At 64.7% G+C, this 56,320-nt stretch carries 58 protein-coding genes (2 of these 58 only partly in view); 34 read left to right on the forward strand and 24 right to left on the reverse strand.

The genetic code is table 11. The features are described 5' to 3' along the window. Positions 1-109 carry the 3' end of a metallophosphoesterase family protein gene (locus ABIA90_RS11330; RefSeq protein WP_354119969.1) on the forward strand. Its footprint begins 1,391 nt before the window's first position, so the window shows 109 of its 1,500 coding nt (coding positions 1,392-1,500); the start codon falls outside the window, past its left edge; its stop codon occupies positions 107-109. A gap of 94 nt (positions 110-203) precedes the next feature. Further along, entirely contained in the window at positions 204-1,016 is an 813-nt protein-coding gene (locus ABIA90_RS11335) for a tetratricopeptide repeat protein (protein ID WP_354119970.1), read from the forward strand. Positions 1,017-1,078: 62 nt separating this feature from the next. On the opposite strand, the gene ABIA90_RS11340 is transcribed toward ABIA90_RS11335, so the two are convergent. The 10 genes from ABIA90_RS11340 to ABIA90_RS11385 all read right to left on the reverse strand — a co-directional run bounded on the left by ABIA90_RS11340 (position 1,079) and on the right by ABIA90_RS11385 (position 9,996). After that, positions 1,079-2,053, reverse strand: a complete 975-nt coding sequence (locus tag ABIA90_RS11340) for a type II secretion system F family protein (RefSeq protein ID WP_063980966.1) — start codon at positions 2,051-2,053, stop codon at positions 1,079-1,081. 9 nt (positions 2,054-2,062) lie between these two features. Next, entirely contained in the window at positions 2,063-3,040 is a 978-nt protein-coding gene (locus ABIA90_RS11345; protein ID WP_354119971.1) for a type II secretion system F family protein, read from the reverse strand. Between the two features lie 16 nt (positions 3,041-3,056). Further along, positions 3,057-4,520, reverse strand: coding sequence for a TadA family conjugal transfer-associated ATPase (locus ABIA90_RS11350; RefSeq protein ID WP_071916702.1), 1,464 nt, complete (start codon positions 4,518-4,520; stop codon positions 3,057-3,059). Positions 4,521-4,541: 21 nt separating this feature from the next. Then, positions 4,542-5,807, reverse strand: coding sequence for a CpaE/TadZ family protein (locus tag ABIA90_RS11355; protein WP_063980969.1), 1,266 nt, complete (start codon positions 5,805-5,807; stop codon positions 4,542-4,544). After that, positions 5,804-6,538, reverse strand: coding sequence for a CpaD family pilus assembly protein (locus ABIA90_RS11360; protein ID WP_063980970.1), 735 nt, complete (start codon positions 6,536-6,538; stop codon positions 5,804-5,806). Before ABIA90_RS11360 ends, ABIA90_RS11355 begins: the two co-directional genes overlap by 4 nt. Before the next feature lie 20 nt (positions 6,539-6,558). After that, a complete protein-coding gene (locus tag ABIA90_RS11365; protein WP_354119972.1) occupies positions 6,559-8,034 on the reverse strand; it encodes a type II and III secretion system protein family protein in 1,476 nt (491 codons plus the stop codon). 11 nt (positions 8,035-8,045) lie between these two features. Further along, positions 8,046-8,840 (reverse strand): Flp pilus assembly protein CpaB, encoded by a 795-nt coding sequence (gene cpaB, locus ABIA90_RS11370; protein ID WP_063980971.1) that lies wholly within the window; start codon positions 8,838-8,840, stop codon positions 8,046-8,048. 126 nt (positions 8,841-8,966) lie between these two features. After that, positions 8,967-9,491: an A24 family peptidase gene (locus ABIA90_RS11375; RefSeq protein WP_208088838.1), complete on the reverse strand. Its 525-nt coding sequence runs from the start codon at positions 9,489-9,491 to the stop codon at positions 8,967-8,969. A 123-nt stretch (positions 9,492-9,614) separates the two neighbouring features. Then, positions 9,615-9,755, reverse strand: coding sequence for a hypothetical protein (locus ABIA90_RS11380; protein WP_354120243.1), 141 nt, complete (start codon positions 9,753-9,755; stop codon positions 9,615-9,617). A gap of 76 nt (positions 9,756-9,831) precedes the next feature. Next, positions 9,832-9,996: a Flp family type IVb pilin gene (locus ABIA90_RS11385; RefSeq protein WP_014498224.1), complete on the reverse strand. Its 165-nt coding sequence runs from the start codon at positions 9,994-9,996 to the stop codon at positions 9,832-9,834. A 269-nt stretch (positions 9,997-10,265) separates the two neighbouring features. On the opposite strand from ABIA90_RS11385, the gene ABIA90_RS11390 reads away from it, so the two are divergent. Both ABIA90_RS11390 and ABIA90_RS11395 read left to right on the forward strand, forming a co-directional pair. Continuing rightward, positions 10,266-11,093 (forward strand): sterol desaturase family protein, encoded by an 828-nt coding sequence (locus ABIA90_RS11390; RefSeq protein ID WP_014498223.1) that lies wholly within the window; start codon positions 10,266-10,268, stop codon positions 11,091-11,093. 157 nt (positions 11,094-11,250) lie between these two features. After that, entirely contained in the window at positions 11,251-11,748 is a 498-nt protein-coding gene (locus tag ABIA90_RS11395; protein ID WP_063980973.1) for a pilus assembly protein N-terminal domain-containing protein, read from the forward strand. 203 nt (positions 11,749-11,951) lie between these two features. Here ABIA90_RS11395 and ABIA90_RS11400 read toward each other — a convergent pair whose 3' ends face one another. From ABIA90_RS11400 to ABIA90_RS11410, 3 genes are all read right to left on the reverse strand, one after another. Beyond that, entirely contained in the window at positions 11,952-12,164 is a 213-nt protein-coding gene (locus tag ABIA90_RS11400) for a cold-shock protein (protein ID WP_028148374.1), read from the reverse strand. A gap of 267 nt (positions 12,165-12,431) precedes the next feature. After that, entirely contained in the window at positions 12,432-12,719 is a 288-nt protein-coding gene (gene infA, locus ABIA90_RS11405) for a translation initiation factor IF-1 (RefSeq protein ID WP_008131890.1), read from the reverse strand. A gap of 23 nt (positions 12,720-12,742) precedes the next feature. Continuing rightward, complete coding sequence (locus ABIA90_RS11410) at positions 12,743-14,314, reverse strand: DEAD/DEAH box helicase (protein ID WP_354119973.1); 1,572 nt, start codon at positions 14,312-14,314, stop codon at positions 12,743-12,745. 507 nt (positions 14,315-14,821) lie between these two features. Here ABIA90_RS11410 and urtA point away from each other — a divergent pair. From urtA to ABIA90_RS11485, 15 genes are all read left to right on the forward strand, one after another. Beyond that, complete coding sequence (gene urtA, locus ABIA90_RS11415; protein ID WP_063980975.1) at positions 14,822-16,144, forward strand: urea ABC transporter substrate-binding protein; 1,323 nt, start codon at positions 14,822-14,824, stop codon at positions 16,142-16,144. Positions 16,145-16,226: 82 nt separating this feature from the next. Continuing rightward, positions 16,227-17,834: an urea ABC transporter permease subunit UrtB gene (gene urtB / locus ABIA90_RS11420; RefSeq protein ID WP_247302215.1), complete on the forward strand. Its 1,608-nt coding sequence runs from the start codon at positions 16,227-16,229 to the stop codon at positions 17,832-17,834. Continuing rightward, positions 17,831-18,997, forward strand: a complete 1,167-nt coding sequence (urtC, locus tag ABIA90_RS11425) for an urea ABC transporter permease subunit UrtC (protein ID WP_354119974.1) — start codon at positions 17,831-17,833, stop codon at positions 18,995-18,997. Before urtB ends, urtC begins: the two co-directional genes overlap by 4 nt. Positions 18,998-19,002: 5 nt before the next feature. After that, a complete protein-coding gene (gene urtD / locus ABIA90_RS11430) occupies positions 19,003-19,764 on the forward strand; it encodes an urea ABC transporter ATP-binding protein UrtD (RefSeq protein ID WP_014498216.1) in 762 nt (253 codons plus the stop codon). A gap of 3 nt (positions 19,765-19,767) precedes the next feature. Next, a complete protein-coding gene (gene urtE, locus ABIA90_RS11435) occupies positions 19,768-20,463 on the forward strand; it encodes an urea ABC transporter ATP-binding subunit UrtE (RefSeq protein WP_008131878.1) in 696 nt (231 codons plus the stop codon). Between the two features lie 36 nt (positions 20,464-20,499). Next, on the forward strand, positions 20,500-21,330 hold the full coding sequence (locus tag ABIA90_RS11440; RefSeq protein WP_354119975.1) for an urease accessory protein UreD: 831 nt from the start codon (positions 20,500-20,502) through the stop codon (positions 21,328-21,330). A 39-nt stretch (positions 21,331-21,369) separates the two neighbouring features. Beyond that, on the forward strand, positions 21,370-21,672 hold the full coding sequence (locus ABIA90_RS11445) for an urease subunit gamma (RefSeq protein ID WP_007605424.1): 303 nt from the start codon (positions 21,370-21,372) through the stop codon (positions 21,670-21,672). 10 nt (positions 21,673-21,682) lie between these two features. Further along, positions 21,683-21,988 (forward strand): urease subunit beta, encoded by a 306-nt coding sequence (locus ABIA90_RS11450; protein WP_007599812.1) that lies wholly within the window; start codon positions 21,683-21,685, stop codon positions 21,986-21,988. Between the two features lie 3 nt (positions 21,989-21,991). Continuing rightward, positions 21,992-22,531, forward strand: a complete 540-nt coding sequence (locus ABIA90_RS11455; RefSeq protein WP_354119976.1) for an HD domain-containing protein — start codon at positions 21,992-21,994, stop codon at positions 22,529-22,531. 34 nt (positions 22,532-22,565) lie between these two features. Beyond that, positions 22,566-24,281: an urease subunit alpha gene (gene ureC / locus ABIA90_RS11460; protein WP_354119977.1), complete on the forward strand. Its 1,716-nt coding sequence runs from the start codon at positions 22,566-22,568 to the stop codon at positions 24,279-24,281. A 164-nt stretch (positions 24,282-24,445) separates the two neighbouring features. Further along, positions 24,446-24,745 carry a putative quinol monooxygenase gene (locus ABIA90_RS11465; protein ID WP_014498210.1) on the forward strand — a complete coding sequence of 100 codons (300 nt, stop codon included), beginning with the start codon at positions 24,446-24,448 and terminating at the stop codon, positions 24,743-24,745. A gap of 12 nt (positions 24,746-24,757) precedes the next feature. Then, complete coding sequence (locus tag ABIA90_RS11470; RefSeq protein ID WP_063980980.1) at positions 24,758-25,378, forward strand: urease accessory protein UreE; 621 nt, start codon at positions 24,758-24,760, stop codon at positions 25,376-25,378. Then, positions 25,359-26,087, forward strand: a complete 729-nt coding sequence (locus tag ABIA90_RS11475; RefSeq protein ID WP_071916689.1) for an urease accessory protein UreF — start codon at positions 25,359-25,361, stop codon at positions 26,085-26,087. The genes ABIA90_RS11470 and ABIA90_RS11475 overlap by 20 nt, the downstream gene beginning before the upstream one ends. A 41-nt stretch (positions 26,088-26,128) precedes the next feature. Next, positions 26,129-26,752 carry an urease accessory protein UreG gene (gene ureG / locus ABIA90_RS11480; protein ID WP_354119978.1) on the forward strand — a complete coding sequence of 208 codons (624 nt, stop codon included), beginning with the start codon at positions 26,129-26,131 and terminating at the stop codon, positions 26,750-26,752. 300 nt (positions 26,753-27,052) lie between these two features. Then, a complete protein-coding gene (locus tag ABIA90_RS11485; RefSeq protein WP_063980982.1) occupies positions 27,053-28,711 on the forward strand; it encodes a CHASE domain-containing protein in 1,659 nt (552 codons plus the stop codon). A gap of 73 nt (positions 28,712-28,784) precedes the next feature. Here the strand turns inward: ABIA90_RS11485 and ABIA90_RS11490 are convergent, their stop codons facing one another. From ABIA90_RS11490 to ABIA90_RS11510, 5 genes are all read right to left on the reverse strand, one after another. Beyond that, complete coding sequence (locus ABIA90_RS11490; protein WP_038959396.1) at positions 28,785-29,393, reverse strand: TetR/AcrR family transcriptional regulator; 609 nt, start codon at positions 29,391-29,393, stop codon at positions 28,785-28,787. Positions 29,394-29,575: 182 nt separating this feature from the next. Beyond that, positions 29,576-30,718 (reverse strand): OpgC domain-containing protein, encoded by a 1,143-nt coding sequence (locus tag ABIA90_RS11495; RefSeq protein WP_085401871.1) that lies wholly within the window; start codon positions 30,716-30,718, stop codon positions 29,576-29,578. A 187-nt stretch (positions 30,719-30,905) separates the two neighbouring features. Beyond that, positions 30,906-31,361 carry a hypothetical protein gene (locus ABIA90_RS11500; RefSeq protein ID WP_166078872.1) on the reverse strand — a complete coding sequence of 152 codons (456 nt, stop codon included), beginning with the start codon at positions 31,359-31,361 and terminating at the stop codon, positions 30,906-30,908. Between the two features lie 79 nt (positions 31,362-31,440). Further along, the gene (locus tag ABIA90_RS11505) at positions 31,441-31,812 is read right to left on the reverse strand and encodes an ElaB/YgaM/YqjD family protein (RefSeq protein ID WP_071917752.1); all 372 of its coding nucleotides are present in this window, start codon (positions 31,810-31,812) and stop codon (positions 31,441-31,443) included. A gap of 76 nt (positions 31,813-31,888) precedes the next feature. Continuing rightward, positions 31,889-33,001, reverse strand: a complete 1,113-nt coding sequence (locus ABIA90_RS11510) for an AI-2E family transporter (RefSeq protein ID WP_166078874.1) — start codon at positions 32,999-33,001, stop codon at positions 31,889-31,891. Positions 33,002-33,206: 205 nt separating this feature from the next. Between ABIA90_RS11510 and ABIA90_RS11515 the strand changes: the two genes are divergently transcribed. Both ABIA90_RS11515 and ABIA90_RS11520 read left to right on the forward strand, forming a co-directional pair. Then, a complete protein-coding gene (locus ABIA90_RS11515) occupies positions 33,207-33,989 on the forward strand; it encodes a L,D-transpeptidase (RefSeq protein WP_208073125.1) in 783 nt (260 codons plus the stop codon). A 17-nt stretch (positions 33,990-34,006) separates the two neighbouring features. Beyond that, on the forward strand, positions 34,007-34,660 hold the full coding sequence (locus tag ABIA90_RS11520; RefSeq protein ID WP_354119979.1) for a DUF2865 domain-containing protein: 654 nt from the start codon (positions 34,007-34,009) through the stop codon (positions 34,658-34,660). Between the two features lie 66 nt (positions 34,661-34,726). Here the strand turns inward: ABIA90_RS11520 and ABIA90_RS11525 are convergent, their stop codons facing one another. Beyond that, entirely contained in the window at positions 34,727-36,820 is a 2,094-nt protein-coding gene (locus ABIA90_RS11525; protein WP_354119980.1) for a methyl-accepting chemotaxis protein, read from the reverse strand. Between the two features lie 275 nt (positions 36,821-37,095). Here ABIA90_RS11525 and ABIA90_RS11530 point away from each other — a divergent pair, with 275 nt between their 5' ends. Then, positions 37,096-37,251 carry a Thivi_2564 family membrane protein gene (locus tag ABIA90_RS11530; protein ID WP_011084288.1) on the forward strand — a complete coding sequence of 52 codons (156 nt, stop codon included), beginning with the start codon at positions 37,096-37,098 and terminating at the stop codon, positions 37,249-37,251. Between the two features lie 159 nt (positions 37,252-37,410). Here ABIA90_RS11530 and ABIA90_RS11535 read toward each other — a convergent pair whose 3' ends face one another. The 3 genes from ABIA90_RS11535 to cysD all read right to left on the reverse strand — a co-directional run bounded on the left by ABIA90_RS11535 (position 37,411) and on the right by cysD (position 42,605). Then, entirely contained in the window at positions 37,411-39,576 is a 2,166-nt protein-coding gene (locus ABIA90_RS11535; RefSeq protein ID WP_354119981.1) for a malate synthase G, read from the reverse strand. Between the two features lie 297 nt (positions 39,577-39,873). After that, complete coding sequence (cysC, locus tag ABIA90_RS11540; RefSeq protein WP_354119982.1) at positions 39,874-41,790, reverse strand: adenylyl-sulfate kinase; 1,917 nt, start codon at positions 41,788-41,790, stop codon at positions 39,874-39,876. A gap of 20 nt (positions 41,791-41,810) precedes the next feature. Continuing rightward, the gene (gene cysD / locus ABIA90_RS11545) at positions 41,811-42,605 is read right to left on the reverse strand and encodes a sulfate adenylyltransferase subunit CysD (protein WP_166079078.1); all 795 of its coding nucleotides are present in this window, start codon (positions 42,603-42,605) and stop codon (positions 41,811-41,813) included. Positions 42,606-42,841: 236 nt separating this feature from the next. On the opposite strand from cysD, the gene cysG reads away from it, so the two are divergent. From cysG to ABIA90_RS11605, 12 genes are all read left to right on the forward strand, one after another. After that, positions 42,842-44,266 carry a siroheme synthase CysG gene (gene cysG, locus ABIA90_RS11550; RefSeq protein ID WP_354119983.1) on the forward strand — a complete coding sequence of 475 codons (1,425 nt, stop codon included), beginning with the start codon at positions 42,842-42,844 and terminating at the stop codon, positions 44,264-44,266. After that, entirely contained in the window at positions 44,263-44,571 is a 309-nt protein-coding gene (locus ABIA90_RS11555) for a DUF2849 domain-containing protein (RefSeq protein ID WP_071916679.1), read from the forward strand. The genes cysG and ABIA90_RS11555 overlap by 4 nt, the downstream gene beginning before the upstream one ends. Before the next feature lie 30 nt (positions 44,572-44,601). Next, positions 44,602-46,257 carry a nitrite/sulfite reductase gene (locus ABIA90_RS11560; RefSeq protein WP_063980993.1) on the forward strand — a complete coding sequence of 552 codons (1,656 nt, stop codon included), beginning with the start codon at positions 44,602-44,604 and terminating at the stop codon, positions 46,255-46,257. Continuing rightward, positions 46,244-46,759, forward strand: coding sequence for a DUF934 domain-containing protein (locus tag ABIA90_RS11565; RefSeq protein WP_354119984.1), 516 nt, complete (start codon positions 46,244-46,246; stop codon positions 46,757-46,759). The genes ABIA90_RS11560 and ABIA90_RS11565 overlap by 14 nt, the downstream gene beginning before the upstream one ends. Continuing rightward, positions 46,756-47,487, forward strand: a complete 732-nt coding sequence (locus ABIA90_RS11570; protein WP_208088820.1) for a phosphoadenylyl-sulfate reductase — start codon at positions 46,756-46,758, stop codon at positions 47,485-47,487. Before ABIA90_RS11565 ends, ABIA90_RS11570 begins: the two co-directional genes overlap by 4 nt. A gap of 124 nt (positions 47,488-47,611) precedes the next feature. Next, complete coding sequence (locus ABIA90_RS11575) at positions 47,612-48,613, forward strand: sulfate ABC transporter substrate-binding protein (protein WP_028148402.1); 1,002 nt, start codon at positions 47,612-47,614, stop codon at positions 48,611-48,613. A gap of 33 nt (positions 48,614-48,646) precedes the next feature. After that, complete coding sequence (cysT, locus tag ABIA90_RS11580; RefSeq protein WP_080584160.1) at positions 48,647-49,483, forward strand: sulfate ABC transporter permease subunit CysT; 837 nt, start codon at positions 48,647-48,649, stop codon at positions 49,481-49,483. 9 nt (positions 49,484-49,492) lie between these two features. After that, the gene (cysW, locus tag ABIA90_RS11585; protein ID WP_085401860.1) at positions 49,493-50,404 is read left to right on the forward strand and encodes a sulfate ABC transporter permease subunit CysW; all 912 of its coding nucleotides are present in this window, start codon (positions 49,493-49,495) and stop codon (positions 50,402-50,404) included. After that, positions 50,394-51,428 (forward strand): sulfate/molybdate ABC transporter ATP-binding protein, encoded by a 1,035-nt coding sequence (locus ABIA90_RS11590; protein WP_354119985.1) that lies wholly within the window; start codon positions 50,394-50,396, stop codon positions 51,426-51,428. The genes cysW and ABIA90_RS11590 overlap by 11 nt, the downstream gene beginning before the upstream one ends. 96 nt (positions 51,429-51,524) lie before the next feature. Beyond that, the gene (locus ABIA90_RS11595) at positions 51,525-52,028 is read left to right on the forward strand and encodes a CAP domain-containing protein (protein ID WP_063980998.1); all 504 of its coding nucleotides are present in this window, start codon (positions 51,525-51,527) and stop codon (positions 52,026-52,028) included. A 78-nt stretch (positions 52,029-52,106) separates the two neighbouring features. Beyond that, complete coding sequence (locus ABIA90_RS11600) at positions 52,107-53,282, forward strand: DUF3734 domain-containing protein (protein ID WP_063980999.1); 1,176 nt, start codon at positions 52,107-52,109, stop codon at positions 53,280-53,282. Between the two features lies 1 nt (position 53,283). Further along, positions 53,284-54,072, forward strand: coding sequence for a 3-hydroxybutyrate dehydrogenase (locus ABIA90_RS11605; RefSeq protein WP_028157423.1), 789 nt, complete (start codon positions 53,284-53,286; stop codon positions 54,070-54,072). A 163-nt stretch (positions 54,073-54,235) separates the two neighbouring features. Here the strand turns inward: ABIA90_RS11605 and ABIA90_RS11610 are convergent, their stop codons facing one another. Together ABIA90_RS11610 and ABIA90_RS11615 are read right to left on the reverse strand one after the other, a co-directional pair. Beyond that, on the reverse strand, positions 54,236-55,060 hold the full coding sequence (locus tag ABIA90_RS11610) for a sulfite exporter TauE/SafE family protein (RefSeq protein WP_354119986.1): 825 nt from the start codon (positions 55,058-55,060) through the stop codon (positions 54,236-54,238). Positions 55,061-55,250: 190 nt separating this feature from the next. Then, positions 55,251-56,320 carry the 3' portion of a flippase gene (locus ABIA90_RS11615; protein ID WP_502916655.1) on the reverse strand. The gene runs 298 nt beyond the window's last position, so only the last 1,070 of its 1,368 coding nucleotides appear in the window; its start codon lies beyond the right edge, outside the window; it ends in the stop codon at positions 55,251-55,253.

Here is a 56,320-nt window from a genome sequence, read left to right on the forward strand (position 1 = left end):
CCAGGCGCGGCGGCTGCAATTGCTGCTGCACGACCTGAACGAGCCTGTGAAGGTGTTCGGCCTCGAGCTGGCCCTCGGTGGCGAGCCGCCGCAGCAGACACCGCCGTGAGGGGCAGCCAGGCTGACGTTAACCCGCCGTTAGGGTTAACAGTCTATTGCTGGCGCGTTCGGCTCGATCAATCGGCTCGTGAGTCAAAAGCGTCATGCGTCAACGGTTCAGTCTTGCCCGGCTTCTCGCGTCCACTTCGCTGGTGGCGGCAGTGGCCATGGGCCTCGGCGGCTGCACGGCCATGTCGAAACTCTCTGACGTCACGGGCTCTGTCGGGCCGCGGACGGAAGCCGCCCCCGCCGATCCCGCGCGCGCCGTCGACGTGTATGCAGAGCGCTACCGGGCCAATCCCAAGGACGCCGACGCCGCGCTCGGCTACGGCCAGGCCTTGCGCGCCAACGGCCAGCGCGCCCAGGCCGCCGCCGTGCTCGAGCAGGCGACCATCGCCAATCCCGGCAACAAGGCGCTGCTCGCGCAGTATGGCCGCGCGCTTGCCGACAACGGCAATTTTCAGCAAGCCTTCGACGTGCTGTCGAAGGCGCACTCGCCCGACAATCCGGACTGGCGCCTGCTCTCGGTGCAGGGCACCGCGCTCGATCAGATGGGCCGCCACGACGAGGCGCGTTCCTATTATGCGAGCGCGCTGAGGATCGCGCCGGGTGATCCCGGCGTGCTCTCCAATCTCGGCCTGTCCTACATGTTGTCGAAGGACCTGCCGAAGGCCGAAGAGGCGTTGCGGCAGGCCTACGCCTCGCCGCGCGCCAGTACCCGGGTGCGGCAGAACCTCGGCCTCGTCATCGGTCTCCAGGGCCGTTTCGCCGAAGCCGAGACGATCGTGAAGGCCGACCTGCCGCCCGACCAGGCCGCGGCCAATGTCGCTTACCTCAAGGAAATGCTGAGCCGCAGCGACGCTCCGCGCGGCGCACCGAAGCGGACGCCGGTCGCCTCGCTCAGCCAGCCCGACTGATCAGAACCTGATCTTGCAATCCTGAAGCTGGCGGCGGACCGAGCGCGGTCCGCGTCTCGACGTCAGTGCAGCTCGCTGATCTTGATGCCGGTCGGTCCGAGAATGACGACGAACAGCACCGGCAGGAAGAACAGGATCATCGGCACCGTCAACTTCGGCGGCAGCGCGGCGGCTTTCTTCTCGGCCTCGTTCATGCGCATGTCGCGGTTTTCCTGCGCCATGACGCGCAAGGAATGCCCGAGCGGGGTGCCGTAGCGCTCCGCCTGCTGAAGCGCGAGACACACCGACTTGACGCCCTCGAGCCCGGTGCGCCGCGCCAGGTTCTCATAGGCGACCTTGCGATCCTGCAAATAGGACAGCTCGGCCGTGGTCAGGGTGAACTCCTCGGACAGCGCGATCGACTGGCCAACGATTTCGGTAGCGACCTTCCGGAACGCCATTTCGACCGACATGCCGGATTCGATACAGATCAGGAGCAGGTCGAGCGCATCGGGGAAGGCGCGCTTGATCGATAGCTGGCGCTTGGAAATCGCATTCTTGAGGAACAGCATGGGCGCCTGAAGGCCGAGATAGGCCGCGCCGATGCAGATGCCGATCTTGATCGGCATCGACTGCTGCATATGCGCGATCAGGAACACGTAGATGATCGAGCCGACGAACAGCACGAGCGGAGCCACCATGCGGGCGAAGAGGAAGGTGATGTAGGGCGCCTGGCCGCGATAGCCCGCCATGATGAGCTTGTCGCGCGCGGCTTCCTGCGCGAGCCATTTGGTGAGGTTGAAGTCCTCGACGACCCGGGAGACGACCTGCTTCGGCGTTTGGCGCAGCGAGACCTTCTCGCTCTTGTTGAGGCGTTCGCGCTCGCGCTGGCGGATGCGCTCGCGCTCGCTCGCCACCGCCTTCATGCGCTTGGCGAGGCCTTCGCCGGCGAAAAGCGGCATCACCAGCGTATAGACGGTGGCGCTGGCGGCGATGGCCGCCAGCAGCATGGTCATGAAGCGGACGTCATGCAGTTTCGAAACGAGGAATTCGACCATACGGCACCATCAGAAATCGAAATTGATCATCTTCTTCATCACCATGATGCCGATCGACATCCAGACGACGCAGCCGACCAGCATGAGCTGGCCGGTCGGATGGGTCCAAAGCAGCGAGATGTAGTGCGGAGTCGTGAGATAGACGAGGAACATCACGATCGGCGGCAGCGAACCGATGATGCCGGCCGAGGCCTTGGCCTCCATCGACATCGCCTGGATCTTTTCCTTCATCTTCTTGCGGTCGCGCAGCACCTTGGAGAGGTTGCCGAGCGCTTCGGAGAGGTTGCCGCCGGATTTTTGCTGGATCGAGATGACGATGCCGAAGAAGTTGGCTTCCGGCAGCGGCATGCGCTCGTACAGACGCGAGCAGGCCTCGCCGAGCGGCATGCCGATCGCCTGGGTCTCGATGATGGCCAGGAACTCGCTGCGCAGCGGCTCAGGCGAGTCGGCGGCGACGACCTTGATCGACTCGAACAGCGGCAGGCCCGCCTTGATGCCGCGAACGATCACGTCGACCGCATCGGGCAGCGCTGCCAGGAATTTGTTTTCGCGTCGCTTCTTCAGGAAGCCCAGCGCCCAGCGCGGCAGGCCGAAGCCGCCGGCAAAGGCAAGGCCGGCGGCGCCAAGCAGGCCGCCGCCGACGAACATGGCGGCCGCGAACAGCACTCCCGCCACGACGGCGGACACGATCCAGAATTTCTGTGGCGTCCAGTCGAGCCCTGCCTGCGACAGGCGAACACCGAGCGGAACGCTCTTCTCCTGCTGGCGCCGCGCCTCGAGATCCTTGAGCGACGTCTCGACCTGCTCGCGGCGCGACCGCTGGCTCTTTTCGGTCTGCTTGGCCGCGGGCGCATCGGCGCGCGCGATCGAGGCACGGCGGCTTTCCGCCTTCCGTTCTCCGGACAGGAGCGGATAAAGGAACACCCAGGCGATGCCGCCGACGGCGGCAGTGGCGAGGAAGGCGAGGGCAAGGACCTGCATATTCATGGCTGCGCCGATCTGCTCATGTCTTCGGCGCGACTTCCGCCGCATCGAGCGCGGCGGCAAGGCGCTTCTCGTCGCCGTAATAGCGCGCACGCTCCCAGAATTTCGGGCGGCCGATGCCGGTCGAGCGGTGCCGGCCGATGATCTTGCCGTTGGCGTCCTCGCCGACCATGTCGTAGAGGAAGATGTCCTGGGTGATGATGGTGTCGCCTTCCATGCCCATCACCTCGGTGATGTGCGTGATGCGGCGCGAGCCGTCGCGCAGGCGCGCGGCCTGGACGATGACGTCGATCGAAGCGCAGATCATCTCGCGGATGGTGCGCGAGGGCAGTGAGAAGCCGCCCATCGTGATCATGGATTCGCAGCGCGACAGTGCTTCGCGCGGATTGTTGGCGTGGAGCGTGCCCATCGAGCCGTCATGGCCGGTGTTCATGGCCTGGAGCAGGTCGAACGCCTCGGGTCCGCGGACTTCGCCGACGATGATGCGTTCGGGGCGCATACGCAGGCAGTTGCGCACCAATTCGCGCATGGTGACCTGGCCTTCGCCCTCGATGTTGGGCGGACGGGTTTCCAGTCGCACCACGTGCGGCTGCTGGAGCTGGAGCTCGGCCGCGTCTTCGCAGGTGATGATGCGCTCGTCGTGCTCGATGTAGTTGGTCAGGCAGTTGAGCAGCGTGGTCTTGCCGGAGCCGGTGCCGCCGGAGATCAGCACGTTGCAGCGGACGCGGCCGATGATCTGGAGGATTTCCGCGCCCTCCGGCGAGATCGCGCCGAACCTGACCAGCTGATCCAGCGTCAGCTTGTCCTTCCTGAATTTTCGAATGGTGAGCGTGGGCCCGTCGATCGACAGCGGCGGCACGATGGCGTTGACGCGGGAGCCGTCGGCGAGGCGCGCGTCGCAGATCGGCGAGGATTCGTCGACGCGCCGGCCGACCTGGCTGACGATGCGTTGGCAGATGTTGAGGAGCTGCTGGTTGTCGCGGAAGCGGATGCCGGTGCGCTGGATCTTGCCGGCGACTTCGATGTAGACGGTGTCGGCGCCGTTGACCATGATGTCGGCGATGTCGTCGCGCGACAGCAGAGGCTCCAGCGGGCCGTAGCCGAGAACGTCGTTGCAGATATCGTCGAGCAGCTCTTCCTGCTCGGCGATCGACATCACGATATTCTTGATCGCGATGATCTCGTTGACGATGTCGCGGATTTCCTCGCGCGCGGACTCGGAGTCGAGCTTCGCGAGCTGGGCGAGGTCGATGGCCTCGATCAGCGCACCGAAGATCGTCGCCTTGACCTCATAGTAATTGTCCGAGCGGCGGGATTCCATGGCCGGCGCCGGCCGGGCGGGGGCAAGCGGCGGCGAGGCGACGGCCGGCGGGGGCGGCGCGCGCGACACCGCGGGCGCCGGAGCCTGGGCAGGCTCTGGCGACACGGCGCCGGGCTTGGGAGCCCGAGTATCGGTGTCTGTTCCGCTACGCTTACCGAACACTTAACAACTCCATGCGGCGGCTTATTTTCCCCGCAACTTGTCAATCAGCGGTGAAAGCAAGGAAGACTTTTGCTTCTTCGTCTCGCTGCGGCCGGTCAGGCGCTGGGCGATCTGAAGGAACATCTCGATCGACTTGTGGTTGGCGGAGATCTCCGCGATCATCTGGCCGTTGTTGGCGGCCGAGCCGAAGATCTGCGGTTCGAACGGGATCGAGACGACCGGCTGGCTCTCGATCGCCTTGGCGAACTCGGCGGCGGCAATTTCGGGCCGTTTCGGGACGCCGACCTGGTTCAGGCAGTAGAGCGGGGGCCGATCGTTGGGCCGCGAGGCCTTCAGCAGATCGAACAGGTTCTTGGTGTTGCGCAGATTGGCGAGATCAGGCGCCGCCACGATCAGGATGTCGTCCGCCCCGATCAGGGCGCGCTTGGTCCAGCCCGACCATTGATGCGGAACGTCGAGCACGATGCAGGGCATGGTGGAGCGCAGCGTGTCGAACACGGCATCGAAGGCGTCGGTGCCGAAATCATAGACCCGATCGAGCGTCGCCGGCGCCGCCAGCAGGCTGAGATGGTCGGTGCATTTCGACAGCAGGCGGTCGATGAAGGCGGTGTCGACGCGATCCGGCGAGAACACGGCATCCGCAATACCTTGCGGCGGGTCCTGGTTGTAGTCGAGCCCGGCGGTGCCGAAGGCGAGGTCGAGATCGGCGACGACCGAGTCCATTGCGAGGTCGCGCGCGATCGCCCAGGCGACGTTGTGGGAGATGGTGGACGCGCCGACGCCGCCCTTGGCGCCGACCACGGCAATGATGCGGCCGACCGCCTTGGCTTCGGGCGCCGAGAACAGGTTGCAGATCGAGCGCACGACGTCGATCGCGCCGACCGGCGCGAGCACGTAGTCGCTGACGCCGCGGCGCACCAGCTCGCGGTAGAGCGTGACGTCGTTGATGCGGCCGATCACGACCACGCGGGTGCCGGCGTCGCAGACCGTGGCGAGATGGTCGAGGCCGGTCAGAAGATCGTTGCGGCCGTCGCTCTCGAGCACGATCACGTTCGGCGTCGGCGCCGAGCGGTAGGCTTCGATCGCGGCCGCCATGCCGCCCATCTGGATCTTCAGATGGGCCTTGCCGAGACGACGGTCTTCGCCGGCCGACTGCACCGCGGCAGCGGTCTCGACGGTCTCGCAGAAAGCCTGGACCGACACGCGCGGTGAGGGAGCAATATGCTCCTCGACCGGCGTCGGCGCCTCGGACTGCTCTTGTTGAGTCTGGCGAGCGTAGCTGATCATTTGCCGGTGTCGCTGAGTTTGGCCTTTTCGGCCTCAGGATAGGTGGTCGCCGTCGTCGTTCCCTTGCGATACTTCTCGAAGGCCGTGGTGCGACGCGCCGTATAGGACGGCGTTTCAGGCCGCGGCTGCTCGAGGTCCGACGGATTGTCGATCATCGCCGCCATGTTGCGCTGATAGGCGCAGCCGTAATTGTAATAGTCCTTGTTCTCGAACCAGCTCTTGTTTTTCATCGAGGGGCCGATGTCGTCCGGCCACAGGCCACAGGGACCGGCGATCGCGGCGATCTTGGAATAGGTGAGCCGGATCGGCGGCAGGAAGCGCCTGTCTTCCGGCTGGTAGGGGCGAATGTTGACGCCGCGCGGCGGAACGCCCGCGCCCGCCAGCATCGCCTGGATCTCGCGCATCGTGTCCGCGACCGGACGCGCATTGGGCGTGCCGGACGGCACGTCGATGCGGATGGCGCCGGTGCCTTCGTGCAGCCAGGCCGAGGCGACGCCCATCACGTCGGCGCGCTGGGCGGCGGTCAATCCGCCGCGGGCGTGGCCGACGAAGACGACGATCGAGCGGTTCTGCTCCTCGATCGCGATCGGATGGCGCTGCTTGTAATCGTCGGGGATGGAGGCCGTGACCGCTTCGTTGTGCTGGCAGCCGCCGAGGGCGAGCGCCAGGCCGACGAGCGCGCCACCGAAACGGATGGCGCGTTTGCGAATCTGGGGTGGTGCTGTGATCATCGTGAAATCCCCGTTCCGCCTCAGTCGGTAATGAAGCCGTAGGTGCCGCGGTAGTTCTTGGCCGGTTCGGTCCGGCCGGGCACGCCGTAGATGCGGTTGATATTGCCGAGCAGCTCGGCCTGCGGGTCTGCAGGCGCGGCGAAGCCGTCATCCGGCCGCGACAGGTCCTTTGGCGACGCGGCGCGAACGACATAAGGTGTCACGATCACCACCAGCTCGGTCGCGTTGTTGACGAAGTCACGGCTGCGGAACAGCGTGCCTAGGATCGGGAGCTGCATCAGTCCCGGCAACCCGCTGACCGCCTGCTTGGTCTGCTGCTGGATCAGGCCGGCCATGGCCATCGCGCCGCCGGAGGGAATTTCGAGCGAGGTTTCGGCGCGGCGGGTCTTGATCGAGGGCACCGTCAGCGAGTTCACCGAGTTCGAGGTCACAGCCTGCGACAGCGTGATCGAATTTTCGTTCGACAGTTCCGAGACCTCGGTCATCACGCGCAGGCTGATCTTGCCCTCGCTCAGCACGATGGGGGTGAAGTTGAGCGAGATACCGAACTTCTTGAAGCTGATCTGGGTGGTACAGACATGCGTGGTGGGATCGCACGCATAGCCCGCCGGTACCGGGAATTCGCCGCCGGCGATGAAGGTCGCGGACTCACCGGAGATCGCGGTCAGGTTCGGCTCGGCCAGCGTCCGGATCACGCCGGCGCTCTCCATCGCGCGCAGGGTCGCCTGCACCGACGGCGTCGCGCCGAACTTCGTGGTCAGCGCGTTGCCGTCCACCAGATTCTTGCCAAGAGCCGTGAAGGGGTTGGAGTTGGTGAAGCTCACCACCGAGGTGCCGTAGTTCAGGTTCGCGGTGAGATCGATGCCAAGCTGCTTGATGATGGTGCGCGCGACTTCGGCGACGGTCACCTTCAGCATGACCTGGTCGCGGCCGCGGACCACGATCGAGTTCACCACCTTTTCGGCACCGCCGGCGAGGCGCGCGGCGAGATCATTGGCCTGCTGCGCTTCCAGCGGGTTCGCCGCCGAGCCGGTCAGGACGACACCGTCGCCGAGGCCGTCGATCTGGATGTCGGAATTGGGCAGGACCTGCTTGAGCGCTGCGCGCAGGCCGTTGAGGTCGCGCTTGACCGCGATGTCATAGGCCGCGATCTGCTGGCCGGCGGAATCGAAGAACACGATGTTGGTCTGGCCGACCGAGGCGCCGATGATGTAGGCGCGCTGCGACGAGCGGACCACCGCATTGGCGATCTTGGGATCGGCGACGAGCACGTCCTTGATGTCGCGCGGCAGGTCGATCACGATCGACTTGCCGACGCCGAGCGAGAGGAAGCGTGCGTTCATCTGACCGTCGGCCGCGGCCTGCGCCACGGGGCGGTAGTCGGCGGCGATCGCCGGGGTGAGCACCGGGTTGAGCGTCAGCGCGAAGGCGGCCGAAAACGACAGGGCGCGGACCATTGAGGCTCGCATCGTCGCCAAATCTGCCCTGCATTTCATATCGACAGTCCTCATCGTGCCTTCGCCGTCGCGCTTGGGATGCCGTAGCGAATAATCGAAACGCCATCGCGCTTCGCGGAATCATCGAGCGTGATCTCGCTCATCTTGACGTCGGCGATGCTGCGCAGCGCGAGCGACAGCGTGCCGCTCTGCCGGGCCGCGGAGAGCGTCGCCGTCTGCGCGGGATTGAGCTCGAGCGTGACGGTCTTGCCCACCACGGCGTTCTGGCCGTCCTTTTCCTTCGGCGCCTGGTCGATGGCCAGCACGCGGACGTTGGCCAGGATGATCTCGGACGTGACGATGTCCTGGGCGCCGGCGCCCTGGTCGGCGTTCTTGAGGCGGCGCGTCAGAAGCACGTCGACGCGGTCGTTGGGCAGGATGAAGCCGCCCGCGCCGGTCTCCGGCGAGATCTCGGTCGAGATCGCGCGCATGCCGGTCGGCAGGATCGCCGCCATGAAGCCGGAGCCTTCGGCCCTGACCAGCTTCTGGTCGCGGATCGGCTCACCCTGGATGAAGGGCGCGCGGGCGATCGAGCCGATGACCTGGGTTGCGCCCTCGGGGCGCTCGTTGCGGCGGATGAAGGTGGAGCTCGCGGTCGCAGCCGGCCAGGTCTGCCATTGCACGTCTTCCGGCTTCACGGTCTGGCCGAGGCCGATGTCGTTCTTGGCGACCAGGACGTCGACGGTCGGAAGCTGTGCGACCGGAGCCGCCGGTGGCGGCGCAGAGTCCGAGCCGCTCGCCAGGTACGCGGCGACACCGCCGGCGCAGATGGCGACCGTCAGGACGACAATGCGTGCCCTATTCATACGCTTCACTTTCCACAAAACGCCGCGACGCAGCCGCCGCCGTAATCGGCAGTTGACCAGCTATTCGTCAAAGCATGGTTAATGAGGCGTATCTAAATCGGCTTAACGCCGGCTTACCCGGTGCGTTCAGCGCAGTGCGAGGTGAGCGAGGTCGATCGCCTTCACCCATTCGGTCTCCGGATAGACCATCAGCGCGCCGAGCGTGAGCGCGATGCCATAAGGAATGCCGCTCTCCTTGTCGTGCAGCCGTGCCAGCCAGGCCTGGCCCGCCAGCCCGTAAGGCAATGGCCATTGCCGGAACTGGAGCAGCAGCAGCGTCAGGGCTCCGCCGAACAGCGAGGCGTAGAGCAGGAAATCCATCAATTGCGCGAAGCCGAACCAGAGCGCGACCGAAGCCGCGACCTTGGCATCGCCGCCGCCCATCCAGCCCATCGCAAAGCAGCCGAAGGCCACGACGAGGAGCAGTGCGCCGGCGCCGACATGGCTCAGCATCTCGTAAGGTGCCATGCCACCGGCGAACGCGAGTGCGAAGAAGCCCGCGATCAGCGCCAGCGACACGCGGTTCGAGATGGTCATCGTGAAGAGATCGCTCGCGGCGGCGAAGGCCATCAGGGCGGGGAAGAGCAGAAGGCGCGCAAGGTCGAGGATCATGGGCGGCGTCTTGAGCTTGGGTTCATCGCGGGATCGGGGTGTCGCCGCATGCTAGCCGGTAGTGCTAAACAAACCGACAACGGCGGCAGCGGCGCTGCGAGCAGGAGCCTGCCGGAGGCGCACTCACCAGATGCTGGCAATGCGCGCGGCGAGGACGGCCGTCGCGAGCAGCAGCGCAAGGCAAACCCAGTACGCCGGCGAAGAGGTCTCGGCCGCCTCCGCCTCGCTCGCCGCAACCGCGGCTTCGGTTCTGTACTCGCGCAACGCCACTGGAACTCGCCGCATTCAGAAAAACAAAGGCCCCGGAAGTCCGGGGCTTTTGCCGTCGTTGGTCGGTTGCTTACTTCAGCGAGGAGCTGATCGAGCCGAACTTGGTGTTCAGCGAGCTGCCGAGGTTGTTGACGACGGTGATGATGGCCAGCGCGATGCCGGCGGCGATCAGGCCGTATTCGATGGCGGTGGCGCCGGATTCATCCTTCGCGAAACGCGCAATCAGGTTCTTCATGAACTAAACTCCGTCTGGGGTGTGATCGCCTCGTTCGGCGCTGTGCTTGACGCGATAAACATGAGATCCGAGCTCTTTCGGTAGAGTTAATTCGATCGGGCAAACCCGCTTCCAGCCCGATGCTTTTGCCCAGAGTGAATTTGGCCTTAAGGACGCAATCGAAATTCTTCCTGTTCCAAATGCGCCCCAAGCGCGCCGTGGACTTCACCCTCCCTTAAATTTCGGGGAGTAGGCCTAAGCGGGATCAGAAGTTTGGAAGAGAGGCGACGATGTCGAGCCTGCCCATGCAAGTCGCCTTGATGCTCGGCGAGACCATCCAGAAGATGGTCCCCGTCACCTTCGTGCTCGCGGCGGTCTTCACCGTGCTCGAGCATTTCTGGGCCTGCAATCCCGGCGCGCCGTGGTGGCGCAAGCGCGAGATCCTCACCGACATCTGCTACTGGTTCTTCGTTCCGGTGTTCGCCCGCACCATGCGGATCGGACTCCTGATCGTCGGTGCCGGTGCCGTCTTCAACATCCACGACGCCGACGACCTGATCGCCTTCTACGACAACGGCCATGGCCCGCTGGCGCAGTTGCCGCTGTGGGTACAGGCCATACTGTTCCTGGTGCTGTCTGACTTCATGTTGTACTGGCTGCACCGGCTGTTCCACGACGGCGGATTCTGGAAGTACCACGCCATCCATCATTCGTCGGAGGAGATCGGGTGGATTTCCGCGGCCCGCTTCCATCCCGTCAATCTCATGCTCGGGACGATCGGCGTCGACGTCGTGCTGCTGATGGCCGGCATCTCCCCGAACGTCATGATCTGGCTCGGTCCGTTCACCACCTTCCATTCGGCCTTCGTGCACGCCAACCTGAACTGGACCTTCGGGCCGTTCAAATATGTGCTGGCGACGCCGGTGTTCCACCGCTGGCACCACACCGCGCTCGAAGAGGGCGGCGACACCAATTTTGCCGGGACGTTTCCGATCTGGGACGTGCTGTTCGGCACCTTCCGCATGCCGGAGGGGAAACTGCCGCAGGACTACGGCAAGGACGAAGCGACCATGCCGAAGGAGATCGGGGGCCAGCTCGCCTATCCGTTCCGCCAGTAAGGGATCTTCTGAGGCAGCAAAGCGCCAGTCCGTTCAAACAATAGTCGGCGAATTTGCGGAACGTTCACGAATTAAGGGCAGGTTAGCCGGGTCGGGCACCGGCTCCGCTGTGTATCGAATCGCTTCTGCCGGTTTGTGACGTCCCGGGGGTAAGAGTATGCGTAAAGAGTTGCTGCGCCGTCATGCGCGCGTTTGTCTTCTGGTTGCGGCTGCGGTGCTGGCATCGCCGGCCGCGAGCCTTGCCGAGGCGACCGCCGACACCATCGCCGTCAATGTCGACCAGGCCAAGCTGGTCCGGCTGCCCGGCAAGGTGGCGACCATCGTGGTCGGCAATCCCCTGATCGCCGACGTCACGCTCCAGCCCGGCGGCATGATCGTCGTGACCGGGAAGGGCTACGGTGCCACCAATTTCATCGCACTCGACCGGGGCGGTGAGATCCTGGTCGACCGTCAGATCCAGGTCGAAGGTCCGAGCGACCGGCTCGTCACGGTCTATCGCGGGGTCGAGCGCGAGTCCTACAGCTGCATGCCGCTGTGCCAGCGCCGCGTGACGCTCGGCGACAGCGACAACTACTTCAACAACACGATGAGCCAGGCCGGTTCGTTGAGCAACAACGCCAGCGGCAATGCCGGCGCGGCCGCCAAAACGAACTAGCAGGACGAACTCGCAAGACGAACTGGCAAGACGAACTGGCAAGACCGACGCGTCGTCCAGTTGCGTCTACGACAGCGCGGATGCGGCCGGTACGACCTGCTGAGTCCATCCGCTCTTTCGGACATGAAAAAAGGCCGTGCGTTGCGCACGGCCTTTTCCTGTTGCTTGCTCGCTAGAGCCGTCCGGGCCAAAGGCCCGTGGGCTCAACCGGCGGCGCGGAGGTTGTCCGCTGCCGACTTGCCGGAACGACGGTCGGCCACGATCTCGTAAGAGACCTTCTGACCTTCACGCAGCGTGCCGAGACCGGCGCGCTCGACGGCGCTGATGTGTACGAAGACGTCCTGGCCGCCATCGTCGGGCTGGATGAAGCCAAAGCCCTTGGTCGCGTTAAACCACTTCACGGTTCCCATGCTCACGGGGTAGTTCCTTCTCAGATGTGCAGTGTCGAAGCCTACTTTCGCAGGCGGGTTAGATCGAGTTTCTGGAAGGGTCGTCAGCGTGTCTGAACCGGCTGTACCGGTGGATGCCAATGTCGTCCGGCCGAAAATCGATGAGTGATTTTATTGGAATTAAGGCACCAAAACAATCCTGACGTGCACGATTTTTTGATCCGCCGCGATCGACACGGCGGATCAGCATACAGGTCAGAATTTTACTTTCGCAGCCGAGATGCCGGAAGCGGATCAACGGCGGCGGAACTGGCCACCGCGCTGTCCGGGACGGGGAGGCCCGCCCACGCCACTCGGACGTTCGTCCTTGTGGCGGAAAATCAGCCGGCCCTTCTCGAGGTCGTAGGGCGACATTTCCACGGTCACGCGGTCACCCGCCAGCGTCTTGATGCGGTTCTTCTTCATCTTGCCGGCGGTGTAGGCGACGATCTCGTGCCCGGCGTCGAGCTGCACGCGGTAGCGCGCGTCGGGGAGGATTTCGGTGACCAGTCCTTCGAACTGGATCAGCTCTTCCTTAGCCATGAATTTCTCCAGGTCGTGGACGGCTAGTGCGAATAGGGTTTGCGGGTCGGTTGGCCCATCGGCCGACTCTCGCGGCGTAAAAAGGCCACGCCTTGTATCCCATCGGGCTTGCCGGCGCTATGCGCGGAACGCTGTTCCGGGCGCTCGGTTGGGGAAGAATGCGTCTTACCACCGGACCGTTGGCGGCGAGACCCCTTCGAGACCTTCTGGCTACCACCGGGACGTCCGTCAACATGCCTTCCGTCACCGTGCCGACCTTCGCCGGGCCTTCCGTCGCCATGCTTGCCGGCGCTATGGTGGCGTCCGTCGGCATGCCTTTCGTCGCTGCGTCGTCCGTCAGTGTGACGTCCCTCACCATGCCTTGCGCCTTGCGGGCGCTGGCCCGGGCGGCCCGGCCGGCCCTGTCGTTGCTGCGGCGGGGGCGGGCCCGCATCGCGGCGCCCGGCATCGGTGCGGTGATCCTCACGCGATAGCGTTACCTTGATCAGCCGCTCGATGTCGCGGAGATAGCTGAGTTCCTCGCCGCCGGCGACCAGCGAGATCGCGGTGCCCTCGGCGCCGGCGCGCGCGGTGCGCCCGATGCGGTGCACATAGGTCTCGGGCACGTTGGGCAGGTCGAAATTGATGACGTGGCTGATGCCGTCGACATCGATACCGCGGGCAGCGATGTCGGTGGCGACCAGGGTGCGGATCTCGCCGGAACGGAACTGGGCGAGCGTCCGCTCGCGATGGTTCTGCGACTTGTTGCCATGAATGGCGCTGGCGGCGATGCCAGCCTTCTCAAGTGTCTTCACGACCTTGTCGGCACCATGCTTGGTGCGGGTGAAGACCAGCGCGCGATTGACCGGCTCGTCCTTCAGGAGCTTGGTCAGGAAGGCGGGCTTGGCCGAGAAATCGACCTGGATGATGCGCTGGTTGATCCGCTCGGCGGTCGAGGACACCGGGGTGACCGCAACGCGGGCGGGATCCCGCAGCATCGCGTCGGCGAGCTCGGCGATGTCCTTCGGCATGGTGGCCGAGAAGAACAGCGTCTGCCGCTTGATCGGCAGCTTGGCGACGATTTTGCGGATGTCGTTGATGAAGCCCATGTCGAGCATGCGGTCGGCCTCGTCGAGCACGAGGAATTCGACGCTTCCAAGCTTCAGTCCGTTGCTCTGCACGAGGTCGAGCAGCCGGCCGGGGGTCGCCACCAAGACCTCGAGGCCAGGCATCAGCGCGCGAACCTGGCGGCCCATCGGCACGCCGCCGATGGCGAGTGTCGAGGACAGCCGGATGTGGCGGCCGTAGGCGTTGAAGCTATCGAGGATCTGGCCGGACAGCTCGCGGGTGGGCGAGAGCACCAGCACGCGGCAGGTCTTGGGCTGCGGCTTGATCCGGTTCTCGAGCAGGCGGTGCAGGATCGGCAGCGCGAAGGACGCGGTCTTGCCGGTGCCGGTCTGGGCGATGCCGACGACGTCGCGGCCGGTTAGCGCCGTGGGAATCGTCTGGGCCTGGATGGGGGTGGGAGTGACGTAATTCTCTTCGGCGAGAGCACGCGCGATGGGTTCGGCAAGGCCGAAGTCCTGAAAGGAAGTCAAAAGATGGGTTCTTTCCATGTCGAAAGCGAGCGCCCGGCGCAATCAGCGGGGCACGCGCAATAAGGGTGTCGAATAGACACCTGCGTGTTTGGGGTGTCGGATGGCTTGATGGGATGGGGCAAGCCAGAGGCCCGGAAAGGGCTTAAGAACACGCGGCTCGCTACGACCTCTTGATTCGCAAGAGGTCTCGAACCTCCATATGGAACATTCAGGGGGCGGTTTCAAGGCAACGCGGCCTCAAACCGCGATTGCAGTGCAGAAATAGTTATGCCGGAAATTTAGACAGGTTTGCTGTTTTGCTTAAAAAATAACCTGTCTGCCGCATTGGCATACATTTTACTCGCCTAAGATTTGGGCAATTGGACTGCGGCGAAAGTTGGATTGCAGCGAAATTATATAATCTGACCAATAGGTTGGCATGTGCCCAGCCCATGGCATGGTTCTTGCGATTCCGTTAATCGCAGGCGGCCGTGGGGCCGTTTCGCAGCGTCTTTTTCACGTCTGCGTCAGGGAGATGATACATCCATGCTTAACAAATCCACTCACGATATAGCGGCGTCATTTAGCCGCCGTGGCGTTCTCGCCGCGACCGCCGGACTGATGATGGGTCTGGCTTCATTGACTGGCGCCAAGGCCGCGGACGACACCATCAAGGTCGGCGTCCTTCATTCTCTCTCCGGCACCATGGCCATCAGCGAAACCACGCTGAAGGACACCATCCTCTTCCTGATCGACGAGCAGAACAAGAAGGGCGGCGTCAACGGCAAGAAGCTCGAAGCCGTCGTGGTCGACCCTGCCTCGAACTGGCCGCTGTTCGCCGAAAAGGCGCGCGAGCTGATCACCAAGGACAAGGTCGCGGTCGTGTTCGGCTGCTGGACCTCGGTGTCGCGCAAGTCCGTGCTCCCGGTGTTCAAGGAGCTGAACAGCATCCTGTTCTACCCCGTGCAGTACGAGGGCGAGGAGAGCGAGCGCAACGTGTTCTACACGGGTGCTGCGCCGAACCAGCAGGCGATCCCCGCCGTCGACTATCTGATGAAGGACGAGAAGGTGAAGCGCTGGGTGCTCGCGGGCACCGACTACGTCTATCCGCGCACCACCAACAAGATCCTGGAGGCCTATCTGAAGTCGAAGGGGGTCGCCCAGGAAGACATCATGATCAACTACACGCCGTTCGGTCACTCCGACTGGCAGACGATCGTGGCCGACATCAAGAAGTTCGGCTCGGCCGGCAAGAAGACCGCGGTGGTTTCGACCATCAACGGCGACGCCAACGTTCCCTTCTACAAGGAGCTCGGCAACCAGGGCATCAAGGCCAAGGACATCCCGGTGGTCGCGTTCTCGGTGGGTGAGGAAGAGCTCGCCGGCATCGACACCAAGCCGCTGCTCGGTCATCTTGCCGCCTGGAACTACTTCCAGTCGATCAAGTCGCCCGAGAACGAGAAGTTCATCAAGGCCTGGCAGACCTACACCAAGAACCCGAAGCGCGTGACCAACGATCCGATGGAAGCGCACGTCATCGGTTTCGACATGTGGGTCAAGGCGGTCGAGAAGGTGAAGTCGACCGATCCGGACAAGGTGATCGACGCGCTGCCCGGCATCGAAGCCAAGAACCTGACCGGCGGCACCTCCAAGATGCTTCCGAACCATCACATCACCAAGCCGGTGTTCATTGGCGAAATCAAAGCCAACGGCCAGTTCGACGTGGTGTGGAAGACTCCGGGTCTTGTCGCAGGCGACGCCTGGTCGAAGGAGCTCGATGGCTCCAAGGACCTGGTCGGCGACTGGGTCGGCAAGAAGTGCGGCAACTTCAACACCAAGACCAACAAGTGCCTCGGCTCGGGCTCCTGATCCCGATCTGTCGGTTCATTGCACGACGGGAGGAGGCGGCTATTCCGCCGCCTTCTCCCCACTTCTGCCGGGGTGATTCAAAGTGCCAACCAATTTGTCCGCTCGTCTCTGTACCTTTGTCCTCTCGTTGTTCCTGATCGCGTTCGCACTGCCGGCCTTTGCCGGTCCGTTCGAGGATGCGGTCGCCAAATTCGCCAATGACGATTACTCCGATACGGAAGAGGCGATCGGCGTGGTCGCGAGCAGCGGCAACAAGCTGGCTTTCCCCATCATCAGCGCGCTCCAGGACGGCCGTCTCATGGCCGATCCTGATAGCAAGAAGGTTTACGTCACCGGTGCCGACGGCAAGTCGATCGATGCCGCGACCGGCGAGCCCGTCGCCAGCGTTCCCGACAGCGCCAGCGCGGTGCGCCTCAACAACCGCCTGCGCCGCAGCGTCGACGCTGCGATCGGCAGCCTGACGCTCCAGTCGCCGGATGTCGGAACGCGCCTGCAGGCTGCGCAATCCGTCTTCAAATCGCATGAGGAGACCGCACTCGAGGCGGTCGATGGCGCGCTCGCCAAGGAAACCAACAAATCGGTCAAGGCCGCACTCGGCGATGCCCGCGCCGCGATCCTGCTGTTCAAGTCCGATGCCACCGAGGTCGAGAAGCTCGAGGCGGTCGCGACCCTCAAGGCGCGCGGCGACCAGGAGGCGATGGCGCTGCTGACAGGCATGGGCGATCAGCCGGCCTCGGTGACCAAGGCCGCTGCGAGCGCAATCAGCTCGATCCAGGGCTCGCTCGCGGTCTGGTCCACGGTGCAGAATGCCTGGTACGGCCTCTCGCTCGGCTCGGTGCTGCTGCTCGCCGCGATCGGGCTCGCCATCACCTTCGGTGTGATGGGCGTCATCAACATGGCGCATGGCGAGATGGTGATGATCGGCGCCTACACCACCTTCGTGGTGCAGGAGGTGATCCGCACCCGCTATCCCGGCCTGTTCGACTATTCCTTGCTGATCGCCGTGCCGCTCGCCTTCCTCGTTGCCGGCGGCATCGGCGTGCTGATCGAGCGCAGCATCATCCGTTTCCTCTATGGTCGTCCGCTGGAGACGCTGCTGGCAACCTGGGGCCTGTCGCTGGTGCTGCAGCAGGCGGTGCGCACCATGTTCGGCCCGACCAACCGCGAGGTCGGCAATCCCTCCTGGATGAGCGGCGCGTTCGAACTCGGCCAGATCACCATCACCTACAACCGGCTCTGGATCCTCGTCTTCACGCTCGCGGTGTTCGCGATCCTGCTCGCGATGCTGCGCTACACCGCGCTCGGCCTCGAGATGCGCGCGGTGACGCAGAACCGCCGCATGGCGGCCTCGATGGGCATCGCCACCTCGCGCGTCGACGCGCTGACCTTCGGTCTCGGCTCCGGTATTGCCGGCATCGCCGGCGTGGCGCTGTCGCAGATCGACAATGTCAGCCCCAATCTCGGCCAGAGCTACATCATCGACAGCTTCATGGTCGTGGTGTTCGGCGGCGTCGGCAATCTCTGGGGCACGCTGGTCGGCGCCTTCACGCTCGGCATCGCCAACAAGTTCCTGGAGCCGGTCGCAGGCGCCGTGCTCGGCAAGATCGCCATCCTCGTTCTCATCATCCTGTTCATTCAAAAGCGGCCGCGCGGCCTGTTCGCGCTCAAGGGCCGTGCGGTGGAAGCATGACCCCCCACATGCTGACCAGGTCGCTGGACCGCGGCGCGACGATCTTTCTCGCCATCGTCGCGGCCTGCGGCATCCTCATCCCGCTCTCCAACCTGCTGCTGCCCGCGGGCTCGGTCCTGCAGGTGCCGACCTATCTGGTCGCGCTCTGGGGCAAATATGTCTGCTACGCGATCCTCGCGCTCTCGATCGACCTGATCTGGGGCTATTGCGGCATCCTCTCGCTCGGCCACGGCGCCTTCTTCGCGCTCGGCGGCTACGCGATGGGCATGTACCTGATGCGGCAGATCGGCACCCGCGGCGTCTACGGCAACCCGATCTTGCCCGACTTCATGGTGTTCCTGAACTATTCGAAGCTGCCCTGGTACTGGTACGGCTTCGACATGTTCTGGTTCGCGGCGCTGATGGTGCTGGTCGTGCCCGGCCTGCTTGCCTTCTGCTTCGGCTGGCTCGCCTTCCGCTCCCGCGTCACCGGCGTGTACCTGTCGATCATCACGCAGGCGATGACCTATGCGTTGCTGCTCGCCTTCTTCCGCAATGATTTCGGCTTCGGCGGCAACAACGGCCTGACCGACTTCAAGGACATCCTCGGCTTCAACGTGCAGGCCGAGGGCACCCGCGCCGCGCTGTTTGCGCTGAGCTGCCTGGCGCTGATCCTGAGCTTCCTGATCTGCCGCTCCGTCGTGTCCTCCAAGCTCGGCAAGGTCCTGATCGCAATCCGCGACGCGGAATCGCGCAGCCGGTTCCTCGGCTACCGCGTCGAATCCTACAAGCTGTTCGTGTTCACGTTGTCGGCCTGCATGGCCGGCGTTGCCGGTGCGCTCTACGTGCCCCAGGTCGGCATCATCAACCCGAGCGAATTCGCACCCGGCAATTCGATCGAGGCGGTGATCTGGGTCGCGGTCGGCGGCCGCGGTACGCTGATCGGCGCGGCACTCGGCGCCGTCGTCGTCAACTACGCAAAAACGTTCTTCACCTCGGGCATGCTCGCGCCCTACTGGCTGTTCATGCTGGGCGCGCTGTTCATCCTGGTGACGCTGCTGCTGCCGAAGGGCATCGTCGGCACCTTCAATGCCTGGTGGGAGTCGTCAAAAGAAAAACGCACCGCAGCCAGCGCGAGCGCCGCGGCCGAAGATGGCGTCACCGAACCCAAGATGGCGGAGTAGGCGCAATGAACGTCATGGATACCCGCGCGACCTCCGCGATGCTCTATCTCGACGGCGTGCACGTCTCGTTCGACGGCTTCCACGCCATCAACAATCTGTCGCTGACGCTCGCGCCCGGCGAGATGCGCGCCATCATCGGCCCGAACGGCGCCGGCAAGACCACGATGATGGACATCATCACCGGCAAGACCAAGCCCGACGAGGGCACGGTGCTGTTCGACGGCGTCACCGATTTGACGCGTCTGGACGAGACCCGCATCGCCGAGCTTGGCATCGGCCGCAAATTCCAGAAGCCGACCGTGTTCGAGAGCCAGACCGTGCAGGACAACCTCCTGCTCGCGCTCAATGTCGACCACAGTGTCAAGGGCACGCTGTTCTGGCGCGGCAGCAGGGCGGAATCGGAGCGCATCGACAAGGTGCTGGAGACGATCCGCCTCACCGATGCCCGTAACCGGCTCGCCGGCAGCCTCAGCCACGGTCAGAAGCAGTGGCTCGAGATCGGCATGCTGCTGGCGCAGGATCCGAAGCTGCTGCTCGTCGACGAGCCCGTCGCGGGCATGACCGACGTCGAGACGCACCTTACCGCCGAGCTGCTGAAAGAGATCAACAAGACCCACACCGTGATGGTCGTCGAGCACGACATGACGTTCGTGCGCGAGCTCGGCGTCAAGGTCACCTGCCTGCATGAAGGCACCGTGCTTGCGGAAGGAACCATCGACCAGGTCTCGTCCAACGAGCGGGTCATCGAAGTCTATCTGGGGCGCTGAGCGATGCTTGAGGTCAAGGACATCAACCTGTTCTACGGCGCGGCGCAGGCGCTGCGCGGCGTCTCCATCGCCGCAGAGCCTGGCAAGGTCACCTGCGTGCTCGGGCGCAACGGCGTCGGCAAGACCTCGCTGCTGCGCGCCATGGTCGGGCAGTACCCGATCTCCTCCGGCGCGATCGTGCTCGACGGCAGCGACATCACGGGCCTCAAGCCCTATGAGCGGGCGCGCAAGGGCATCGGCTTCGTGCCGCAGGGCCGCGAGATATTTCCTCTTCTGACGGTCGAGGAGAACCTCAAGACCGGCTTCGGCCCGCTCAAGCGCGAGGACAAGCACATCCCGGACGACGTGTTCTCGCTGTTCCCGGTGCTGCAATCCATGCTCGGCCGGCGCGGCGGCGACCTCTCGGGCGGCCAGCAGCAGCAGCTCGCGATCGGGCGTGCGCTGGTGATGCGGCCAAAGCTGCTGCTGCTCGACGAGCCGACCGAGGGCATTCAGCCGTCGATCATCAAGGACATCGGTCGCGCCATCTCGTATCTGCGTAACCTCGGCAACATCGCCATCGTGCTGGTCGAACAATATCTCGACTTTGCCTGCGAACTCGGCGACAGTTTCGCGGTGATGGATCGCGGCGCGGTGAAGTTCTCCTGCGACCGATCCAATCTCGATCCGGCCGAAATCAGCCGCCAGATGGCGCTGTAATCCGAAAATTTCTGCCGCGGCCGGCTGGGGAGACGGATGCGCAGCGACGCTTTGACGACATCTTCGGTTTTCGAGGCGAACCGCGCCCGCGGCGCGGTGCGCTTCGACGTCCATGCCCGCGATGGCGTGACGCGGCGTGGCGTCTTGCATGAGTCCGGCTCCCTGCGCGTGCGCTTTCCCTCGCCGGAGGGCGAGGGGCTCTCCGGCGTGTTCGTCAACACGGCCGGCGGTGTTGCCGGCGGAGACAGTTTTGACATCGAGATCGCGGCAGGCCAGGGGGCACGCCTGACATTGACCACGGCCGCGGCCGAGAAGGTCTATCGCGCGCCGGGGGCGGCGGCGCAGCTCAATATCGCCTTGAAGGTCGCCGCCGGCGCGCACCTCGGCTGGTTACCCCAGGAGACGATCCTGTTCGATCGTGCCCGGGTCCATCGTCGCTTCGACATCGAGCTCGACGAGGCCGCCTCGCTTCTGCTTTGCGAGATCGTTGTGTTCGGCCGCACCGCCATGGGCGAGCGGATGGAGCAGGGCGAGTTCATTGATCGCTGGCGGCTGCGTCGTGGGGGCAAGCTGGTGTTCGCCGAAACCGTCAGGCTCGACGGCAATATCGGTGCAAAACTAGGGCGATCGGCGGTGGCCAAGGGCGGTGCCGCGATCGGCACGGCGCTGATCGTTCCCGGCGACGAGCCGCTGATCGAGCGTATCCGCGAGGTCTCGGAGTCATTCGCCGGCGAGGTCGGAATCTCCGCCTGGAATGGCTTTGCAATGGCGCGGTTCTGTGCCCAAGATGCCGCGCGCTTGCGCGCCGACATGATGGCGGTGCTGGCGCGGACCGGCGCGGCGCTGCCGCGGCTGTGGCTGAGTTGATGGCTGCTGAATTGATGCATTGAACGGAAGAGATGCTGCATGAACCTGTCTCCCCGCGAAAAGGACAAGCTTCTGATCTCGATGGCGGCGATCGTCGCCCGCCGCCGGCTGGATCGCGGCGTCAAGCTCAACCATCCCGAGGCGATCGCGATCATCTCCGACTTCATCCTCGAAGGCGCGCGCGACGGCCGCACCGTCGCCGAGCTGATGCAGTCCGGCGCGCAGGTCCTCACCCGCGACCAGGTGATGCCGGGCATCCCCGAAATGATCCACGACATCCAGGTCGAGGCGACCTTTCCGGACGGCACCAAGCTCGTCACCGTGCATGAGCCGATCAGGTAGGAGCGAGAGCATGATCCCCGGCGAACTCTTCATCCAGGACGGCGAGATCGAGCTCAATGCCGGCCGCAAGACCGTGACGCTGACGGTCGCCAACACCGGCGACCGCCCGATCCAGGTCGGCTCGCACTACCATTTCTTCGAGACCAACCCGGCGCTGAAATTCGACCGCAAGAAAGCCCGCGGCATGCGCCTCGACATCGCCGCCGGCACCGCCGTCCGCTTCGAGCCCGGCCAGACCCGCGACGTCCAGCTCGTCGCGGTGGCGGGGAAGAAGACGATCTACGGTTTTCGTGGTGACGTGATGGGGAAGTTGTGAGGCATGCTCCCCGCCGTCCGCCTCGTCTCCGAAGCTGCTGAGCTGGCTGCGCGCCGGCACAACGGTATGGCGCGCAAGGGGCGGGGGAACGAGCCATACATCAACCATCTTGCCGAGGTCGCAAACCTGCTTGCGATAGCGACGGATGGTGCCGATGCCGAGCTGGTCGCGGCCGGGTGGTTGCATGATGCGATCGAGGACACCGAGACGACGCGCGAGGAACTTGCCCGGAAATTCTCGGACCGCGTCGCCTCCCTTGTCGTTGAATGCACCGACGACATGAGCCTGCCCAAACCAGAGCGGCGACGCCGGCAGATCGTCGATGCGCCGAAGAAATCTGCCGGAGCAAAACTCATCAAGATCGCCGACAAGATCAGCAATATCGGCGCGCGCATTCATTCCGACCCGTCCACCGAAGAGCGCGACGATCTCGCCGACTACACGGGCTGGGCTGAGCAGGTCGTCGCCGGATGCCGTGGCGGCAATTCGTGGCTCGATGCAAAATTCGACGATGCCGTAAGCGCAGCGAGGGCTTCGCTGTGAACAACCAAAAATTCAAACGCAAACGGGGCTTGTGATGTCCGTCAAAATAAAGCGTTCCGTCTATGCCGACATGTTCGGCCCGACCACCGGCGACAAGGTGCGGTTGGCCGACACCGATCTCATCATCGAGGTCGAGAAGGATTTCACCACTTACGGCGAGGAGGTGAAGTTCGGCGGCGGCAAGGTGATCCGCGACGGCATGGGGCAGTCGCAGGTCACCAACAAGCAGGGCGCGGCCGATACCGTCATCACCAATGCGCTGATCGTCGATCACTGGGGCATCGTGAAGGCTGACGTCGCGATCAAGGACGGCATGATTTCGGCGATCGGCAAGGCCGGCAATCCCGACATCCAGCCCGGCGTCACCATCATCATCGGTCCCGGCACCGACGTGATCGCTGGTGAGGGAAAAATCCTCACCGCCGGCGGCTTCGACAGCCACATCCATTTCATCTGTCCGCAGCAGATCGAGCACGCGCTGATGTCTGGCGTCACCTCGATGCTTGGCGGCGGCACCGGTCCCTCGCACGGCACGTTCGCTACCACCTGCACGCCGGGACCGTGGCACATGGGGCGGATGATCCAGTCGTTCGACGCCTTCCCGGTCAATCTCGGCATCTCCGGCAAGGGTAACGCGTCGCGGCCCGCCGCCCTGGTCGAGATGATCAAGGGCGGCGCCTGCGCGCTGAAGCTGCACGAGGACTGGGGCACCACGCCGGCTGCGATCGACAACTGCCTGTCGGTGGCCGACGATTACGACGTCCAGGTCATGCTGCATTCCGACACGCTGAACGAATCCGGCTTCGTCGAGGATACGATCAAGGCCTTCAAGGGCCGTACCATCCACGCCTTCCACACCGAGGGCGCCGGCGGCGGTCACGCCCCCGACATCATCAAGGTCGCGGGGCTGAAGAATGTGCTGCCGTCCTCGACCAACCCGACGCGGCCCTTCACCCGCAACACCATCGACGAGCATCTGGACATGCTGATGGTGTGCCACCATCTCGATCCCTCGATCGCGGAAGACCTCGCGTTTGCGGAGAGCCGCATCCGCAAGGAGACCATCGCGGCCGAGGATATCCTGCACGATCTTGGCGCGCTCTCGATGATCTCCTCGGACTCGCAGGCCATGGGCCGACTCGGCGAGGTCATCATCCGGACGTGGCAGACCGCGGACAAGATGAAGAAGCAGCGCGGGTCGCTCGACCAGGACAAAGGCAAGGACAACGACAATTTCCGCGTCAAGCGCTACATCGCCAAGTACACGATCAATCCTGCGATCGCGCACGGCGTGTCGAAGCTGATCGGATCGGTCGAGAAGGGCAAGCTCGCCGACCTCGTGCTGTGGTCGCCGGCCTTCTTCGGCGTCAAGCCGGACTGTATCATCAAGGGCGGCTCGATCGTCGCGGCCCCCATGGGCGATCCCAACGCCTCGATCCCGACGCCCCAGCCGGTGCACTATCAGCCGATGTTCGGTGCCTTCGGCAAGGCGCGCACCGCGTCGTCCGTGGTGTTCACCTCGAAGGCGGCGGTCACCGGCGGCCTCGCGCGAAAGCTCGGCATCGACAAGAAGCTCTATGCGGTGCAGAACACCCGCGGAAAAATCTCGAAGAAGAGCATGATCCACAACGACGCCACGCCCAATATCGAGGTCGATCCCGAAACCTACGAGGTGCGCGCCGACGGCGAACTGCTGACCTGCGCGCCCGCCGAGGTGCTGCCGATGGCGCAGCGATATTTCATGTACTGAAATAGCGTCTGGACGCATGTCCCCGGCGCATGTCCCGATTGCATGTCTTGTTGCGTGTCCTGTTGCATGTCTTGGGGCGGCTTTTCCGGTTTTGCGTTCGACCCCGCCTGGTCTAAGGTCCCGCCCGGTATCTTACCTCAAAAGAAAAGCCGGGAGGATTTCTCGTGATTTACGTCGTTGCCACCTTGACCATCAAGCCCGAGACGCGCGCCGAATTCATTGCGGCCGCCACCGCCTGCATCAAGGAGACGCGGAAGGAGCCCGGCAATATCGCCTATGATTTGCACGAGAGCGTCACCGATCCCGCCAAGATGGTGTTCGTCGAGCAGTGGGAGAGCGCGGAGGCGCTGGTGCCGCATCGCGCCATGGAGCACATGAAGACGTTCGGCCGCGTCGCGGTGAAGTGTTTTACGGCGCCGCCGAAGATTGAAGTGATCACGCCCGAGAAGGTCGAGACACGGTAACGGGGTAAAAGCATGATCCGGGCGACGCAGGTTAAGGGACAGCACGGCTTCACGGAGACGCCGGCGGATACGGTGGTGCTCGATTTCGACGACCGGCACCGCCGCCGCATGGCGATGACGGGGACGCGGGGCCTCGAATTCCTGCTCGACCTGGAGAATGCCGTCGCACTGCGCGGCGGTGATGCATTGGTGCTGGAGGACGGCCGGCTGGTCGAAGTGGTCGCGGCGCCCGAGCCGCTGCTGGAGATCCGCGGCCGCGATCCGCACCACCTCATTCGCGTCGGCTGGCATCTCGGCAATCGCCATTTGCCGACGCAGATCATGGCCAAGAGCCTGCGCATCCGCCGCGACCATGTCATCGAGGCCATGGTGAAGGGCCTCGGTGCGCGCGTGATCGAGATAGAGGCGCCGTTCGATCCCGAAGGCGGTGCTTACGCCGACGGCGGCCATGCGCATGGTCACGATGATCACGGGCATCACGATCACGACCATCATCACCATGATCATGGTCACGATCACCACGACCACCATGATCATGCCGCGCATGACCATGGCCACGACCATCACCACGACGAGCATTGCGACCACCCCGACCACCACCACGGCCACAAGCATGCTCATGACCACAAATGAGCCGGTGAGTGCCGGTGACCTCGCCGAGCGCGAGGCGGCGGCGCTGTACCGGCTGATGACGTGGTTGTCGCCGGCCTTTCCCGTCGGCGGCTTTTCCTATTCCAGCGGCATCGAATGGGCGGTCGAGGCGGGCGACATCACCGACACCGCGACCCTGGCCGACTGGCTCGACGCTATGCTGGGTGACGGCTCCGGCTTTTGCGATGCGACGTTCCTGGTCCACGCCTATCGCGCCACTGAATTGGGCGAGGACACCACCTTGAACGATATCGCGGAGCTCGCCGCCGCCTTCGTGCCGTCGCGCGAGCGGCAGCTCGAGACGACCTCGCAGGGCCGCGCCTTCATCGACATCTCCCGCGCCGCGTGGGATGCCGACGGGCTGGATGCCATGGTTGCGGCATGTCGCACGGCACTGATCTATCCTGTCGCCGTCGGCGTGGTTGCCGCGGTGCACGGCGTGCCGCTGGCGCCGACGCTGCACGCCTTCCTGCATGCGCTGGTCTCGAACTGGATTTCGGCGGCGAGCCGCCTCATTCCGCTCGGCCAGACCGACAGCCAGCGGGTGCTGGTGAAGCTGGAAGCCGCCGTTGCCGCGACCGCCAATCGTGCGTTGAATGCGACCTTGGACGACCTCGGCAGCGCGACGTTTCGCGCCGATCTCGCCAGTCTGCGGCACGAGACGCAATATACGCGGCTGTTTCGCTCGTGAGCGGTGCGGCCTTTAACCCATCGAGAGAGAGAGCGAGTGACATGTCGGAATCTCACGGCCCCTTGCGCGTCGGAATAGGCGGCCCGGTCGGATCGGGCAAGACCGCGCTGATGGACCTGCTCTGCAAGACCATGCGCGAGCGCTATGACATCGCGGCGATCACCAACGACATCTACACCAAATGGGATGCGGAATTCCTGGTGCGCTCGGGCTCGCTGACGCCAGACCGCATCGCCGGCGTCGAGACCGGCGGCTGCCCGCACACCGCGATCCGCGAGGATGCTTCGATGAACCTGGCCGCGGTCGCGGACATGCGCGCAAAATTCCCCGGGCTCGACCTCGTGCTGATCGAGTCCGGCGGTGACAATCTGGCTGCCACTTTTTCCCCGGAGCTCGCCGACCTCACCATCTACGTCATCGACGTGGCGGCCGGCGACAAGATCCCGTCCAAGGGCGGCCCCGGCATCACCCGCTCCGACCTCCTGGTCGTCAACAAGATCGACCTCGCGCCCCATGTCGGCGCCTCCCTGGAGAAGATGGAGACGGACGCCAGGCGCATGCGCGGCGCGCGCCCCTTCGTCATGACCAACCTGAAAAAGAGCGAGGGGCTCGACCAGATCGTCGGCTTTATCGAGGCCAAAGGCGGCCTGAAACGGGCAGGCTGACGGCGCGACGACGTGGCGCAGGGCGTTTTCCGCCGTTAACGTCTGGGGCAAAAGCCGCATCCGCGGAACAAATTTCGGACACGGCGATTAACTACCTCCGGTGCCCGGAGCAAAGCCTTCATGGCCAGACCATCGGCCGGGCGTATTAAGCTTTTCAGGCGACCGAAGTTGCGTACTGATGCCTCCTCCTTCATTATCTCCGCTACTGGGGTCCACTCTGTTTCGGCACATGGCCGTTCGAGCGGCGTTGATATGCTCCGTGTTTATTGCCGACCTGCCGTTTTCGTCTGAGTAGTCGAAGTGGTCCGGCTGGGTTTTATCATCGGTTTCATCGCCCTGCTCGGAGCCCTGCTCTCCGGGCTCGCGGCCTATCGCGTCCACGACCAGGAGCTGGCACTGGACCGGATCGCGCTGGCGCGCGCGATCGACGTCCACGCGAGCCTGGTCCAGGACCGGCTGACCGAGCGCGAGCTGCTCGCGCGTGTCGCCTCAGGCTTGTTCCGTGCGCCGTCGGTCATCAAGCCGAACATGCTGGAGCCGCTGCGCTCGGCCATCTACGCCTTCAAGACCGATTTCGTGGTCGCCGGGTGGGTCGCCCGGCTGAAGCCGAACGAGCTTCTGCCGGCGGAGGACGCGATCGCGAGCGCCGGCTTCCCCAATCCGCAGATTCGCACGTATGACGACAAGCCGATCGATCTTGCGAAGGTCACCCAGCCGATCGACGTGCTGATGGACCTCGAACCGCGCAGCAACGAGACCAAGGCGCTGCCGGGCCGCAGCTACGAGCAGGATCAGGTGCGCAGCGCCATGCTGACGCGTGCGCGTGTCGAGAAGAGGTCGGTCGCCTCGGACCCGGTTCAGTTGCTGCGTGGCGGCGGGCCCATCGGCATCATCGTGGCCGCGCCCGTCATTCCCGAGGGCGCGACCGAGCCGGCCGGCTTCGTCACGTTTTCCTACGAGCTCGCCTCCCTGATGCTGACCAATGACGACATGTCGTTGTTCTCGGTCGCGCTGAAGGATCCGCGCAGGGAAGGTGGCGAGCTCGTTGCCAACGACCAGGGCGTGGTCTCGTCACGCATGACGGCAGCGGACGGGCCGGCGCCGTCGGCGACGCGCACGGTGAGCTTTGGCGGGCGCGACTGGCATCTCGGCTACTACGCCAAGACCAATTCGGCGCGGCGCGCCGAGCAGACGGCGATCATCGTGGCGGCGATCGGTTTTGCCATCACCGCGATGGTGTGCGGCCTGTTCGGCTATGTCGCCTACAACAATCTGCGGCTCAGCCGGGAAATCCAGGTGCGGATCGGCTTCGAGCGCCGGCTGACCGCCGTCATCGACGAGCTCAACCACCGGGTCAAGAACATCCTGGCGGTGATCCAGTCGATCGTGACGCGCACGCTGCGCCACGGCTCGGACATCGACGTTGCGCGTGAACTGCTGATCGGCCGCATCCACGCCATGTCCAACGTGGTCTCGCTGCTCAGCGAGAGCCAGTGGCAGGGCGTCAAGCTGAAGGGCCTGTTCGAGGCGCGCGCCATCCCGCATGCCGATCGTATCGCCGTCACCGGCCCCGACATCGCGGTCAGCGCACGCGCCGCGCAGAGCCTGTCGCTCCTGTTCTTCGAGCTCGCCTCGCACTCCGACGAAGGTCTGTCGCTGGTCGGAAAGCATCCGCACATCACCGCGAATTGGACGGTGACGGGCGAGGGGACCGACGAGGTCTTCCATTTCCGCTGGGAGGAGTTCAACACCAGCGAGGCGACGCGCCGCCCGGATTCCGATTTCGGCCTGATCCTGCTCGACCGTGTCGCGCCCGAAGCGCTCGGCGGCACCGCCAAGCGCTACTTCACCGACGCCTCCTACGTCTATGAATTGACGGCGCCGATGGAGACGGTGGTCGACATGTCCGAGCGCGACCGCACGGACAAGATCTCGGCGCCGGTCAGGCCGGTGCGGTAGAGGTCGCGCTTCAGATTGTTGTTTTGAGCATGATCTTTTCGGAAAACCGCTTCACACTTTTCCGGATCATGCTCTAACCCTTCGGCCGCAGCACCAGGTCGACCAGATTGCGCGCGTAGGCCGGCGTGATCGGTGCAATGCCGAAGACGTAGCGGTAGAACAGGCTGCCATAGATGGCGTCGTAGAGATCCTCGGGCGCTCCCTCCGCCAGGATGCTGCCATCCGTCTGGCCCGCGGCGATCATCTCGACCAGTGCGTCGCGGCGGAATTGCAGGTAGCGGGCATAGAACAGCTCCGCCGAGCCGGTCTTGGAAATGCATTCGGAGACGACGGCGAGCTGCACCTTGCCGAACTCGCCCTGGAGCGCCTCGGCATAGGCCGCGGCATGGCGGCGTGCGCGCGCCGCGGGGCTGCCGGAGCTCGCAGGCGGCAGCGGCAGCATCTGCGCGGCATGATGAAGGAAGGCGTCGATCAGCAGCGCTTCCCGCGACGGCCACCATTTGTAGATCGTCATCTTGGAGACGCTGGAGTGGCGTGCGACGGCGTCGATGGAGGTGGCGGCAAGGCCGGTGGCGGCCATCAGCGCGTAGGCGCTTTCGAGAATGGCGTTGGTGGTCTCGATCGATCGCGGCCGGCCGCGCCGGGGCGCGCTGTCAGCCTCATCACCCCCGCCCTTTGCCATCGCCACGCCCGGTCCCCTCACGCAGAGGCTCCCCGCATAGCGCAGCCACAGGTCTCGGCCTAGCAGAATCGCACGATTATTTGGCTAGAGCATTTTCGAGCGAAGTGGATACCGGTTCGCGTGAAGAAAACGCGTCAAGACAGGAATCTGGAGCTCCGTTCCGATTAGATCGGAACGGAGCTCTAGGCCTGCTGCCGCAGGGCGGCCGGAAGGTCCTGCCGCCTCGACCACGAGATGTAATAGGCCACTGCTGTCATCGCCGCGAAGCCAACGAGGCTTACCGCGATCTGCATCACCACGAGGTTCGGTCCGGTGATCAGGATGAGATGGCCGGCGAAGGACAGGAACACGGCAACGCAGAACACCGCGAGCCATTCCTCGCCGCATGTGATCACCGCCTGAAGCGGCCGCAACTTCAGGCCGGGGTGGTCGGCCGGAATGAGATGGGTCGCGAGGAAGGCGAGCGCGAGGAAATGGATCACGCGATAGGGCGCGAGGTTTTCCTTGTCTGTCGGCGCGATGCTGTTGACGACGAAGTCCGGCAAATAGACGGCCAGCGCGGGCGAATGCCGCATCAAGGTGACCGCCATCGCGAAGATGAGATAGGCACCCGCGAGGATCCGCAGCCAGGACATGCCGTGCAACGCGCGTCCGGAGGCGCCTGTTACGGCGAACCAGCCGCCCAGGACCATCAGCATCTGCCAGCACAGCGGATTGAAGGTCCAGTCCTGGTCCGGATAGACCCGGAAATTCCATTCGAACCAGCGCGCCGCAACGTATAGCGCGACCGATGCCGCCAGCGTCAGGTTCGGCCGCCGCAACAAACCCCATAGCGCAAACGGAAAGAACGCCATCAGCGGGATCATCAGTTGCAGGAGGTCGAGGTTCAGCGGCTCTTCCTGGAGCACGAGGCCGCGGACCAGGATGCGCAGCGGATGATCGAGAATGCCCGAGATGTTGTATTCGTGGATGATCTCCGGCGCCATCGATTGCGAGGCGACATAGGCGATGGTGTCGATATAGATCACGAAGAGCACGACATAGGCAGCGTAGAGCCGCCAGACGCGGCGGAAGATGCGCGTCGCCGCGACGACGTAGCCGCGCTCCAGCGCCATCCTGCCGTGAATGATGGCGACGCCATAACCCACCACGAACACGAAGAGGTCCGCGGCGCCGCTGAAGCCGAAATTTCGCAGCGTCAGGAGATTGACGACGTTGTTCGGGATGTGGTCGACGAACACCGACCAGTTGGCAATGCCGAGCGTCAAATACAATCTGGCATCGTGATGGAATGCGGCGAGGTTCGCCTTGACGGACGGTTTCATCGCGAAAAATGACTTTTGGAATCAGGGCCGCTGCTTTTAGCGGCAACCGCCCGCCTATCCGAGTAGCGTTTGCGTGAGGGGGGCCGGAATTGTCCAATCTGGCGCAAAATTGCGCATGATCGCCGGATGGAATTCCCGCAAGCTCGCCCGTTCTGCCGACGACGAAATTATCTTAGCGCTTCGACCGTTATTCGGCCGGTTCAGCCGAGGCTTCGTCGGATGCGCCCGCACGGCTCGCCATGATTCCGAGGGCGACGCCGCCGATCGCCAGGATCGGCAGCAGCCGCTTGATTCCGATGGCGCGAACGATCTGGAGGCCCGTCGCGAGCAGCATGGGGTCGGCGAGCATGCTCGAAGCGGCCGACTTGGCGGCGCGCTCGGCGGCGATCCGGGCGCGCTTCCGCATCTCCCGCTTGTAGCCCCAATAGCTCCCCGCCGCGGCAAGCGTCAGCAGGAAGAAGATGCTGGCGCCGGCGAGGCAGGCCTGCACCGGTCCGTAGGTCTGAAGGACCGAGATGAAGGCGGCCGCGCAGAGAAAGCCCGTGGTGATGAAGAGGGCGAGTGCCGCGCCCGCGGCGAGCGATGTCAGGCGGACGGTCGCGCCCGTCGATGCGCTGATGCCGTCGATGATGCGCTGTAACATGGCCTTGCTCCTCAGATCCCCGCAAGCCGGCAGCGACGGCGCGACAGCGCCGCCGTAACGTCAAGGTCCTGCGCCCGCGCTAGCGGCGCCAGGCGACGCCGATCAGGAAGCCGATGCCGAGCGCGAGTCCGACGGTCGCGAGCGGCCGCTGCGTGATGGCGTCTTCCAGCGTTTCCTCGATCGAGCCGTAGGCGTCTTGCGCAGCTTCCATCATGGCGCTGCCGCGATCCGACATGTCGTCGACCGCGGAATCCACGCTCTCGCGGGCCTGGCGATAGCCGCGGCGGGCCTGCTTGCTGGTGGAGTTGGCAAAGGTGTTGAGCGCTTCGGTGATCTGATCGGTGAGGGCGGCGATATCGCTTTTCACGGCTGCTACATCCTTCTCGAGGCGTTCTCTGGTGGCTTTGTCGGTCCAGTCTCTCATCCCGGTTTCGCCATTGGTTGACATCAGGAGCTCCAAAGCTGTTGGCGGCTGAGATAGCCGGAAAACGTTTCGTGCCCGGGTAAGTTCCGTTCGGGGAAACCGGTCATGCCTGCGGCAGCTGCGGCGAATTCTCCGGCAGCAGGTGCTCCTTGAGGATCAGCCCGACGATCAGGAGCGGCGACGACAGGAATGCGCCCATCGGTCCCCACAGCCAGGTCCAGAAGGCCAGCGCGATGAAGACGGCAAGCGCGTTCAGGGAAAGCCTGCGCCCGATGATGGTCGGCGTGACGAAGTGCCCTTCCAGGAAGGTGATGCCGCCGAAGGCGAGCCCCGCCATCAGTCCGCCGCCGATGGTCGGGAAGGCGACGAGCCCCACCACGACCAGGATGACGAACATCGCGATCGGTCCGATGATCGGGATGAAGTTGAGCGCCGCCGCAAGCGCGCCGAGCCCGGCCGGATTGGGCATGCCGGTGACGGCGCAGATGATGCCGGTTGCGATGCCCACGCCGACATTGATCAGCGTCACCGTCAAAAGATAGTTGCCGAGATGGACCTCGATCTCGTTGAGGATCCGCAGCGTGCGCAGCCGCGCATCGCGATCGCCGAAATTCATGATCAGCGCCCGCCGCAGGTCGCGCCAACTCGCGATGAACAGGATCAGCGTGGCGAAGAACAGCAGGAATTCGGCGAAGGTCGGCGACAGGAATTCCAGCGTCGGTTGCACCCATTCGGCTTTCGGCAGCGGAAGGCTTGGCAGCCCCTCGGAGCCGCCCACCATCGTCTGCAATTCCTTCCACAGCGCCAGCGGCCGGTCGAAGACGTGCATCTTCTCCTTCAACTGCGCGCCCAATTCCGGCAGGCGCGAGCTCCACTCCATCGCAGGCACAGCAATCAGCGCGACGACGAAGGCGACCACCGTCGTCACCGCGATCACGATCAGCACGGCGCCGAGGGCGCGCGGCACATGCCGCCGCTCGAGAAAGCTGGCGGCCGGCGACAACATGGTGCCAGCGACGACCGCCATCACGACCGGGAGGAAGAATGCCCTGGCGACGTAGAGCACGGCGACCACGGCAATCAGGAACAGACCGGCGAGCGCAAAGGCGACAAACTCGGTGCGGCGGATCACCGGCGGCAGCTCGACATGACTGTCGGGAAGCGGGGCGCCCTCGTTATTGCCGGAAATCAGACGTTCAGTGGGAAGGACGCGCACAATATCTCCTCCCGCACGGAAGCCTCCGCGCGCCCATTGTTGGCAGTAGAACGTCCGGGCGGACGTTCCGGTTCCATCGCGGTTTCGTGAAGTTTTGCTCGCTTGACTGTGACGTCGCCGCCGCAGCGAGCGGGGGAACTTGAGTCGGTCCAGCTGCGTTGTTGGGAAGCCGCATCACCCTGATGCACATCCAACGGGGCAGCACATGACAAGGTTCTCTCCAGTCCGTCGCCGCTTCTCGCTGCGCGCCACCACCGCCATTGCCTTCGCGACAGCATTGCTGACCGTGCCCTTCGCGGCACAGGCCCAGACGCTCGGTTATGCACCGATGCAGCCGCAGGGATATCCGCAGGACCCGAGCTATTCGCGGGGTTATGTCAACGCGGCGCCGCAGGCCGCCGACGAGGATGCCGCGCTGCCCGACCGGCTGCGCAAGCAGATCGTCAGCTTCGACAGGAACGAGCCGGCCGGGACCATCGTCATCGATACCGGCAACACTTACCTCTATTACGTGCTCGGCAATGGCCGCGCGATCCGTTACGGCGTCGGCGTCGGCCGACAAGGTTTCACCTGGGCCGGCGTGCAGAGCGTCAGCCGCAAGGCCGAGTGGCCGGACTGGCATCCGCCGGCCGAGATGATCGCGCGTCAGCCTTATCTGCCGCGCTTCGTCGCCGGCGGTCCCGGCAATCCGCTCGGTGCACGCGCGATGTATCTCGGCTCGAGCGAATACCGCATCCACGGCACCAACGATCCCACCACGATCGGCAAGTTCGTGTCCTCCGGTTGCATTCGCATGACCAACGAGGACGTCACGGACCTGTTCAGCCGCGTCAATGTCGGCGCCAAGGTGGTGGTGCTGCCGAAGAACGCCCCGCTGATGGCCAAGGGATACGACAGGGGCGGCGACCCCATACGCAAGCGTCCGCCGGTGACGACGCTGCCTTCGGGACGGCAGGCGCTGAACATCACGACGTCGGCAGTGAACTGAGAGTTGAGCGAGGTCATATGAAGAGACGTTCGATCGGCAAACTGGCCGGTGGCGCGGCGGCGTGCTTCGCCGTCGCCTCGCTCGGCCTCGCGTTGACGCCGTCGGCGCATGCGGAAGACTTCTTCTCGGCGCTGTTCGGCGGCTTCCGCGCGCGCTCCGCGCCGGAGATCCGCATGCCGTTCCCGACCGATGACATGCCGCGCTACGACACGCCGCGCCAGCGGGCCTCTTATAGCGGCGGCACCGCCTATTGTGTGCGCGGTTGCGATGGCCGCTACTTCCCGGCGCAAGGAAACGACGCCGAAAGCAAGGCGAAATCCTGCAAGAGCTTCTGCCCGACGTCCGAAACCTCGCTGGTCTATGGCAGCAATATCGACGACGCCACGACGGACAAGGGAAAATCCTATTCCGACCTGCCCAACGCGTTCCGCTTCCGCAACGAGATCGTCGCGGGCTGCACGTGCAACGGCAAGGATCCGGTCGGACTTGCCCAGGTCAAGGTCGAGGACGATCCGACCTTGCGCAAGGGTGACATCGTTGCGGGCAGCGATGGCCTGGTGGTCGCCAACCGTAACGCCAACGACCGCCGCGGCGTCGCGATGAATTTTTCGCCGCTGCCGGAATCGGTGCGCGCCAGGTTCCGCCAGGTGCCGGTGGTCGCGAAGGAGTAGGGGGCCCGCCTTCGCGGGGACGACCCTGATCTATAGTGGCTGCTTTCTTCCTAACCAGCAGCAGCTTTAAGCCGCGCGGATCTTCCCCAGGAAGTCGCTGACCTGCTGGCCGAGCTGGCGGCTCTGGGTTTCCAGCGTTTCCGAGGCCTGCTTGACGTTGTCCGCCGCACCGGCGGCAGCATCGGCGTCGGCCTTCACGCCGGTGATGTTGTCGGAGACGTTCCTGGTGCCCTGCGCCGCAAATTGCGTGCTGCGGGTGATCTCCTGGGTCGCCGCGCCCTGCTCCTGTACGGCGGCGGCGATCGCGGTGGCGACCTCGTTCACTTCGCCGATGATGCCGCCGATGGTCTGGATCGCGTTGATGGCGTCGCTCGCCACCCTCTGGATGTCGGCGATCTGCCCGGAGATTTCCTCGGTGGCTTTTGCGGTTTGGCTCGCCAGCGATTTCACCTCGGAGGCGACGACCGCGAAACCGCGCCCGGCTTCGCCCGCACGTGCGGCCTCGATCGTCGCGTTGAGCGCGAGCAGATTGGTCTGCGCCGCGATGGTGTTGATCAGGCCGACGACCTCGCCGATGCGTCCTGCGGACTGCGCCAGCCCTTGCACCGTGCCGTCGGTCTCGCGGGCCTGGTTGACGGCGCGGCTGGCAATGCCTGCGGCGTGCGCCGCCTGCTGGCTGATGTCGTTGATCGAGGCAGAGAGCTCCTCGGCGGCGGCGGCGACGCTGTCGACGCTCATGGAGGCGTCGTTGGAGGCCTTGCCGGCGACCTGGACGCGGTCGTTGGTCTGGCGCGACACCGCGGACAGGTCGCCCGAGGTCTTGCGCATCTCGCCGGACGCTTCGCTCAGTTCGCCGAGCGTCTTGCGCACCGCGCCCTCGAACTCGCCGACATAAGTCTCGACGGCGCGCTGGCGCGCGGCCGCGCCGATATTGCGCTCGCGCTCATGCTCTTCGATCTTGAGCTTCTCGGTCGCCTGCTGCTTGAAGGTTTCCAACGCGCCGGCAAGCGCGCCGATCTCGTCCTGGCGGTCGAGATAGCCGCTGTCGACGGCAAGGTCGCCGCCGGCGACCTTGAGCATGGCGTCGCGGATGGTGTTGAGGGGATGGATGACGCGGCGGCTGACCAGCATGACCGCGCCGACGGCGAGGCCGATGGCAAGCGCCAGGAGTGCAAGCTGCACGATCAGCGCGCGCTGCGCGGTACTGCGCTGCTCCTGCGTGTAGGTCCGGGCGGCGTCGAGCGCGGCTTCGGCCACCGCGACCGCACTGGCCATACGGCCGACCGTGAGCGGGCTCCACTGGTTGGCCGTCAGCTCGGCCTTCTCACCCTTGACCAGGGTGTCCGCGAGACGGTCGCGCAGGGTGAGATATTGCGGCTCGAAATAAGCGGTCTTGGCCGTGGTCATGGCGGATGCGAGCGCGGGCGGCAATTGCATGCCCGAGGTCGACAATTCCAGCGCTTTCCACATCGCGGCCGTACCGCCGACAAATTGGGTATAGTTGTAGCGGCCCTCCGGCGTGATCTTGCCGGCCGCAAGCCCGGTCGAGACGATCAGCGAGGCCTCGCCCGCGGTGTTGCGGAGCAGCCAGGCGCTCTGCTTGATCGACAGCAGCTGGTCGATCACGGCATCCTGGTGGTTGACGGTGGCGGCGAGGACGCCCGAGAGCTTGTCGAGCACGTCGAGCAGCCCCTGCGTCGTCTCCATGTATTCCTTGGTCAGGCCCGCGCGGCGCTGATCCTTGGGCTTGGCCACGTCCTCCCAGAACTGCTTCTGCTCTTCGATCAGCAGTTTGTTGAGGCGCGCGAGTTCCGGAATAAGCGAGCCCGATTGCGGGAAGTCGATGCTCGGCAGCAGCTCGAGCGCGCGGGCCATCGCCGGCATCTGCGCATCGCGCAGCGCGCGCAGATATCTCTCGATCTCGGAATCCATCGGCTCGGTCGCGTTCAGCAGCCGCGACGTGGTCGAGCGGTCGGTGCGCAGATTGTGCATCGCCTTGAACAGATCGGCGGAGGCGTCGGCGATCTGCGAGATGCGGTTGGCGGTCTTGAGGCGGTCCCAGGAGGCGTAGGCGGTGAGCGAGAGTGCAATCACCACACAGACCGAGGTGATGGCGATCACCGCCTTCAGCAGCGCGGACACGGTCAGACGATTCAGCATCGAAGCCCCCCTAAATTCCCATTGCAAAGTTCGTCGAGACGCCCCGGCAACATCAAAAACGGAGGGGCAGGCAGATCGGCAATCGCATGCCGTTTGCGGCGCATCACCCAAACGGTTTCTGCATCTGAAACGAAAAGGGTAAAGTTTTAGGCAGGCCGGCTGATCGTAGAAGTACGTATTTACTAGAAGTTGCAGTGGGTTGCCGTGATGGAACCTGCGCGGGAGATGGGCGTTAGAACACCGTCAGACAATTTGCCTGAAGGGGGGTCCTTGCGATGCTGGTCGGCGTACTCGTCACCTTTCTCGTCGTCATTCTCGTGCTCTATCTCATCAACATGCTGCCCATGGACGGTCGCGCCAAGCAGATCGCGCGCGTGGTCGTCATCATCATCGGCGTGGTGTCGCTGCTGAAATATCTGACGGTGTTCTAGCGGGGCTGGGCGCGTAGCCCGGATGGAACGCAGCGAAATCTGGGGGGCCTGCCCCAAGCAACGCCGGTCCCGGATTGCGCTTCGCTCCATCCGGGCTACGGTCCGAAAACAAAAAAGCCCCGGCGCGAGCCGGGGCTTTGGTGTTTGAATGATCGGGCTTTAGCCCGCAGCCTTGGCCTCGCGGCGGCGGGCGGTGAGGATGTACTCGGTGTAGCCGTTCGGCTGCTCGCGCCCCTTGAAGATCAGGTCGCAGGCGGCCTTGAAGGCGACCCCGTCGAAGGCGGGCGCCATCGGCTTGTAGATCGCGTCGCCCGCGTTCTGCTTGTCGACGACGACGGCCATGCGCTTGAGCGATTCCATCACCTGCGCCTCGGTGATGACACCCTGGTGCAGCCAGTTGGCGAGATGCTGGCTGGAGATGCGCAAGGTGGCGCGGTCTTCCATCAGGCCGACATCGTGGATATCGGGCACCTTGGAGCAGCCGACGCCCTGGTCGATCCAGCGCACGACATAGCCGAGGATGCCCTGGCAGTTGTTGTCGATCTCCTGCTTGACGTCGTCGGGCGCCCAGTTCGACTTCGACACCGGGATGGTGAGGATGTCGGAGAGCTTCGCGCGCGGACCGCCCTTGGTGAGCTCCTGCTGGCGCGCGGTGACGTTGACTTGGTGATAGTGCAGGGCGTGCAGCGTCGCTGCGGTCGGCGAGGGCACCCAGGCGGTGGTGGCGCCGGCCTGCGGATGCGCGAGCTTCTGTTGCAGCATGTCCGCCATCTTGTCGGGCGCGGCCCACATGCCCTTGCCGATCTGGGCATGGCCGGGCAGGCCGTCGATCAGGCCCATGTCGACGTTCCAGTCCTCATAGGCCTTGATCCAGGCCTGCGCCTTCATCTCGTTCTTGCGGATCATCGGGCCCGCTTCCATCGAGGTGTGGATCTCGTCGCCGGTACGGTCGAGGAAGCCGGTGTTGATGAACATGATGCGCTTGGAGGCGCGCTGGATGCAGGCCTTGAGGTTGACGGTGGTACGCCGCTCCTCGTCCATGATGCCGACCTTGAGCGTGTTCTCGGGCAGCGACAGCATCTTCTCGACGCGGTCAAAGATCTCGCAGGTCAGCGACACCTCGTCCGGGCCGTGCATCTTCGGCTTGACGATATAGGCAGATCCGGTGCGGCTGTTCTTGACCTTGGAGTTGCCCTTGATGTCGTGAATGGCAAGAAGCCCGGAGACGGCGGCGTCGAGCAGGCCTTCCGGAACTTCCTCGCCGGCCTCGTCCAGCACCGCGTCGGTGAGCATGTGGTGACCGCAATTGCGCATCAGCAGCAGGCTGCGGCCATGCAGCTTCACTTCGCCCTTGCCGTCCGGCGTCTTGTAGCTGCGGTCACTGTTGAGCGAACGGGTCAGCGTCTTGCCGCCCTTCTCGAAATCGGCCGAGAGCGTGCCGTTCATCAAGCCAAGCGTGTTGCGATAGACCAGCACCTTGTCCTCGGCGTCGACCGCGGCGACCGAGTCCTCCATGTCGAGGATGGTCGACACGGCGGATTCCATGATCATGTCGGCGACGCCGGCCGGGTCGTCCTTGCCGATCGTGCTGCTGCGGTCGATCTTGACCTCGACGTGCAGGCCGTTGTTGGCGAGGAGCACGGCGGACGGCGCTGCCGCATCGCCCTGGAAGCCGGCGAACTGCGCGGCGTTCTTCAGCGCCGTGGCATTGCCGCTCTTCAGCTTCACCGCGAGTTGGCCCGCGACGACGCTATAGGCGGTGACGTCGGTGTGGCTGCCGGTTGCGAGCGGCGCCGCAGCATCGAGGAACGCCTTGGCCTTGGCGATCACCTTGTCACCGCGCGCCTTGTTGTAACCCTTGCCGCTCTCGGAAGGATCGTGCGGAATCGCGTCGGTGCCGTAGAAGGCGTCGTAGAGCGAGCCCCAGCGCGCATTCGCCGCGTTCAGCGCGTAGCGCGCATTGGTGAGAGGCACGACGAGCTGCGGGCCGCAGATCTTGCCGATCTCTTCGTCCACATTGGCGGTCTCGACCTTCTGTGTCGCCGGCTCGGGGACGAGATAGCCGATCTCCTTCAGGAAGGCGGTATAGGCGTCGAGGTCGAACGCCTTGCCCTTGTTGGCGCGGTGCCAGTCGTCGATCTTGGCCTGCAGCGTGTCGCGCACGGCCAGCAGCGCGCGGTTCTTCGGCCCCAGCTCCTTGATGATGGCGGCGACCCCGGCCCAGAACGCATCCGGCGCGATCCCCGTTTTCGGGGCCGCTTCCTTGGCGATGAAGTCAAACAGGACGGGAGCGATCTTCAATCCGTGGGCGTCGACGCGTTTCATGATGGGCTTTCTTGTTGGAAATGGCTGTTTTTTGGCTGCTTTTGACCCGACAGCAGCAAAATGCGCCCATAAGGGGCAGCTTTCAGGGCCTATTAGCCCCAAAATCGGGGCCGTGAGAAGGCCTCCAAAAGTTGTCAAAATGTCAAGGCGATGTGGGCAGCCCGACGCACCGGTGTCATTCCCCGCGAAGGCGGGGAATCCAGTACGCCGCGGCTTCTCCGTGACCCAACGCTGTCTCTGGAATACTGGGTCGCCCGGTCAAGCCGGGCGACGACAGCCGGGGAAAATAGGACGGCCTCAAATATTCGCGGCGAGGTCCACGAGTTCGTCGAACAGCACGCCGGTGGTCTTCAGCATCCGTTCGATCTCGTCCGCGGCATCCGCAACCGTGCGGGCCGACGTGTCGATCACGAGCTCGGCAGCCTCGGGTCGCTCGTAGTCGTTGCCGATGCCGGTGAACGACGCGAGCGCGCCGGCGCGGGCCTTCTTGTAATGGCCCTTGGGATCGCGATCCTCGCAGACCTCTGCCGGCGTCGCGACATGGATCTCGCGGAACGCGGTGTCGGCGATGCGGCGCGCGGTCGCGCGGTCCTCGCGGGCCGGCGAGACGGCGGCGACGATCGCGATGTGGCCGTTGCGGGCGAGATGGGTCGCGACCTCGGCGAGGCGGCGGATGTTCTCGCTGCGGTCGGCGGCGGAGAAGCCGAGATCGTTGTTGAGCCCGGCGCGCAGCGTGTCGCCGTCGAGCAGGATCGGCGAGCCGCCATTGGTGAACAGCCGACGTTCCAGCGCCTTCGCCAGCGTCGACTTGCCGGACGCCGGCAGGCCGGTGAGCCAGACCACGGCGCCGTTGTGGCGGTAGCGCGCGGAGCGTTCGTCGGGCCGCAGCGCCGATTCCACCGGCACGATGTCGACCGGCACGGCGCGCTGGCCGGCATCGACCGACAGCACGAGACCACCGCCGGCGATGCGCCCCGAGACTTCGATCACGAGACGGCCGGTGCGCGGATTCTCGGTGTAGGGATCGGCGGCAATCGGGCTCGAAAGGGAAATGTCGATCTCGCCGACATGGTTGCGGCCGATCGCCTTGTTCTCGACGCTCGACAGCTCGCCGGGATCGACCGCCTTCTCGATGGCGACGACGGTGGCGCGGCTTTCCTTCGGGCCGCAGCGGACCAGGAGCTGGTCGCCCTTGGCGAGCGGCTTGTCGTGCAGCCAGAAGATGCGCGCGCGCAGACGGCGCGTCTCGCGCGGCGCGGAGCCGACATGCGCGACGATGTCGCCGCGCTCGATGAACAATTCGCGGTCGAGCGTGATGCCGACCGAGCGGCCCGCGCCCTGCCGTCCTGCGACCGGCGTTACCGGCCAGCTTTCGACGGTCTTGATCTTCGCGATCTTGCCGGCCGGCATGATCACGATCTCGTCGCCGGCAATGAGGCTGCCGGATTCGATGCGGCCCGCCACGATGCGGCGGTCGTCGAACTTGTAGATCGCCTGCACCGGCAAGCGCAGGGCGAGGGCTTCCAGCGGACGCGCCGGCTCGAGCTGGTCCAGCGCCTCGACCACGGTCGGACCCTTGTACCAGCCGATGCGGTCGGTGCGCTCCGCGACGCCGTCGCCGTCGCGGGCCGAGATCGGGATCACCGCCGTCGGCGTCACGCCGAGGCCCTGCAAATGCGCCGAGATCTCGTCGCTGATTTCCTTGAAGCGATCCGCGGAGAAATCGACGCGGTCCATCTTGTTGACGACGATCGCGACCTGCTTCACGCCGAGCAGGTGCAGGAGATAGCCGTGCCGACGGGTCTGGTCACGCACGCCTTCGAGCGCGTCGATGATCAGCACGGCGCCGTCGGCCTGCGAGGCGCCGGTGATCATGTTGCGCAGGAATTCGGCATGGCCGGGCGCGTCGATCAGCACGATGTCGCGCGAATTGGTGCGGAAGCGGATCTGCGTGGTGTCGATGGTGATGCCCTGGTCGCGCTCGGTCTGGAGCGCGTCGAGCAGGAACGACCATTCGAACGGCATGCCGCGCCGCGCGCTGACGGCTTTCAGCATCTCGAGCTTGCCGTCGGGCAGGCTGCCGGTCTCGTGCAGCAGGCGGCCGACCAGCGTCGACTTGCCGTGGTCGACATGGCCGACGATGACGATGCGGACCTGCGGACGCGTGGTGCCGTTCGGAGTGGCGGGCGAAGCGGGGGTGACGATCATGTTCATAGCCGCGTTGCGTCCTTGAATCAGAGATAGCCGGCGACGCGCAGACGCTCGAAGGCGTCTTCGGTCTCGTGGTCGAGCGCACGGCCGGCGCGCTCCGGCACCTTGGTCTGCTCGAGCTCGGCCAGGATCTCGTCGATGTTCGACGCGGTCGACGCGACCGGATTGGTGATGTCCTGATCGCCCAGCGAGCGATAGCGCTTGCCGTCCTTGGCGAGATACAGCGGGATGATCGGAATGTTCTCGCGCTTGGTGTAGGCCCAGATGTCGGCCTCGGTCCAATGCAGGATCGGATGGATGCGCAAATGCGCGCCTTGCGGCGGCGACGCATTGAAATGATCCCAGAACTCCGGCGGCTGGTCGCGGACGTCCCAATTGCCTTCGAGCCCGCGCGGCGAGAACACGCGCTCCTTGGCGCGGGTTGCTTCCTCGTCACGGCGGATGCCGGCGATCAGGCCGTCAAAACCATATTTGCCGAGTGCCATCTTGAGGCCTTCGGTCTTGCGCGCGGCGGAACGGGCGGCCGGCGGCAGCGTTGGATCGACGGCATCGATCGGCGGGCAGGGCTCGACGCGCAAATCGAGATCCCACTCCTTCCCGTAATGGTCGCGGAAGCGATACATCTCCGGAAACTTCTTGCCCGTATCGACGTGGAGGGCGGGGAACGGCAGCCGGCCGAAGAACGCCTTGCGCGCCAGCCAGATCATGACGTTGGAGTCCTTGCCGAGCGACCACAGCAGGGCGATCTTCTTCAGGCGGCCAAAGGCCTCGCGAAAAATGTAGATGCTCTGCGCCTCGAGCTGGTCCAAATGGTCCATGCTGGGGGCGGTCAGCCCGACGGGAATTTGCTCGGAAACGGGAGCCCGGAAGTCCCGTCCATCTGCACCGGAATCGGTCCTGAGAAGATGCATCTCTGCCACTTTGCGTTTGGAGGCGAATTTTCTATAGTTGCGGTGCAGAAGAGAAGAAAAAATTTTCTCTTTGCGCGCTCGAAACGACACATATATAGAAAATAATTCCAGTCAACCCCGGATGTGGGGGAAGCGAGTATCGCATGCGGTTCTTGCCGGTGTTCCTCGATCTCAAGGCCGGTCCGGTGGTCCTCATCGGCGCGGGTGAGCTTTTGCGCGCCAAGCTGCGCGTGCTCGCCGCTGCCGGTGCGCGCATCCGCGTGCATGCGATCGACGGCAATCAGGACCTGAGCCTCAGCTCCCAAGACGCTGCGCGGATCGAAATCGCGACGGACGATCCCCTCACCGCCGATCTCTCGGGCGTCATTGCCATCGTTTGCGCCGGCGCGGGCGATGTCGGCGTGGCCATGTCGGTCCGCGCCAAGGCGCTCGGCCTGCCCGTCAACGTCATGGACGATCTCGAACATTCCAGCTTCATCTTCCCGGCGATCGTCGATCGCGGCGACGTCGTGGTCGCGGTCGGCACCGGCGGCACCTCGCCGGTGGTGGCGCGGCGCGTGCGCGAGAAGATCGAGGCGCTGCTGCCGGCCCGCATCGGCGAGCTCGCCGAGTTCATCGGCTGCTTCCGCAAATCCATCAACGGGCGCATCGCCGAGTTTCCGCTGCGCCGCCGCTTCTGGGAGCGCGTCATCGACGGTCCGATCGGCGCGTCCGTGCTCGCGGGCCGCAAAAGCGAGGCCGACGCCGCGATCAAGGCGATCTCCGATCCGTCCGCGTTCGCGCGTGCCGACAAGCCGGAAGGCTCCGTCGCGCTGGTCGGCGCCGGGCCCGGCGATCCCGACCTTCTCACCATCAAGGCGCTGCGCGCGCTCCAGGATGCCGACATCGTCTTTCATGACGAACTGGTCTCGGGCGAAATTCTCGACCGCATCCGCCGCGACACCACGCGCGTTCCGGTCGGCCGCCGCGTCGGCAAGCCTGGCATCGGCCAGGACGCCATCAACAAGCGCATGATCGAGGCCGCGCAATCCGGCCAGCGCGTGGTGCGGCTGAAGGGCGGCGACCCCTTCGTGTTCGGCCGCGGCGGCGAAGAGGTCGAAGCGCTGCGCGCGGCCGGCGTCGCCTATTCGATCATTCCCGGCATCACCGCCGGGCTCGGCGGCGCCGCCGATTTCGAGGTGCCGCTCACCTATCGTCATGAGGCGACCCGCATCACCTTCCTCACCGCGCACAAGGCGCGCGATGCCGAGAACGTGGACTGGTCGACGCTGACCGACACCAAAATGACCGTCGTGGTCTACATGGGCATGACCGCTGCCCCCGCGATCCGCGAAGGCTTGTTCGCGGCCGGCCGTTCGCCGGAGACGCCGGTCGGCGTGTTCGCCCGCGTCACGCGGCCGGATGCACAAGGCGCGATCGGCACGCTGCGCGACCTGCCCGAGCTCGTGCGGCGGACCCATGGCGGTCCCGCCATCCTCATCATCGGCGACGTGGTCCGGCATGCCGGCTCGCTTCGCCGCGAAACACCCAAACAAATCATCTCTGACCTCCTGGATGCTGCCGAATGACCTCTCCCTTGCAAAAGAAACTTAAAATCAGCGATTCCTCCGTCGTGACCGCTAACCGTACCTGGGATGGCGTCGTCGTCTACCGCACCGCTGCCAAGGGCTGGTCGGCTGACCTCGCAGACGCCGCGATCGTGCGAAACTCCGATGAGGCGAAAGCGTTGCTCGCCGAGGCCGTGGCCGATGACGTCGGCGCGATTGGTCCCTATATCGCTCCGGTCCAGATCGGCGAGGACGGCAAGATCGTGCCCGGAAATCTGCGCGAGCAGATCCGCCGCGATGGCGTGACCATCGACTTGCCGGTTTAATCGCAGGTCGGGCTGTAAGGCACTTTAATCATGTACGCTTACGACGAAATCGATCGCACGCTGGTCAACGAGCGCGTCTCGGAATTCCGCGACCAGGTGCAACGCCGTCTCTCGGGCGAGTTGACCGAGGACGAATTCAAGATGCTGCGCTTGCAGAACGGCGTCTATCTGCAACTGCACGCCTACATGTTCCGCGTCGCGATTCCCTACGGAACGCTGGCGTCGAACCAGTTGCGGCAGCTTGCCCATGTCGCGCGCAAATATGACCGCGGCTACGGCCATTTCACCACGCGCCAGAACATCCAGTTCAACTGGATCAAGCTTTCGGACCTGCCGGATGCGCTGGCCGATCTTGCCGAGGTCGGCATCCACGCGATGCAGACCTCCGGCAACAACATGCGCAACGTCACCTCGGATCAGTGGGCCGGCGTCGCGCCGGGCGAGATCGAGGATCCCCGGATCTGGTCGGAGCTGATCCGCCAGCACACTACGCTGCATCCGGAATTCTCGTTCCTGCCGCGCAAGTTCAAGATCGCGATCACCGCGTCGGATCACGACCGCGCTGCGATCAAGGTCCACGACATCGGCCTGCGGCTGATCAAGAACGAGAAGGGCGAAACCGGCTTCGAGGTGCTGGTCGGCGGCGGTCTCGGCCGCACGCCGTTCATCGGCAAGACCATCAAGCACTTCGTCCACGGCCGCGATCTCCTGAGCTATATCGAGGCGATCCTGCGCGTCTACAACCAGTACGGACGCCGCGACAATATCTACAAGGCGCGCATCAAGATCCTGGTGCACGAGCTCGGCATCGAGAAGTTCTCCCGCGAGGTCGAGGAGGAGTGGCAGCATATCCGCAACTCCTCGCTTCAGATCGACGACGAGGTGATCGAGGACATCCGCTCGCGCTTCATCTATCCGGCTTATGAGAAGCTGCCGCACATGCCGGACGAGCTGCGCCAGGCCGCGGCCGATCCCGATTTCGAGGCGTGGCGCAAGAACTCGGTCGCCGCGCACAAGAACCCGGGCTACTCCATCGTCACGATCTCGCTGAAGCCGATCGGCGCGCCTCCGGGCGATGCCACCGCCGAGCAGATGGATGCGCTGGCCGATCTCGCCGACAAATATTCCTTCGGCGAGATCCGCGTCGGTCATGAGCAGAATTTGGCGCTGCCGCATGTTGCCAAGCGCGACCTGCCGGCGCTGTGGAAGGCGCTCGACAAGCTTGGGCTGGCGACGCCGAACGTCAACCTGATCACCGACATCATCGCCTGCCCGGGGCTCGACTATTGCTCGTTGGCCAATGCGCGCTCGATCCCGATCGCGCAGGAGCTGACGCGGCGCTTTGCCAACCATGAGCTCGCCAATCTGATCGGGCGGCTGCATATCAACATCTCCGGCTGCATCAATGCCTGCGGCCATCATCATGTTGGCCATATCGGCATTCTCGGTGTCGAGAAGAACGGCGAGGAGGTCTACCAGATCACCATCGGCGGCCGTGCCGACGAGAGCGCCGCGCTTGGCAATCTGATCGGCCCCGGCGTCAAGTTTGACGAGGTCGCTGACGTCGTCGAGGACATCGTGGAAGCCTATCTGGCGCTGCGCGAGCGGCCGGAGGAGCTGTTCGTCGACACGGTGAAGCGCCTCGGCGTCGAACCCTTCAAGGAGCGCGTCTATGCCACTCGTTAACGGCGGAAAAATCGCCGACGACAGCTTCGTCAAGCTTGCCGTCGACACGCCGCTGCCCGAGGGCGGCGACATCCTGGTGCCGGCCGAGCGCTTCCTCAGCGATGCGGACGCGCTGCTCAAGCGTGGCGGCAAGGTCGGCGTGATCTGGCCGAACAATCGCGATATCGCCGAGCTCGTGCCCTATCTCGGCAAGATCGCCGTCGTCGCATTGGTGTTCCCGAGCTTCCGCGATGGCCGCGCCTACAGCCAGGCGCGCCTGCTGCGCGAGCGCTATGATTATCGCGGCGATTTGCGTGCCACCGGCCAGGTGCTGCGCGATCAGTTCGTGTTCATGCTGCGTGCCGGCTTCGATTCCTTCGAGGTCAAGAAGCAGGCCGACGCGGAAGCCTTCATGCAGACCGCGAAGCGCTATTCGGTGTTCTATCAGCCGACCGGCGACGGCCGCATCACCGCGCTGCACCGGCGGATGCAGCTGCGTCACTCCGAAGGTGTCGGCACGTGAACGCAATCGCGCCCCAGGTCGCTTCGGTGTCCGCGTCTGCGCTGCCCTCGGCGGAGGAGCTCGATCGTGCGCTGCGCGATGCTTCGCCCGCGGAGGTCATCGCCGCGGCGTTGCAGGCGGTCGGGCGCGAGAAGCTTGCGCTGGTGTCGTCCTTCGGCACGGAATCGGCGACGCTGCTGAAGGTCATGGCCGACGTCGATCCGGCGATCCCCGTGATCTTCCTCGACACTGGCTGGCTGTTCGAGGAAACGCTGGCCTATCGCGACACGCTGATCGCGGAACTCGGCTTGAAGGACGTCCGCTCGATCAGGCCTGCCGAGGAGACACTGTCGCGCGAAGATCCCGACCGCGACCTCTGGTTCTCCGATCCAGACGCCTGCTGCCGCATCCGCAAGGTCGAGCCGCTGGCGCGTGCACTGAAGCCGTTTGATGCCTGGCTCAATGGCCGCAAGCGCTTTCAGGGCAATGCGCGCACCGACATTCCGGTGGTCGAGGATGATGGCGCGCGGTTGAAGTTCAACCCCTTCGCCAATGTCTCGCGCGAGGAACTCGAAGCCATTTTCGTCCGCGCCAAATTGCCGCGTCATCCGCTGGTGGAGTCCGGTTTCCTGTCGGTTGGGTGTATGCCTTGCACCAGCAGAACGGCCGAGGGCGAGGATGCACGCGCCGGTCGCTGGCGCGGCCGAGCCAAGACAGAATGCGGCATCCACACGATGAAGACTTCGTAGCACAGTCGAGCTGTCCGGCTACGAACAAGAAAATCCGGTTCCGTTGACTTGAGAGCGTTTCGCCCCGAGTTATGCCCGCGTGCCATCGATGACGATGACGTCGTCGAGGTAAATGGAGATGGACATGATGCGCCGTATCGTTCCGCTCGCGGCAGGGCTGCTCTTGACTGGATTGTTGGCAAGCTCGGCTCTCGCCGCTGACATCAATCTCTTGAACGTGTCGTACGATCCGACGCGTGAGCTCTATGCCGAGTTCAACAAGGCGTTCGCGAATGCCTATCAGAAGGAAACCGGCAAGAGCGTCGAGATCAAGCAGTCGCATGGCGGCAGCGGCTCGCAGGCGCGTGCCGTGATCGACGGATTGCAGGCCGATGTGGTGACGCTCGCGCTTGCCTATGACATCGACGCCGTCGCGAACAAGGGCCTCACCGCGACCGACTGGCAGAAGCGTCTGCCGCAGAATTCATCGCCCTATACCTCGACCATCGTGTTTCTGGTGCGCAAGGGCAATCCGAAGGGCATCAAGGACTGGGACGATCTGCTCAAGACCGGTGTCTCGGTGATCACGCCGAACCCGAAGACCTCCGGCGGGGCGCGCTGGAATTATCTCGCTGCCTGGGGCTTTGCCCAAAAGAAATACGGCTCGGCCGACAAGGCCAAGGACTTCATCGGAAAGCTCTACCAGCAGGTGCCGGTGCTCGACACCGGTGCGCGCGGCGCCACCGTGACCTTCGTGGAGCGCGGCGTCGGCGACGTGCTGCTGGCCTGGGAGAACGAGGCCTATCTCGCCCTGAAGGAGTTTGGTGCGCAGAAGTTCGAGATCGTGGCGCCGCCGCAATCGATCCTCGCCGAGCCGCCGGTCGCGATCGTCGACAAGGTTGCCGATAAAAAAGGCACCCGCAACGCGGCCGATGCCTACCTCCAGTATTGGTATACCAAGGAAGGTCAAGAAATCGCCGCGCGCAATTTCTACCGTCCGCGCGACGCCGAGATTGCCAAGAAGTACGAAAACTCCTTCGCCAAGGTCGAACTGTTCACGATCGACGACGTTTTCGGCGGCTGGACCAAGGCGCAGAAGGAACATTTTGCCGACGGCGGCGTCTTTGATCAGATCTACAAGAACTGATCGGGCGCCGTCTTAGGAGTAGCAGGGGGCCTGGTGAGCGCAGTTGCAGCACGACGACGGACATTGCCGGGCTTCGGTCTCACGATGGGACTGACGCTTTCCTGGCTCTCCATCATCATCCTGATTCCGCTTGCCGGGCTGTTCCTGAAATCGCTGGAGCTGAGCCCCGAGCAATTCTGGAACATCCTGTCCAGCCGCCGCACCCTCAACGCCTTGCGCGTCTCCTTCGGCCTCGCCTTTGCGGCGGCCTGCGTCAATCTCGTCATGGGCAGCATCATCGTCTGGGCGCTGGTGCGTTACCGCTTCCCCGGACGCCGGCTGTTCGATGCCATCGTCGACGTGCCGTTCGCGCTGCCGACCGCGGTCGCCGGCGTCGCGCTGACCGCGCTGTTTGCCGAGAAGGGCTGGCTGGGTGCGCCGCTCGCCGCGCTCGGCATCAAGGTGGCGTTCACGCCGATCGGCATCTTCGTCGCCATGATCTTCATCGGCATCCCCTTCGTGGTGCGCACCGTGCAGCCGGTGCTCCAGGACCTCGACCCCGAGATCGAGGAGGCCGCGGGCAGCCTCGGCGCCAGCCGCTGGCAGACCATCATCCGCGTGATCCTGCCCTCGCTCGGACCGGCGCTGCTCACCGGCCTCGCGCTCGCCTTCGCCCGCGCGGTCGGCGAATACGGCTCGGTGATCTTCATCGCCGGCAATCTGCCTAATGTCTCCGAGATCGCACCGCTCCTGATCGTGATCCGGCTGTCCGAGTTCCGTTATGCCGACGCGACCGCGATCGCCGTGGTCATGCTCGTCGTCTCCTTCGTCATCATCTTCGCCGTCAACCGGCTCCAGCGCTGGGCGCAGAGCCGGATCCCGGCGCGCTGAGGGCAGATCATGACGATGCAGATCGCAGATTCCGTCTCGCTGCCTTCGACCGATGCGCGCGCACGTGCGCACGCCGCTGCGGCACGCGACAGCCTCCGCACCGAACCACCCGCAATACGTATCGCCATCATCGCGCTGGCGGTGATCTTCCTCAGCGTCTTCGTCGTGCTGCCGCTGGTTCTGGTGTTCGCGCAGGCCTTTTCGAGAGGCGTTCTCGCCTATTTCTCTGCGCTTGCCGAGCCGGAAGCGCTGGCTGCAATCAAGCTGACGTTGATCGTGGCGGCGATCTCGGTCGGCCTCAACCTCGTATTCGGCCTCGTCGCGGCATGGGCCATCGCCAAGTTCGAGTTTCGCGGCAAGACCTTCCTGATCACGCTGATCGACCTGCCGTTCTCGGTGAGCCCGGTGATCTCGGGCCTCGTCTTCGTGCTGCTGTTCGGCGCGCAGGGCTATTTCGGCAGCTGGCTTAGGGATCACGATATCCAGATCCTGTTCGCGGTGCCCGGCATCGCGCTCGCCACCACCTTCGTGACCTTCCCGTTCGTGGCGCGCGCGCTGATCCCCCTGATGCAGGAGCAGGGCACGCAGGAGGAGGAGGCCGCGATCTCGCTCGGCGCCTCCGGCCTGCAGACCTTCTTCCGCGTCACCCTGCCCAACATAAAATGGGGCGTGCTCTACGGCGTCCTGCTCTGCAACGCGCGCGCGATGGGCGAATTCGGCGCCGTGTCGGTGGTATCAGGACACATCCGCGGCGAGACCAACACCATGCCGCTGCTGGTCGAGATTCTCTACAACGAGTACCAGTTCGTCGCTGCGTTTGCGATCGCCTCGCTGCTGGCGATGCTGGCCCTGATCACATTGATCGCCAAGACCGTTCTCGAACGTCACCTCGACGAAGGACACGACGCAAGTGACCATTGAAGTCAGGAATCTCGTCAAGCAGTTCGGCAGCTTCAAAGCCCTCGATGGCGTCGATCTCAAGGTCGACAATGGCGAGCTGCTGGCGCTGCTCGGTCCGTCCGGCTCCGGCAAGACCACGCTGCTGCGCATCATCGCCGGCCTCGACTGGCCCGATTCCGGCGAGGTTTCCTTCAATGGCGAGGATGCGCTGGCGCGGGGCGCGCGCGAACGGAACGTCGGCTTCGTGTTCCAGCACTACGCGCTGTTCCGCCACATGACGGTGTTCGAGAACGTCGCCTTCGGCCTGCGCGTGCAGCCGCGCGCCAGCCGCAAGGACGAGTCCACCATTCGTGCGCGCGTCAAGGAGCTGCTCGATCTCGTGCAGCTCGACTGGCTCGCCGACCGCTATCCGAGCCAGCTCTCCGGCGGCCAGCGCCAGCGCATCGCACTCGCCCGCGCGCTCGCGATCGAGCCGCGCATCCTCCTGCTCGACGAGCCCTTCGGCGCGCTCGATGCCAAGGTGCGCAAGGAGCTGCGCCGATGGCTGCGCTCGCTGCACCAGGAGATCAACGTCACCTCGATCTTCGTCACCCACGACCAGGAGGAGGCGCTCGAAGTCGCCAACCGCGTCGTGGTGATGGACAAGGGCAGGATCGAACAGATCGGCTCGCCCGACGACGTCTATGAAAGCCCGGCGACTGCCTTCGTCCACGGCTTCATCGGCGAATCCATCGAGCTGCCGGTCCAGGTCGAAGGCGGCGTCATCAGGCTCGGCGACCGGCCGCTTCGGCTTGCGGCCGACGGGCTTACGCCTGGCGCGTCAAAACTGTTCGTGCGGCGACATGACATGCTGGTCGGCCCGCCCGGAAGCGGTGCCTTCGAGGGCGCCGTGCAGCACGTCCGGAATTTCGGCCCGGTGCAGCGGGCCGAGGTGGCGCTATCCGGCGGCGAGACCATCGAGATCGACGCTCCCCGCGACAGGGAACTGCGCGCCGGCGACACGATCGGCCTCGAACCGCGCCGCTACCGGATATTCGCGGGCTAGTAGGCGCCTCGGCCGAAAGCTCAAATCTTCCTCAATATTCACCTTTCAGCCACGGTTGGTATGCAACAACGGCCCCTCATTTGGGGGCCCCTGAACATGCGCGCTGCGGCCGCAATACTCATCACTTTGCTTCTCGCCGGCTGCGCCGGCAACGAAGCACCGGTCCAGCAGCCGTCGATGTATGCCGACATGTCGGTCCCGGGCACCAAGCTCGATGCGCAGGCGGCAGCGATCATGATCTCGCAATACCGCCAGAACAACGCCCTCGGCACCGTCGTGATCGACCCCGATCTGATGCGGCTCGCCGAATCCCAGTCCCAGGCCATGGCGGCGGCCAACAAGATGGACCATGACGTCCGCGCCCCGCTGGCCAAGCGCCTCAGCGCGGGCGGCTATCCGGCGACGGTGGCAGTCGAGAACGTTTCGGCGGGCTATCATACGCTGGCGGAAGCGTTTTCCGGCTGGCGCGACTCGCCTCCGCACCGGGCCAACATGCTCAAGAGCGGTGTCACAAAACTGGGCATCGCGGCGGGCTATGCTCCCGGCACCAAATACAAGGTGTTCTGGACCATGATCCTGGCCTCGACCGACCCCCGATAAGCCAGACTTGATCCCGGGATGCATTGACGCCGCGGCGGACTGTCGCCACGGTGGCTCGCCTTTTGCTATTGTTCCCAGATGACAGATCATAGCCCGGAAGTCGCAACAGTCCCCGCGAAGGCGCAGCGCGTCCTGGTCCTCCAGGGCGGCGGTGCGCTCGGCTCCTATCAGGCCGGCGCCTACCAGTCGCTGTGCCATTTCGACTTCGAGCCGGAATGGGTCGCCGGCATCTCGATCGGCGCGGTCAACGCCGCCATCATCGCCGGCAACGAGGGACAGACCCGCGTCAAGCGGCTCAAGGAATTCTGGGAGATGGTGTCGGCGCCGGTGCCGTGGAAGCCGATCGGCAAGAGCGATCACAGCCGCGAGCTGTTCAATTCGACCAGTGCCGCATTGATCGCGACCTTCGGCGTGCCCGGTTTCTTCACGCCGCGCATTCCGCCCGCGCCGCTCTGGCCGCCCGGCACCAAGCAGGCCGAAAGTTACTACGACACCGCGCCGCTGAAGAAGACGCTGGAGCGCCTGGTCGATTTCGACCGCATCAACGATCTGAAGACGCGCCTGTCGGTCGGCGCCGTCGGCGTCACCTCGGGCAACTTCAAATATTTCGACAATTACGAGTTCAAGAAGCTCGGCAAGACCATCGGCCCCGAGCACATCATGGCCTCCGGCGCGCTGCCGCCGGGATTTCCGTCCGTCGTGATCGAAGGCGAGCACTACTGGGACGGCGGCATCGCCTCCAACACGCCGCTCGACTACGTGCTCGATGCCGAAGTCGCTCGCGACATGCTGATCTTCCAGGTCGATCTGTTCAGCGCCCGCGGCGATCTGCCGAATTCGCTGCTCGAGGCGACCGAGCGTGAGAAGGACATCCGCTTCTCCAGCCGCACGCGGATGAACACCGACAAGAACAAGCAGATCCATAATGCGCGCCGGGCCGTGCGCGATCTGATTTCCAAATTGCCCGATTATCTGAAGAATGATCCTTCCGTGGAATTCCTCGCGAAGGTATCGCGTGAAAGCACCGTCACCGTGGTGCACCTGATCTACCGCAGCAAGAACTACGAATCTTCGTCGAAGGATTACGACTTCTCGCATGTCGCCATGGTCGAGCACTGGGAAGCCGGCGTGCGCGACGTGCATCTGTCGATGCGCCACAAGGACTGGCTCGAGCGGCCGCAGTCCGGCGAGACCATGGTGACCTACGATCTCACGGGGGACGTCACCGCGCCCCCGCCAAAAAGGAGCGAATAACATGGGTAGTCTGTCAGGCAAGAACGCCGTCGTGACCGGTTCGACCAGTGGCATCGGGCTCGCCTATGCGCGCGCCTTCGCCGCCGCCGGCGCCAATGTCGTCATCAACGGCTTCGGTTCGCCGGAGGACATCGAGAAGGAGCGCGCCAAGATCGAGTCCGACTTCGGCGTGAAGGCGGTGTATTCGCCGGCGGACATGACCAAGCCCGCCGAGATCGCCGGGATGATCGCGCTGGGCGAGAAGTCGTTCGGCTCGGTCGACATCCTCGTCAACAATGCCGGCATCCAGTTCGTCTCGCCGATCGAGGAATTCCCGGTCGAGAAGTGGGACCAGATCATCGCGATCAACCTGTCCTCGGCTTTCCATGCCATCCGCGCTGCGGTGCCCGGCATGAAGAAGAAGGGCTGGGGCCGTATCATTAACACGGCGTCGGCGCACTCGCTGGTCGCCTCGCCCTTCAAGTCCGCCTATGTGTCGGCCAAGCACGGCATCGCCGGCCTGACCAAGACCGTTGCGCTCGAGGTCGCGACCCACAAGATCACCTGCAACTGCATCAGCCCCGGCTATGTCTGGACGCCGCTGGTGGAGAAGCAGATCCCCGACACGATGAAGGCGCGCAACCTCACGCGCGAGCAGGTCATCAACGACGTACTGCTCGACGCGCAGCCGACCAAGGAGTTCGTCACCTCCGAGCAGGTCGCAGCCCTCGCGCTGTTCCTGTGCGGCGACGATGCCGCGCAGATCACCGGCACCAACCTGTCGATCGACGGCGGCTGGACGGCGGAGTAAGGCTCCAGCCGTAGGGTGGGCAAAGGCGCGTCAGCGCCGTGCCCACCATCCTCCCGCGATTGAGGAGAAACGGTGGGCACGCTTCGCTTTGCCCACCCTACGATCCCGCCCTTGGTCGTCGCCCGGTCAAGCCGGGCGATGACAGCTAGGGCGGGTGGTTGGCCTAATGCGTCCAGGCCAGCGCCGTCACGATCGCGGACGACAGGTTCAGCTCCGTGAACATGATCTTGCCGGCGACCACGAACAGCACGCAGGCAAGCGTCAGGCGCAGCACCGTCTCGGGGACGCGCGTCGCACTGAGACTGCCGACGATGATGCCGGGCAGCGAGCCCAGCAGCAGCACGCCCATCAGGGCCCAATCCACATCGCCGAGCGCCCAATGTCCGGCCCCGGCGACCAGCGTCAGCGGCACCGCATGCGCGATGTCCGAGCCGACGATGGTCGCCATCGGCAGGCGCGGATAGAGCAGCAGCAGCACGGTGACGCCGACCGCGCCGGCACCGACGGACGAGATCGACACCAGCACGCCGAGCACGATGCCGGTGACGACGGTCGCGATCGCCGTGGTACGATCGTCGACACGTTCCAGCCGGCCGCGATAGCGCTCCATGAGGGCCTTGCGGAAGATCAGCGAGGTCGCGGTCAGCAGCAATGCAAAGCACAGCACCAGATTGACCAGGCTGCGCTCGGAATCGCTCCTGAGGTCGAGCTTCCACAGCACGAGCAGCGTCAGCGCGCTCGCCGGGATGCTGCCGCAGGCGAGCCGGAGCACGGCGGGCCAGTGCACGCTCCGCGACCAGCCATGCACCACGCTGCCGCCGGTCTTGGTGGCGGCGGCATAGAGCAGGTCGGTGCCGACGGCGGTGGAGGGGTGGATGCCGAACAGCAGGATCAGCAGCGGCGTCATCAGCGAGCCGCCACCCACGCCGGTCATCCCGACAAGCAGGCCGACGCCAAATCCGGAGGCGACATAGAGCGGATCAATCATGTCTGGGGAATCTTAGGTTTATCTCGTCGGTTGAGCAATATGACGTAGAATAAAATTTCCCTGAAACGCAATCGCTTCGGTTGAATAAGAAAAATCTTGCTACAGACGGTGGGCGGGGAGGGGGTTTCAGTCGCCGCCGCGCAAGGCGCGAAACAGCCATTCTCCAGGCCGGCAACCCGGGTGGCAGCGCCTATTTGCCAAACGCCAGCACGTGCAGGCCGAGCCGCTGGCGCACGATCCAGAACAGCAGCACTGTCTCGAATGTCAGCGAGATCGAGGTCGCGGCCGAGGCGCCGTGACCTCCGAAGCGCGGCACCAGCGCGATGCAGAGCACGAGGTTCATCACGAAGGCCAGCGCGTAGGCCAGCGCACAGATCTTCTGCTGGCCGAGCATGTTGAGCAGGCGCTCGACCGGTCCAATCGCGGCGCGCACCACGAGGCCGATCGCGGCGACGAACATGATGTCGTAGCCGACCGTGAATTGCGGGCCGAACAGCCAGAGCAGCGGCTTGCCAAGCGCAAGCAGCACGATGGTCGCTGCCAGCGACGGCCAGAACGTCCAGTTGATGGCATGCGCGACATAGGCCGACAGGCGCGCCTTGTCGCCGAGCGCGTTGTACTCGGCGAAGCGATGCGCTGTGGTCGCCGACATTGCGAAGTGGATGAACGAGACCAGGGCGAGCGTCTTCACCACCGCGAAATAGACACCGACCTCGTCCGATGGGCGGAACTGCTGAAGCACGAGCACGTCGGTATAGGACAGCAGCAGGTAAAAACTCTCGACCAGCAGGATCGGCAGCGAGACGGCGAGCCAGCCGCCGATGTCGTAGGTCTTGGGGCCCGGCTCGATGTGATCGGCGAGCTTGCGATTCAGCACCACCATCTGCCCGGTCATCGCGATCCACACCGCGCCCGCGCTCGCGACCATCGCGGCGACCGCTCCGAGGTGATAGCCGAGCAGGAAGGCAGCGGCCGTGATGCCGATGATCAGCGCCTGGCGGATGATGAATTGCGGCATCAGGCCGAGCTGCATCCAGTCATGCGAGCGCGCGATGCCGTCCTGGGTGTTGGCGACGACGAAGGCGGGCAGCGTCATGCAGCCGATATAGAGCGGCAGCACCTCGGCCGGATCGATCCAGGGCGAGAGCAGCTTGACGATACCGGCGAGCCCCAGCGACACCAGCGTGGACGCGGCAAAGGTCAGCCAGCGGCTGCCGGAGAGAAAGCCGCGCAGCAGCGCATGCTCGCCGCTGGTGCGAT

It is taken from the genome of Bradyrhizobium sp. LA6.8 (assembly GCF_040547935.1).
Taxonomy (GTDB): Bacteria; Pseudomonadota; Alphaproteobacteria; order Rhizobiales; family Xanthobacteraceae; genus Bradyrhizobium; species Bradyrhizobium barranii.

Coding starts and splice junctions, on each gene's coding strand:
- ABIA90_RS11335 (WP_354119970.1), top strand. CDS start 204: ATGCGTCAACGGTTCAGTCTTGCCCGGCTTCTCGCGTCCACTTCGCTG.
- ABIA90_RS11340 (WP_063980966.1), bottom strand. CDS start 2,053: ATGGTCGAATTCCTCGTTTCGAAACTGCATGACGTCCGCTTCATGACC.
- ABIA90_RS11345 (WP_354119971.1), bottom strand. CDS start 3,040: ATGAATATGCAGGTCCTTGCCCTCGCCTTCCTCGCCACTGCCGCCGTC.
- ABIA90_RS11355 (WP_063980969.1), bottom strand. CDS start 5,807: ATGATCAGCTACGCTCGCCAGACTCAACAAGAGCAGTCCGAGGCGCCG.
- ABIA90_RS11360 (WP_063980970.1), bottom strand. CDS start 6,538: ATGATCACAGCACCACCCCAGATTCGCAAACGCGCCATCCGTTTCGGT.
- ABIA90_RS11365 (WP_354119972.1), bottom strand. CDS start 8,034: ATGAAATGCAGGGCAGATTTGGCGACGATGCGAGCCTCAATGGTCCGC.
- cpaB (WP_063980971.1), bottom strand. CDS start 8,840: ATGAATAGGGCACGCATTGTCGTCCTGACGGTCGCCATCTGCGCCGGC.
- ABIA90_RS11375 (WP_208088838.1), bottom strand. CDS start 9,491: ATGATCCTCGACCTTGCGCGCCTTCTGCTCTTCCCCGCCCTGATGGCC.
- ABIA90_RS11385 (WP_014498224.1), bottom strand. CDS start 9,996: ATGAAGAACCTGATTGCGCGTTTCGCGAAGGATGAATCCGGCGCCACC.
- ABIA90_RS11390 (WP_014498223.1), top strand. CDS start 10,266: ATGTCGAGCCTGCCCATGCAAGTCGCCTTGATGCTCGGCGAGACCATC.
- ABIA90_RS11395 (WP_063980973.1), top strand. CDS start 11,251: ATGCGTAAAGAGTTGCTGCGCCGTCATGCGCGCGTTTGTCTTCTGGTT.
- infA (WP_008131890.1), bottom strand. CDS start 12,719: ATGGCTAAGGAAGAGCTGATCCAGTTCGAAGGACTGGTCACCGAAATC.
- ABIA90_RS11410 (WP_354119973.1), bottom strand. CDS start 14,314: ATGGAAAGAACCCATCTTTTGACTTCCTTTCAGGACTTCGGCCTTGCC.
- urtA (WP_063980975.1), top strand. CDS start 14,822: ATGCTTAACAAATCCACTCACGATATAGCGGCGTCATTTAGCCGCCGT.
- urtC (WP_354119974.1), top strand. CDS start 17,831: ATGACCCCCCACATGCTGACCAGGTCGCTGGACCGCGGCGCGACGATC.
- urtD (WP_014498216.1), top strand. CDS start 19,003: ATGAACGTCATGGATACCCGCGCGACCTCCGCGATGCTCTATCTCGAC.
- urtE (WP_008131878.1), top strand. CDS start 19,768: ATGCTTGAGGTCAAGGACATCAACCTGTTCTACGGCGCGGCGCAGGCG.
- ABIA90_RS11440 (WP_354119975.1), top strand. CDS start 20,500: ATGCGCAGCGACGCTTTGACGACATCTTCGGTTTTCGAGGCGAACCGC.
- ABIA90_RS11445 (WP_007605424.1), top strand. CDS start 21,370: ATGAACCTGTCTCCCCGCGAAAAGGACAAGCTTCTGATCTCGATGGCG.
- ABIA90_RS11450 (WP_007599812.1), top strand. CDS start 21,683: ATGATCCCCGGCGAACTCTTCATCCAGGACGGCGAGATCGAGCTCAAT.
- ABIA90_RS11455 (WP_354119976.1), top strand. CDS start 21,992: ATGCTCCCCGCCGTCCGCCTCGTCTCCGAAGCTGCTGAGCTGGCTGCG.
- ureC (WP_354119977.1), top strand. CDS start 22,566: ATGTCCGTCAAAATAAAGCGTTCCGTCTATGCCGACATGTTCGGCCCG.
- ABIA90_RS11470 (WP_063980980.1), top strand. CDS start 24,758: ATGATCCGGGCGACGCAGGTTAAGGGACAGCACGGCTTCACGGAGACG.
- ABIA90_RS11475 (WP_071916689.1), top strand. CDS start 25,359: ATGCTCATGACCACAAATGAGCCGGTGAGTGCCGGTGACCTCGCCGAG.
- ureG (WP_354119978.1), top strand. CDS start 26,129: ATGTCGGAATCTCACGGCCCCTTGCGCGTCGGAATAGGCGGCCCGGTC.
- ABIA90_RS11490 (WP_038959396.1), bottom strand. CDS start 29,393: ATGGCAAAGGGCGGGGGTGATGAGGCTGACAGCGCGCCCCGGCGCGGC.
- ABIA90_RS11495 (WP_085401871.1), bottom strand. CDS start 30,718: ATGAAACCGTCCGTCAAGGCGAACCTCGCCGCATTCCATCACGATGCC.
- ABIA90_RS11500 (WP_166078872.1), bottom strand. CDS start 31,361: ATGTTACAGCGCATCATCGACGGCATCAGCGCATCGACGGGCGCGACC.
- ABIA90_RS11515 (WP_208073125.1), top strand. CDS start 33,207: ATGACAAGGTTCTCTCCAGTCCGTCGCCGCTTCTCGCTGCGCGCCACC.
- ABIA90_RS11520 (WP_354119979.1), top strand. CDS start 34,007: ATGAAGAGACGTTCGATCGGCAAACTGGCCGGTGGCGCGGCGGCGTGC.
- ABIA90_RS11525 (WP_354119980.1), bottom strand. CDS start 36,820: ATGCTGAATCGTCTGACCGTGTCCGCGCTGCTGAAGGCGGTGATCGCC.
- ABIA90_RS11530 (WP_011084288.1), top strand. CDS start 37,096: ATGCTGGTCGGCGTACTCGTCACCTTTCTCGTCGTCATTCTCGTGCTC.
- ABIA90_RS11535 (WP_354119981.1), bottom strand. CDS start 39,576: ATGAAACGCGTCGACGCCCACGGATTGAAGATCGCTCCCGTCCTGTTT.
- cysC (WP_354119982.1), bottom strand. CDS start 41,790: ATGAACATGATCGTCACCCCCGCTTCGCCCGCCACTCCGAACGGCACC.
- cysD (WP_166079078.1), bottom strand. CDS start 42,605: ATGGACCATTTGGACCAGCTCGAGGCGCAGAGCATCTACATTTTTCGC.
- cysG (WP_354119983.1), top strand. CDS start 42,842: ATGCGGTTCTTGCCGGTGTTCCTCGATCTCAAGGCCGGTCCGGTGGTC.
- ABIA90_RS11555 (WP_071916679.1), top strand. CDS start 44,263: ATGACCTCTCCCTTGCAAAAGAAACTTAAAATCAGCGATTCCTCCGTC.
- ABIA90_RS11560 (WP_063980993.1), top strand. CDS start 44,602: ATGTACGCTTACGACGAAATCGATCGCACGCTGGTCAACGAGCGCGTC.
- ABIA90_RS11565 (WP_354119984.1), top strand. CDS start 46,244: ATGCCACTCGTTAACGGCGGAAAAATCGCCGACGACAGCTTCGTCAAG.
- ABIA90_RS11575 (WP_028148402.1), top strand. CDS start 47,612: ATGATGCGCCGTATCGTTCCGCTCGCGGCAGGGCTGCTCTTGACTGGA.
- cysW (WP_085401860.1), top strand. CDS start 49,493: ATGACGATGCAGATCGCAGATTCCGTCTCGCTGCCTTCGACCGATGCG.
- ABIA90_RS11595 (WP_063980998.1), top strand. CDS start 51,525: ATGCGCGCTGCGGCCGCAATACTCATCACTTTGCTTCTCGCCGGCTGC.
- ABIA90_RS11600 (WP_063980999.1), top strand. CDS start 52,107: ATGACAGATCATAGCCCGGAAGTCGCAACAGTCCCCGCGAAGGCGCAG.
- ABIA90_RS11605 (WP_028157423.1), top strand. CDS start 53,284: ATGGGTAGTCTGTCAGGCAAGAACGCCGTCGTGACCGGTTCGACCAGT.
- ABIA90_RS11610 (WP_354119986.1), bottom strand. CDS start 55,060: ATGATTGATCCGCTCTATGTCGCCTCCGGATTTGGCGTCGGCCTGCTT.